Source organism: Pseudoalteromonas sp. P1-30, assembly GCF_001400005.1.
Classification (GTDB): Bacteria; Pseudomonadota; Gammaproteobacteria; order Enterobacterales; family Alteromonadaceae; genus Pseudoalteromonas; species Pseudoalteromonas atlantica.
In genome coordinates, this window is record NZ_LKBC01000019.1 from 1 (window position 1) to 57,563 (window position 57,563).

48 protein-coding genes, 1 tRNA gene and 1 other RNA gene are annotated in these 57,563 nt (G+C 40.8%); 20 read left to right on the forward strand and 30 right to left on the reverse strand.

Features of this window, described 5'->3' with window-relative positions; genetic code table 11:
* The first annotated feature begins 264 nt into the window (after window positions 1-264).
* The gene (locus tag AN395_RS18010; protein ID WP_054983834.1) at window positions 265-1,464 is read left to right on the forward strand and encodes an alpha/beta hydrolase-fold protein; all 1,200 of its coding nucleotides are present in this window, start codon (window positions 265-267) and stop codon (window positions 1,462-1,464) included.
* 286 nt (window positions 1,465-1,750) lie between these two features.
* Here AN395_RS18010 and AN395_RS18015 read toward each other — a convergent pair whose 3' ends face one another.
* From AN395_RS18015 to AN395_RS18030, 4 genes are read right to left on the reverse strand one after another with little or no spacing between them, the layout of a single operon-like run.
* Window positions 1,751-2,917 carry an FAD-dependent monooxygenase gene (locus AN395_RS18015; RefSeq protein WP_054983835.1) on the reverse strand — a complete coding sequence of 389 codons (1,167 nt, stop codon included), beginning with the start codon at window positions 2,915-2,917 and terminating at the stop codon, window positions 1,751-1,753.
* Entirely contained in the window at window positions 2,914-4,101 is a 1,188-nt protein-coding gene (ubiH, locus tag AN395_RS18020) for a 2-octaprenyl-6-methoxyphenyl hydroxylase (RefSeq protein ID WP_054983836.1), read from the reverse strand. Before ubiH ends, AN395_RS18015 begins: the two co-directional genes overlap by 4 nt.
* 15 nt (window positions 4,102-4,116) lie before the next feature.
* Entirely contained in the window at window positions 4,117-5,439 is a 1,323-nt protein-coding gene (gene pepP / locus AN395_RS18025; protein WP_054983837.1) for a Xaa-Pro aminopeptidase, read from the reverse strand.
* A gap of 25 nt (window positions 5,440-5,464) precedes the next feature.
* Window positions 5,465-6,019, reverse strand: a complete 555-nt coding sequence (locus tag AN395_RS18030) for a UPF0149 family protein (protein WP_004589599.1) — start codon at window positions 6,017-6,019, stop codon at window positions 5,465-5,467.
* A gap of 193 nt (window positions 6,020-6,212) precedes the next feature.
* Between AN395_RS18030 and ssrS the strand changes: the two genes are divergently transcribed.
* Window positions 6,213-6,396, forward strand: a non-coding RNA gene (ssrS, locus tag AN395_RS19440) — 6S RNA.
* A gap of 141 nt (window positions 6,397-6,537) precedes the next feature.
* On the opposite strand, the gene AN395_RS18035 is transcribed toward ssrS, so the two are convergent.
* The 5 genes from AN395_RS18035 to AN395_RS18055 form a co-directional block, all read right to left on the reverse strand.
* Window positions 6,538-9,621, reverse strand: a complete 3,084-nt coding sequence (locus AN395_RS18035) for an efflux RND transporter permease subunit (RefSeq protein WP_054983838.1) — start codon at window positions 9,619-9,621, stop codon at window positions 6,538-6,540.
* The gene (locus AN395_RS18040; RefSeq protein WP_054983839.1) at window positions 9,618-10,934 is read right to left on the reverse strand and encodes an efflux RND transporter periplasmic adaptor subunit; all 1,317 of its coding nucleotides are present in this window, start codon (window positions 10,932-10,934) and stop codon (window positions 9,618-9,620) included. The genes AN395_RS18035 and AN395_RS18040 overlap by 4 nt, the downstream gene beginning before the upstream one ends.
* Entirely contained in the window at window positions 10,924-12,339 is a 1,416-nt protein-coding gene (locus AN395_RS18045; RefSeq protein ID WP_054983840.1) for a TolC family protein, read from the reverse strand. The genes AN395_RS18040 and AN395_RS18045 overlap by 11 nt, the downstream gene beginning before the upstream one ends.
* Window positions 12,340-12,561: 222 nt before the next feature.
* Window positions 12,562-13,194 carry a putative quinol monooxygenase gene (locus AN395_RS18050; protein WP_054983861.1) on the reverse strand — a complete coding sequence of 211 codons (633 nt, stop codon included), beginning with the start codon at window positions 13,192-13,194 and terminating at the stop codon, window positions 12,562-12,564.
* Window positions 13,195-13,603: 409 nt separating this feature from the next.
* Window positions 13,604-13,676, reverse strand: a tRNA-OTHER gene (locus AN395_RS18055).
* Between the two features lie 338 nt (window positions 13,677-14,014).
* On the opposite strand from AN395_RS18055, the gene AN395_RS18060 reads away from it, so the two are divergent.
* Complete coding sequence (locus AN395_RS18060) at window positions 14,015-16,789, forward strand: hybrid sensor histidine kinase/response regulator (RefSeq protein WP_054983841.1); 2,775 nt, start codon at window positions 14,015-14,017, stop codon at window positions 16,787-16,789.
* Window positions 16,790-16,840: 51 nt separating this feature from the next.
* Here AN395_RS18060 and AN395_RS18065 read toward each other — a convergent pair whose 3' ends face one another.
* Together AN395_RS18065 and mutY are read right to left on the reverse strand one after the other, a co-directional pair.
* Window positions 16,841-17,113 carry an oxidative damage protection protein gene (locus AN395_RS18065; RefSeq protein WP_004587535.1) on the reverse strand — a complete coding sequence of 91 codons (273 nt, stop codon included), beginning with the start codon at window positions 17,111-17,113 and terminating at the stop codon, window positions 16,841-16,843.
* Between the two features lie 33 nt (window positions 17,114-17,146).
* Window positions 17,147-18,208, reverse strand: coding sequence for an A/G-specific adenine glycosylase (mutY, locus tag AN395_RS18070; RefSeq protein WP_054983842.1), 1,062 nt, complete (start codon window positions 18,206-18,208; stop codon window positions 17,147-17,149).
* A 161-nt stretch (window positions 18,209-18,369) separates the two neighbouring features.
* Between mutY and trmB the strand changes: the two genes are divergently transcribed.
* From trmB to arcA, 4 genes are all read left to right on the forward strand, one after another.
* The gene (gene trmB, locus AN395_RS18075) at window positions 18,370-19,095 is read left to right on the forward strand and encodes a tRNA (guanosine(46)-N7)-methyltransferase TrmB (protein ID WP_024031613.1); all 726 of its coding nucleotides are present in this window, start codon (window positions 18,370-18,372) and stop codon (window positions 19,093-19,095) included.
* Between the two features lie 44 nt (window positions 19,096-19,139).
* Window positions 19,140-20,165 (forward strand): methyltransferase, encoded by a 1,026-nt coding sequence (locus AN395_RS18080; RefSeq protein ID WP_054983843.1) that lies wholly within the window; start codon window positions 19,140-19,142, stop codon window positions 20,163-20,165.
* 154 nt (window positions 20,166-20,319) lie between these two features.
* Entirely contained in the window at window positions 20,320-21,924 is a 1,605-nt protein-coding gene (locus AN395_RS18085) for a HAMP domain-containing sensor histidine kinase (RefSeq protein WP_054983844.1), read from the forward strand.
* Between the two features lie 490 nt (window positions 21,925-22,414).
* Window positions 22,415-23,131 (forward strand): two-component system response regulator ArcA, encoded by a 717-nt coding sequence (gene arcA, locus AN395_RS18090; RefSeq protein WP_004587530.1) that lies wholly within the window; start codon window positions 22,415-22,417, stop codon window positions 23,129-23,131.
* 14 nt (window positions 23,132-23,145) lie between these two features.
* Here arcA and arcB read toward each other — a convergent pair whose 3' ends face one another.
* Window positions 23,146-25,464, reverse strand: a complete 2,319-nt coding sequence (gene arcB, locus AN395_RS18095) for an aerobic respiration two-component sensor histidine kinase ArcB (protein ID WP_054983845.1) — start codon at window positions 25,462-25,464, stop codon at window positions 23,146-23,148.
* 226 nt (window positions 25,465-25,690) lie between these two features.
* On the opposite strand from arcB, the gene folE2 reads away from it, so the two are divergent.
* The 4 genes from folE2 to AN395_RS18115 all read left to right on the forward strand — a co-directional run bounded on the left by folE2 (window position 25,691) and on the right by AN395_RS18115 (window position 29,094).
* Window positions 25,691-26,611 carry a GTP cyclohydrolase FolE2 gene (gene folE2, locus AN395_RS18100; protein WP_054983846.1) on the forward strand — a complete coding sequence of 307 codons (921 nt, stop codon included), beginning with the start codon at window positions 25,691-25,693 and terminating at the stop codon, window positions 26,609-26,611.
* 114 nt (window positions 26,612-26,725) lie between these two features.
* Window positions 26,726-27,322 (forward strand): DUF2726 domain-containing protein, encoded by a 597-nt coding sequence (locus tag AN395_RS18105; RefSeq protein ID WP_024031608.1) that lies wholly within the window; start codon window positions 26,726-26,728, stop codon window positions 27,320-27,322.
* 119 nt (window positions 27,323-27,441) lie between these two features.
* On the forward strand, window positions 27,442-28,149 hold the full coding sequence (gene mtnN, locus AN395_RS18110) for a 5'-methylthioadenosine/S-adenosylhomocysteine nucleosidase (protein ID WP_004587526.1): 708 nt from the start codon (window positions 27,442-27,444) through the stop codon (window positions 28,147-28,149).
* Window positions 28,150-29,094: a regulatory signaling modulator protein AmpE gene (locus tag AN395_RS18115; protein ID WP_054983847.1), complete on the forward strand. Its 945-nt coding sequence runs from the start codon at window positions 28,150-28,152 to the stop codon at window positions 29,092-29,094. It begins immediately after the preceding gene.
* 69 nt (window positions 29,095-29,163) lie between these two features.
* On the opposite strand, the gene tyrS is transcribed toward AN395_RS18115, so the two are convergent.
* A complete protein-coding gene (gene tyrS, locus AN395_RS18120) occupies window positions 29,164-30,363 on the reverse strand; it encodes a tyrosine--tRNA ligase (RefSeq protein ID WP_024031606.1) in 1,200 nt (399 codons plus the stop codon).
* Between the two features lie 379 nt (window positions 30,364-30,742).
* Here tyrS and AN395_RS18125 point away from each other — a divergent pair, with 379 nt between their 5' ends.
* The gene (locus tag AN395_RS18125) at window positions 30,743-32,056 is read left to right on the forward strand and encodes a peptidoglycan DD-metalloendopeptidase family protein (protein WP_054983848.1); all 1,314 of its coding nucleotides are present in this window, start codon (window positions 30,743-30,745) and stop codon (window positions 32,054-32,056) included.
* A 75-nt stretch (window positions 32,057-32,131) separates the two neighbouring features.
* Here AN395_RS18125 and AN395_RS19550 read toward each other — a convergent pair whose 3' ends face one another.
* From AN395_RS19550 to AN395_RS18145, 5 genes are all read right to left on the reverse strand, one after another.
* A complete protein-coding gene (locus AN395_RS19550) occupies window positions 32,132-32,308 on the reverse strand; it encodes a hypothetical protein (protein ID WP_024031605.1) in 177 nt (58 codons plus the stop codon).
* A 13-nt stretch (window positions 32,309-32,321) separates the two neighbouring features.
* Entirely contained in the window at window positions 32,322-33,293 is a 972-nt protein-coding gene (locus tag AN395_RS18130; RefSeq protein WP_004587521.1) for an aldo/keto reductase family oxidoreductase, read from the reverse strand.
* A 138-nt stretch (window positions 33,294-33,431) separates the two neighbouring features.
* Entirely contained in the window at window positions 33,432-34,562 is a 1,131-nt protein-coding gene (locus AN395_RS18135) for a sodium ion-translocating decarboxylase subunit beta (protein WP_004587520.1), read from the reverse strand.
* Between the two features lie 11 nt (window positions 34,563-34,573).
* Window positions 34,574-36,352 (reverse strand): sodium-extruding oxaloacetate decarboxylase subunit alpha, encoded by a 1,779-nt coding sequence (gene oadA / locus AN395_RS18140; RefSeq protein WP_054983849.1) that lies wholly within the window; start codon window positions 36,350-36,352, stop codon window positions 34,574-34,576.
* Window positions 36,353-36,361: 9 nt separating this feature from the next.
* A complete protein-coding gene (locus AN395_RS18145; RefSeq protein WP_024031602.1) occupies window positions 36,362-36,607 on the reverse strand; it encodes an OadG family protein in 246 nt (81 codons plus the stop codon).
* Between the two features lie 528 nt (window positions 36,608-37,135).
* Here AN395_RS18145 and AN395_RS19445 point away from each other — a divergent pair.
* The 3 genes from AN395_RS19445 (at window position 37,136) to AN395_RS18160 (ending at window position 38,177) form a co-directional block, all read left to right on the forward strand.
* Window positions 37,136-37,309 (forward strand): DUF1328 domain-containing protein, encoded by a 174-nt coding sequence (locus AN395_RS19445; protein WP_002961939.1) that lies wholly within the window; start codon window positions 37,136-37,138, stop codon window positions 37,307-37,309.
* A gap of 52 nt (window positions 37,310-37,361) precedes the next feature.
* The gene (locus tag AN395_RS18155; RefSeq protein WP_004587517.1) at window positions 37,362-37,553 is read left to right on the forward strand and encodes a hypothetical protein; all 192 of its coding nucleotides are present in this window, start codon (window positions 37,362-37,364) and stop codon (window positions 37,551-37,553) included.
* Between the two features lie 156 nt (window positions 37,554-37,709).
* A complete protein-coding gene (locus AN395_RS18160) occupies window positions 37,710-38,177 on the forward strand; it encodes a YcxB family protein (RefSeq protein ID WP_004587516.1) in 468 nt (155 codons plus the stop codon).
* A gap of 50 nt (window positions 38,178-38,227) precedes the next feature.
* On the opposite strand, the gene csrA is transcribed toward AN395_RS18160, so the two are convergent.
* From csrA to ribA, 6 genes are all read right to left on the reverse strand, one after another.
* Window positions 38,228-38,419, reverse strand: a complete 192-nt coding sequence (csrA, locus tag AN395_RS18165) for a carbon storage regulator CsrA (protein WP_004587515.1) — start codon at window positions 38,417-38,419, stop codon at window positions 38,228-38,230.
* Window positions 38,420-38,508: 89 nt separating this feature from the next.
* Complete coding sequence (locus AN395_RS18170; protein ID WP_054983851.1) at window positions 38,509-39,726, reverse strand: aspartate kinase; 1,218 nt, start codon at window positions 39,724-39,726, stop codon at window positions 38,509-38,511.
* A gap of 6 nt (window positions 39,727-39,732) precedes the next feature.
* The gene (alaS, locus tag AN395_RS18175; RefSeq protein WP_054983852.1) at window positions 39,733-42,333 is read right to left on the reverse strand and encodes an alanine--tRNA ligase; all 2,601 of its coding nucleotides are present in this window, start codon (window positions 42,331-42,333) and stop codon (window positions 39,733-39,735) included.
* Between the two features lie 19 nt (window positions 42,334-42,352).
* The gene (locus tag AN395_RS18180) at window positions 42,353-42,805 is read right to left on the reverse strand and encodes a regulatory protein RecX (protein WP_004587512.1); all 453 of its coding nucleotides are present in this window, start codon (window positions 42,803-42,805) and stop codon (window positions 42,353-42,355) included.
* On the reverse strand, window positions 42,805-43,593 hold the full coding sequence (locus AN395_RS18185) for a BPSS1780 family membrane protein (protein ID WP_004587511.1): 789 nt from the start codon (window positions 43,591-43,593) through the stop codon (window positions 42,805-42,807). Before AN395_RS18185 ends, AN395_RS18180 begins: the two co-directional genes overlap by 1 nt.
* An 80-nt stretch (window positions 43,594-43,673) precedes the next feature.
* On the reverse strand, window positions 43,674-44,297 hold the full coding sequence (gene ribA / locus AN395_RS18190) for a GTP cyclohydrolase II (RefSeq protein WP_024031598.1): 624 nt from the start codon (window positions 44,295-44,297) through the stop codon (window positions 43,674-43,676).
* A 455-nt stretch (window positions 44,298-44,752) separates the two neighbouring features.
* On the opposite strand from ribA, the gene AN395_RS18195 reads away from it, so the two are divergent.
* Window positions 44,753-45,865 carry an energy transducer TonB gene (locus AN395_RS18195; RefSeq protein WP_054983853.1) on the forward strand — a complete coding sequence of 371 codons (1,113 nt, stop codon included), beginning with the start codon at window positions 44,753-44,755 and terminating at the stop codon, window positions 45,863-45,865.
* 42 nt (window positions 45,866-45,907) lie between these two features.
* On the opposite strand, the gene AN395_RS18200 is transcribed toward AN395_RS18195, so the two are convergent.
* Window positions 45,908-46,357 (reverse strand): low molecular weight protein-tyrosine-phosphatase, encoded by a 450-nt coding sequence (locus tag AN395_RS18200; RefSeq protein ID WP_054983854.1) that lies wholly within the window; start codon window positions 46,355-46,357, stop codon window positions 45,908-45,910.
* A 34-nt stretch (window positions 46,358-46,391) separates the two neighbouring features.
* Window positions 46,392-46,898 carry a DUF3087 domain-containing protein gene (locus AN395_RS18205; protein ID WP_054983855.1) on the reverse strand — a complete coding sequence of 169 codons (507 nt, stop codon included), beginning with the start codon at window positions 46,896-46,898 and terminating at the stop codon, window positions 46,392-46,394.
* Window positions 46,899-47,044: 146 nt separating this feature from the next.
* Here AN395_RS18205 and AN395_RS18210 point away from each other — a divergent pair, with 146 nt between their 5' ends.
* From AN395_RS18210 to AN395_RS18225, 4 genes are all read left to right on the forward strand, one after another.
* Window positions 47,045-47,680 carry an energy transducer TonB gene (locus AN395_RS18210; protein WP_024031594.1) on the forward strand — a complete coding sequence of 212 codons (636 nt, stop codon included), beginning with the start codon at window positions 47,045-47,047 and terminating at the stop codon, window positions 47,678-47,680.
* Between the two features lie 14 nt (window positions 47,681-47,694).
* Window positions 47,695-48,267 carry a sigma-70 family RNA polymerase sigma factor gene (locus AN395_RS18215; protein WP_024031593.1) on the forward strand — a complete coding sequence of 191 codons (573 nt, stop codon included), beginning with the start codon at window positions 47,695-47,697 and terminating at the stop codon, window positions 48,265-48,267.
* Window positions 48,254-48,865 carry a hypothetical protein gene (locus AN395_RS18220; protein WP_054983856.1) on the forward strand — a complete coding sequence of 204 codons (612 nt, stop codon included), beginning with the start codon at window positions 48,254-48,256 and terminating at the stop codon, window positions 48,863-48,865. Before AN395_RS18215 ends, AN395_RS18220 begins: the two co-directional genes overlap by 14 nt.
* A gap of 124 nt (window positions 48,866-48,989) precedes the next feature.
* A complete protein-coding gene (locus AN395_RS18225) occupies window positions 48,990-50,519 on the forward strand; it encodes a hypothetical protein (protein ID WP_054983857.1) in 1,530 nt (509 codons plus the stop codon).
* Between the two features lie 335 nt (window positions 50,520-50,854).
* Here AN395_RS18225 and AN395_RS18230 read toward each other — a convergent pair whose 3' ends face one another.
* The 4 genes from AN395_RS18230 to AN395_RS18245 all read right to left on the reverse strand — a co-directional run bounded on the left by AN395_RS18230 (window position 50,855) and on the right by AN395_RS18245 (window position 57,185).
* The gene (locus tag AN395_RS18230; RefSeq protein ID WP_054983858.1) at window positions 50,855-52,597 is read right to left on the reverse strand and encodes a potassium/proton antiporter; all 1,743 of its coding nucleotides are present in this window, start codon (window positions 52,595-52,597) and stop codon (window positions 50,855-50,857) included.
* A gap of 174 nt (window positions 52,598-52,771) precedes the next feature.
* The gene (locus AN395_RS18235; RefSeq protein ID WP_029773935.1) at window positions 52,772-54,148 is read right to left on the reverse strand and encodes a Na+/H+ antiporter NhaC family protein; all 1,377 of its coding nucleotides are present in this window, start codon (window positions 54,146-54,148) and stop codon (window positions 52,772-52,774) included.
* A gap of 187 nt (window positions 54,149-54,335) precedes the next feature.
* The gene (pbp4b, locus tag AN395_RS18240) at window positions 54,336-56,000 is read right to left on the reverse strand and encodes a penicillin binding protein PBP4B (RefSeq protein WP_054983859.1); all 1,665 of its coding nucleotides are present in this window, start codon (window positions 55,998-56,000) and stop codon (window positions 54,336-54,338) included.
* A gap of 9 nt (window positions 56,001-56,009) precedes the next feature.
* Window positions 56,010-57,185, reverse strand: a complete 1,176-nt coding sequence (locus AN395_RS18245) for an exo-beta-N-acetylmuramidase NamZ domain-containing protein (protein ID WP_054983860.1) — start codon at window positions 57,183-57,185, stop codon at window positions 56,010-56,012.
* Window positions 57,186-57,563 lie beyond the last annotated feature (378 nt).

Consider the following 57,563-nt stretch of genomic DNA (forward strand, 5'->3'; position numbering starts at 1 on the left):
ATGAGAACTGACTCCTAAATAGGTGTCTACTTTTATGGAGTCAGATCAATCAGCTATCAGGGTCATATTAATATGCATTCGCTTTACATCAACAAGCAGAATTACGATAAGTGCGTTGGGTTTGTGTGTAAACGCAAAGTTTGCTTGCGTAAAAAGCGCAGCTTTTAATTACTTCCCCCCTCCATTTGCGCCTAAAATATAAACATTTACTCAAACCTAAAGCCATGCAATTATTAAGCAACACATTATTTAATAAGGATATTTATGAAGCTCTTACTATCATTTGTATTTGCACTTACTTTTAGTACCTCTTTTTTAAGCTACGCAGACACTGCTACAACCGACATAACCGTTGGTAAAAAAGTCATTTTACAATCAAAAATACTTAACGAAGACAGGCCTATCAGAATTTTCATACCTGACACTGTAAAAGACGATCAGCCGCTTTATGTTATTTATTTACTTGATGGTGTAGAGCACTTTCATACAGCCTCTGGTGTAGTTAAATCCTTAGTTGATTACGAGCAAATACCTAATGCCATGCTTGTTGGTATTGATACAACAAACCGCGTGCGTGATTACTTACCTAAAGTAGAAGGTGAGCCTAAAACTGAGTTTCAAACCTTTGTAAAAAATAAATGGCCCGATGCTGGACAAACCGACAATTTTTTAAAATTTGTGTCTGACGAGCTCATGCCCTATATAAACAGCAATTACTCAACTAACGGCTACAACACCTTAATTGGTCACTCTAACGCTGGTACGTTAGCGCTTTACACTTTAGTTAACCAGCCTGAATTGTTTAACAACTACATAGCTATAAGCCCAAATAGTTGGTGGAGTGATGAAGAGTTAAAAAATAATATTATTAAATACACTAAAAACCCTAAAGGCACTCAAGAGTTATTTATTAGTGTAGCGAGTGAAGGCGCTCGTTTTTATACAGGCGCATTAAATACGTTAGTAAATTTAGAACAACAAATGCCCACACAGCTAAAATGGGAATATAAGCATTACCCTACTTTTACTCATATGGGCACTATACTGCCAGCCCTTAGCGATAGCCTAATTCACTTATTTAGTGACCTAATATTTAACGTGACTGACGAGCACGGAAAGTTTGCCGATGTATCACTTATCACAGGTTACTACCAAGCACTGAGCGATAAGTACGGATTTGAGCTTAAAATTCCACAAGATGTGTACGTAGAGTTTGCCCACAGGCAGCAAAAGTTTGATAACACTAAAAAAGCGATAACTACACTTAAACACTTTACTCGTGATTACCCTAATGCTGCTTACTCCCACATGCGGTTATCGCAAGGGTACACGGCTGACAAACAATTTAAGAAGGCTGTTACCAGTATGAAACACGCACTAAAACTTGCTAAACAAAATTCGCGCGATCCACTGTTAATTGATGCACTACAAGATATGGTGAAGGAAGCCCAAGCCAATTTGTAACTGATTTAACGCAAAGCGCTTTTTAACTAACGATAATTACGAGCTACGCTCGTCGCGTCAGCAAGCTAAACGCCTACAGGTAAAATTAAGCTCAGTGTTAAACTTTGCATGTAGACGCTGAGCTTGCTCGCGTGAAAAGCGCAGCTTTTAATCTGTTTAAAGCCACTTAAAAACAAAAAACCGATGTTTAAACTAAACATCGGTTTTTCTTTACTGATAGCTGATAGCTAAAAACTAACCACTTTACTTTATACGTTGGGTTTCGCTTCGCTCTTCCCAACCTACGTTATTTGCCTATCGCTTCTTTGGCGAATAGGTGTTTTATTGGGCCTAGGTTATCAACGAGTGACAGCCCGACTCCACGTATCAGCTTTTTAACCGGGTTGGCACCTTCAAATAACTCTTTAAGCCCTTGCATCATGGCTATGTGCTTTTGCGCGTCGAGCTTGCGGGTGCGCTCGTAATCGCGAAGCGTGCGGGTACTCGCAAACTCTTTACTATCACTTGTCAGTAGCTCAATTAAATATGCGGCGTCTTTTAGGCCTAGGTTCATACCAAGCCCTGCAAGTGGGTGAATGGTGTGCGCTGCATCACCCATTAATACCACTTTGCCACTTACCCATTGCTGGGCGTAGCGCATTTTAAGTGGAAATGCTGCGCGTTTACTTTGCACTTCACACAGCCCGCATTGGCCATCTATGGCTGCCATTACAGCTTTATTAAAAGTAGTGTCGTCCATTGCTAGCAATTCATCGCAATGATTAGGGCTGGTAGACCACACAATAGAATGGGTGTTGTCATCGCTAAGGGGTAAAAATGCCAGTGGCCCAGTTGGTAAAAACACTTGGCGTGCGGTGTTTGCGTGTGGCTCTTTGGTTTTAACCGTAGCAACCAATGCATGATGGTCGTAATCTTTAAAGCTTAGCGCCATATTAAATTGTTTACGAATAGCCGAATTTGCGCCATCGGCCGCCACCAGCAGCTTAGCAATAATAGGCTCACCGCTTTTAAGGGTTATAAATACGTCGGACTCACTTTGGTGTATTTGTTGATACTCAGTATCAAACATCAGTGTGGCAGTGGGGTGTTGCTCTAGCTCTTTTATAAGTGCAAAACGAATAATATCGTTTTCAACTATATGGCCTAAGTGTTCAAGCTCAAGTTGCTCGTTATTAAAGGTTATTTTACCAAAGCTGTCGGCGTCGCGTACGTCCATATGCGTATAGGCACACGCTCGCTCTGCCATTATGTGTGGCCATACGTTTAATTGCTCAAACAGGTTTTGGCTTGCAATACTCAGCGCACTTACCCGCAAGGCGTATTCATCACTTGGCGGTAATTGCTTTGGCGCGGCGTCTAGCACCACAACACTTACATTGGCTTTAGCGAGTCCTAACGCGAGGGTTAAGCCTACGCAGCCACCACCCACTATACAAACCTGTGCTTGCTTCATAAACGTGTACCTTGTTTAACTTGCCCCATTAGCTGCTTGGCCAACGGTGCTTTTAATGCGGGAAATAAATCCATTGAGAAAAGCCCAATGCTGCGCCCAAGCGCTAATACCCGTGACGAGTTTGAAAAAAGCCTAACCAGTGCATCGGTTAAACTCATTACGGTATTTATATCGCTGCTACGCTTTTGTGAATACTCACGGGTAAACGCATAACTGCCTAACTCGTTTTTACTTGTTGCAATTAAATTACTAAGTACTTGTACATCACGCAGGCCTAAATTAAAGCCCTGCCCTGCAATGGGATGAATAGCATGAGCAGCGTTACCAATGACTACCGTACGATGCGCTGTTAATGATTCAGCTTGGCCATATACTAGCGGGTAGCTTGTGCGTGTGCCCACTTTTGTAAATTGCCCTGCCCGATAACCAAATGCACTTTGCAGCGCGTTTAAAAAATCATTTTCGTTTAAGGCTGTATGCTGCTCAACGTGCTGTTGCTTCATGCACCACACTAACGAATAACGGCTATTGCTCATTGGTAAAAGTGCCATCGGGCCGTGCTCGGTAAAGCGCTCATACGCATGGTTGTTATGCCCGCCTGCTACTTCAACATTGGCTATAATAGCGCCTTGTTCATAGGGCTGAGTATTAAAGCCTAAACCAAGTAAGTTACGGGTTGGAGATTGCGCACCATCGGCAATAACCAGTAGCTTAGTATTAAGTTGCTCGCCGCTTTGTAAAGTAACCTCATTACTGTTTAGGCTTTGCTTGATAGCGCTTACGCTATCGGGGCAATAAAGTGCAATACTCGCTTGCGTTAAACGCTGATACAGTGCGCGGCCAAACGGGTTTACCTCAACCACGTAGCCTAATGACGGTTTAGCAAACTCGTCGCAACTAATATGCGCTTTACCAAAGTGACCACGATCCGACACGCTTACTTTTTTTATTGCTGCTGTATATGGCGCACTTGGCTCAAATAAATTTAACTGCTGTAAATACTCAACCGACTGCTGTGCAAGGGCAATACTTCTGTCGTCAAAACTTGGGTGGTAATCACCCGTTACTTGGTTTGCCTCTACTACCGCAATAGCGAGTGAAGGGTTTGTTTTAGCAATGCTTAGCGCACAACTTGCCCCTGCAAGCCCGCCCCCAATAACAACGACATCAAACTGCTTAGCCACTTTATTTCTCCAAGCTTATGCGCTTTTTGCACTTTGCATAAGTGCTTCTATATCGTTTATGGTTTTAGGCACACTCAGGGTGAGGTTTTCATGCCCTGACTCAGTAATAAGTAAATTATCTTCGATACGAATACCAATGCCTTTATATTGCTGCGGTGCGTTTGAATCTTCACTAATGTAAAGCCCAGGCTCTATGGTTAAAACCATGCCTGGCTCAAATGCGCGCTCAACGTTGTTTTGTTTGTAATCGCCTACATCGTGAACATCAAGGCCTAACCAGTGGCCAAGGCCGTGCATGTAATATTCTTTACAGGCACCTTTTGCCATTAACTCATCAAAGTCGCCGGTTAAAATACCTAAATCAAGTAAACCTTGAGTCATTACTTCCATTGCACGTTTATTGGCATGCGACATAAAGCCGCCGGGTTTAACTTCTTCAAAGGCCACTTCTTGCGCTTTAAGTACAATGTTATAAAGCGCAGCTTGAGGTTCGCTAAACTTGCCATTAACCGCAAAGGTACGCGTAATATCGGCAGCGTAACCTTGTAACTCACACCCTGAGTCAATTAATACTAGATCGCCATCTTTTAGCACATCGCTATTTTGCGTGTAGTGCAAAATATTAGCGTTATCGCCACTACCAACAATGGTGCCGTACGCAGGATGCGGCGCTCCGTTCATTGCATAATGATGATGCAGCTCTGCCTCTAGCTGAAACTCTGTAGCACCAGGGTGTGAATAACGCATTGCACGCATATGCCCACGGGCACTTATTTCGCAGCCTTCACGCATAATGTTTACTTCGCTTGGCGATTTAAACAAGCGCATTTCGTGAATAAGAGCACGCACATCTTTTATCGTACTCGGTGCCTGATAGCCTTTTTTAGGCGCGCTGCGAAGTGTGTTTAACAAGGTAAATACTTTGGTATCAAAACTTGGGTAAGCGCCTTGTGCATAAAATAAAATCTGCTGACCGTTAACCAAATCTAATAATTGTTCAGTTAGCTCACTTAATGCGTAAGTTTCGTCGAATAAGTACTCATTTTTAGCTTTTTCGAAGCCAATTCTGCGGCCGTGCCAAATTTCGGCCAGTTTATCTTTATCAAGACAAAATAACGTACTTGGCGTATCGCTGTTATTACACAGCACTAAAACGGCATCGGGTTCGTTAAAGCCGGTTAAGTAAAAAAAGTCGCTGTCTTGTCTAAATGCATATTCAGTATCGCGGCTACGCGTTACTTCACTGGCCGCAGGAATAATGGCCACACTATTTGCATCCATTTTCGCAAGTAAACGCTCACGGCGTGCTTTAAATTCTGACTTTTGTATTTCAACCATGCTTTAACAACCCGCTTTATTTAGATTAATGTAGTGTTTTTTTAGGTGCTTTTTCTTTGCCAAGCTCGGCAAAACAAAGCAATGCCGATACACGTACATATTCAATCACTTCATGCAGGGCTTGGCTGTCTTCTTCGGTTTCGTCAAACATGGTATCTAGGCGTGTAATTTCGCTAAAATCACTAATAACTTCTTTTACATCTGCCGATAACTTACCGTAATCTTTTTGTTTTAAACCAAATCCAAGCATAAACCCTGCAACCCATGATACGAGACCATTGGCTTGATCGATGAGTGTTTCATCATCGCTTGGTAAAAATAAATCGAACGCAAAAGCTTCATCGTTAAAACTTGCTACCACTTGCTTATAAATGGTGCCAAAAAACTGCTTTAGGTCGTTGCTAAACGCTTGGCCATCATTAAATACATCACTTAATAGGCCTAAGTATTCTTTGTCATCAATACTTAAACCACACGCTAGTAATCCACTAATTACGCCGTGCGCTTCTGCCGGTGAGACAAAAATTTCGTTTTTTTCTAAAAGCAGCTGGGCTTTTTGGTAATCTGGTAAGTCGCTCATGTTTATATCTTCGCTTTGCTAGTTAAGGCAATGCTACCACTCGATAAAAAGCAACTCCAATTAATTGTATGATCCTGCTCAAAAAGTAGCATGATAAGTAAATAGCGAGTTACCAGCGGGCAAAAACTGCTCGAACGGTTCAATTTTTTACGTTTGGGGTTTAAGGAATGGATTATGTCTTATATACTGAACTTGTTCCCTGGGGTGCCGGAGTTTGGTTAAGTCCCTGAGCCGATAAATTTTATACCAGGATTTCTGTTCGTCTACTATTGTGCAAGCTCGGCATGTACCGAGAAGCCTACGGTAGACCGCAGCTTTCCGCCCTGAAACCTTCTGGTTTCAGGACTGACGCCGGACACCGCACGCTTGGGGAACACTTTTCTTATTTTTCTGTTTTTGCATTTTTTGCTACTCCCCTGTTTTTAAATACCCTTTATTACCTTTATAAATTTTTAGCAAAAAAAAGCTGCAATTGATATTAATCAACCACAGCTTAGTCCTAGAACACATTTCGTTATTTATCTAAACCAGCTTTGAAAACGCTCCATCAGCATATAGTTTACTGGCACTAATATAAGCGTAATAAACGTAGCAAACACAATACCAAAGCCAAGGCTTACTGCCATTGGAATTAAAAACTGTGCTTGTGTCGCCTTTTCAAATAGTAGCGGCATTAAACCAATAAAGGTGGTTAAACTTGTGAGCATTACTGGGCGAAAACGTGCAGCCCCTGCAAGTTTAACCGCATCAATAATCTTGCCGCCTTCACTGCGTTTTTTATTAATAAAGTCGACCAACACAAGTGAATCGTTAACCACCACACCAATAAGTGCCAACATACCAAGTAAGCTCATAATGGTTAACTCCATCCCCATAACCCAGTGCCCTATTACAGCGCCTATCATGCCAAACGGAATAACGCTCATTACAATAATTGGCTGCATGTACGATTTAAGCGGTATCGCTAATAGTGAGTAAATAATAAAAAATACAAATAACAATGCCCAAGCGAGCGAGCCAAACGACTCTCTTTGCTCTTTAGCTTCACCTTCTAGCTTGTAATCAACACCTGGGTATTGCTGCATTAATTCATCTAAATACTCAGTTAGGTCGGCTTGCAGCGCGGTCATGTTGGTATTGCTTTTTTCTATGTCGGCAGTTACGTTAAGTGTGCGGTAGCGGTCTATTCGATTAATCGTAGATGGGCTTTGCCCTGCTATTAATGTGGCTACATGAGAAAGTGGCACCGAGCCGCCCGTAGGCGTAGTAATAAGTATATTTTGTAAGTCGGCTACAGAGCGGCGCTCTTCAATAGGTAGGCGTACCATAACGCGCACATCGTCACGCCCGCGTTGAATACGCTGCACCTGCGAGCCAAAAAACGAGTTACGTACTTGGTTTGCTACATCAACTCGGTTTAAGCCTAAAGCAAAGCCTTGCTCAGTAAGCTCTATTTGCAACTCTTCTTTACCATCAGACATGCTATCGGCAATATCAAATACGGTTGGGTAAGTACTTAAGCGCGCTTTAACGCTTTCGGCAATTTTTTGTAACGTATCGAGCGATGTACCACTTAGCTGCACATCTATAGGGTCTGAGCTGCGTCCTATTTCGGCCCTAAAGGTTACGCTTTCGGCGCCAGGAATAATCCCTATTAAATCGCGCCACTCACTTACCAGCTCACGTGAGCCAATGTCTGAGTCGCGGCTCTCTGCAGGGGTTATTTCAAAGCGCACACTGCCTGAGTTAGACACGCCACCACGCCCACCGGTTGAGGCTAAAATATTTAATATAACGCTTTCGCCGGTATCTTCATCGCGGTATTTGTCTTGCAATAACTGCGCTTTTTGCGACATATCCATTACATACTTATTGGTAACTTCAAACGGCGTGCCTGTTGGCAAGGTTAATGTTACTCGTACGGTTTCGCTTGGGATACGCGGAAAAAATACAAACTTAGTCCAACCACTAGTTATTAAAGTTAAAATTATAAAAAACACGCCAACAAACAAACTCACCGTCGCTAATTTATAGCGCAATGCTTTAGCTAAAATAGGCTGATAGTATTTTAAAATAGCGCTTTCAAATCCGTCTGCAAAACGCTGCTGAAGTACTTCAAGCTTTGATGATTTTGTTTTTTGATTACGTAGTTTTATGTACTTTAAATGAGCTGGCAGCACAAACTTAGACTCAATTAACGAGAACAGTAATACCGGAATAACCACCACCGGAATTTGTGCAAATAAGGCACCCCGTGCGCCTTCAATAAACGCTAAAGGTAAAAAGGCCGCTACGGTTGTTAGTACCCCAAAGGTAACTGGTGTTGCAACTTCTTGCGTGCCTAAAATGGCAGCTTGTTCGCCCGACTCTGCGGTTTTTAAATGAGTATAAACGTTCTCCCCCGTTACTATGGCGTCATCCACCACAATACCCAGTACTAAAATAAAGCCAAATAAGCTCATAATATTAAGGGTTACACCAAAAATAGGCATCGCAATAAATGCGCCCATAAACGAAACCGGAATACCAATAAACACCCAAAATGCGATGGCTGGGCGTAAAAATAGGGTTAGCAAAGCCAGTACTAAAATGCCCCCTTGTAGGGCACTGCTGGTTAGCGTAGCAATACGGCTTTTTACAACTTGAGAGTCGTCATCCCAGTAACTTAATTCAAAACCTTGTGGTAAGGAGCTTTGCTTGGACTCTATGTAGTTTTTTACATCATCTGCGACATCTATCGCACTTTGCGGCCCTATGCGGTATACATCTATAAAGGCGGCTTGTTTACCATTAAAGCGTGTACGTACTGGGGTCTCTTCAAAGTCATCATTAATGCTTGCTATATCACCTAAGCGTATTACTGTACCGTCGCTTTGATTTTTAACTACAATGTTAGCAAATTCATCTTTTCGGTAAGCTTGCCCTTTTGAGCTTATAAGTACATCGCCCCCTTCTGTTTTTAAATTACCAGCCGAAATATCAGAGCTCGACTTAGCCACAGCGGTAGATATTTGCGCAAGGGTTAAGTTGTATTGGCGAAGTGTATCTTGACTTACTTCTATGGCGAGCTCGTAATCGCGTACACCACTTAGCTCAACCTGCGTAACATTAGGAAGGCGTAAAATATCGTCGCGTACTTGCTCGGCGTATTCTAAGGTTTCTTTTTCACCGTAATCGCTCGCTACAGTAACAGCTATTACTTCGCGTTTTCGTTCGGCAAGCGCCACAATAGGCTTTTCAGCATCGGCCGGAAAAGTGTTTATAGCATCTACACGGCTTTTTATATCGGCTAATAACTCGCGCGGGTCGTAGCCACTTTCTACTTCTATGGTCACCGACGCAGAGCCCTCTGATGAGCGGCTAGAAATTTGCTCTATACCTTCTAAATCTTGAACGGCTTCTTCTATTCGAATGGTAACCCCTTGCTCTACATCCTCAGGGGTTGAGCCGCGCAAAGTAACGCTTACACTTATGCGATCTGTTTCAAACGATGGAAACACCTCAAGCGGTATTTGACTCGATAAACTAAATAAACCCGATAGCAGTAACGTAATAAGCAATAAATTGGCTGCTACATGGTTTTTTGTAAACCAAGCAATCATGGCTTATCTCCTTGTGCAGCGCGGCGTTTTTGTATTAGCCCTTCAACACTAATTCCCATTTCTTGCGCTTTTTTTTCTAGCTGCTCACGCGATGGACGCTTACCTTTGCCTGCGCCATTTGGGCCTTTTGCTCGCATATTTTGCGTATCGGTTTCGCCTAAAATGCTTACTGCTGTGCCTGAACTTACTTGCCCAAGCGGTGTAATTACTAACTTATCGCCTGCATTGAGGCCTGTTTTTACCATAGCTTGTGTAGCATTTTGCCATGCAAGCGTAATATTTTTACGCTTTAGCAGCCCCTCTTCAACCACATACACGTAGCTGCCTTGATAAATAGTACTATTAGGGATTATTAACGCATCAGGCACTGTTTTACCGCTAATTTGCGCAGTAATGTATTGCCCAATTTTAATTGGGTATTGGTTATTAGCCGTGGCTTTGTAAGGGTCATTTATCTGCGCAACAATATACAATTGCTGTGCACCTTCATCGATAGCGCCTTCAGTACGTATTATTTGCCCTTGCCATGTTTGCTCGCCCACTAAGTCAGATTTAAACTTAACGAGTGAGCCGGCTTGGTTTTTACTGCCATCTCTGTATTGCTCTGGCAAACTAATATACGAAAGGTCTTTATTTTTAATTGGTAAGCGCACTTCAACGCTGTCTATGGCATAAATAGTTGCAAGTTCTGTGTTTTCGCTTACCACTTGGCCAAGGTCTACATTACGACTAAGCACACGCCCAGCGTAAGGCGCAGTAATTTGGGTGCGCTCTAAATCAAGCTGTGCTTTTTCAAGTGCGGCTTGTGCTGAAAGTACTTGTGCTTGTGCAGCCGCTAGTTGGGGCTCGCGAAGTACTAAGCTGCTCGCTTGCGATGAGCCGCCTAAACGCTTCCAATCAGTAATTGCTTGTTGGCCGCGGGCTTTTTCTTCTAACAAACTTTGCTCTGCAGTAAGTAATGCTGCTTGCGCTGATTTAACCTCAGCCTGATGATCTCTATCGTCAAGCTGTAGCAGTACATCGCCTTTTTCAAAAAAACCGCCCTCTCTAAAATCATCACTTACTTTATTAATTTGCCCAGATGCTTGAGCAACTAACAAACTTTGAGTACGCGGCTTTACCGTGCCGTAGCTATCAATAAAAATTAAGTAATCTTGTGGCTCAATCTTTTTTACCGATACGCTCACCGTGGCTTTAGGAGGTGAGCCAAAACGTTTTGCTTCAGGTGGATTACCCTTAATAAACATAACAATTAAAATGGTGGCCACCACCACTACGGCTGGGATTAAAAGTTTTGCTGATTTAGTTTTCATCGTTATTGCTCTTAGGTTCGCTTGTTGGGGCGTTAAAATCGCCGCCAAGGGCAACGTATAGGTTTATTCGGTTAGCAATTAGCTGGTTTTTTGTTTCAATGAGTGAGCTTTGCGCATCAAAAGAGCGCGACTGGGCATCAAGCACAGTAGTGTAAGTTACTAAGCCGCTTTGGTACTGCTCAAACGACAGTTGCTCTGCTGCAAGGGCGTTTTCTTGCGCCTCTAGCGTGCTTTTATAACTGGCTTGCAAGGATTGCTGCTGAGTAATTGCGTTTTCAACATCGCTGAATGCATCGTACAAGGTATCTAAATATGCTTGTTCTTGTTTTTGTGCATTTAAGCGTGCTACTTCTTCATTTGCTTTTAGCTGGCCACCATTAAATATTGGCGCAGAAATACTGCCTAATAAAGACCACGCTAAGCTTGATGGCGAGAATAAATCGCTCACTCTATCGGTGCTATCACTCACGCTTGCTGATAAGTTTAAACTAGGGAAACGCTGTTTATGTGCATAGGCAAGGCCTGCATCGCTTGCTAATAACTGGTACCAGCTTGAGCGCAATTGAGGCTTGCGTGTAATTAGTTCAGAGGGGATACCGGTATTAATTGGCGAAAGAAAAACTGGCAGTTCAACCTCTGCTGATATATCGCCTTTGGGGTAGCCGCCTAATAAGCGCTCTAAAGAACGCGACGCGCTTACAAGCGTGGCTTGTTGATTAGCAATACGCGTACGCTCGTTATTAAGCTCATTACGGGCTAAATATACATCGAGTGCTTCATTAATACCTTGGCGGTAGCCCGATTCAATAATATCTAAGTTTTGCTGTGCGTTTTCTTCTCGACGTTTATATAAATCGAGTAACTGCTGGGCGGTTACTAAATCAAACCAGCCGGTGACAACATCAGCCACCAATTGCTGCTTAGCTTGCTCAAAACTAGCTTGTTGCGCTAAGTAGTTTAGGTTTGCTTGGCGTTTAGCATCAGATAACTTACCCCACACATCTACTTCATAGCTTAGCTCTAGCGTGACAGAGCTGGCATTATCATAACTTACAGGTCTATTGTCTTTACTGCGCCTAGTTTGCGCAGATAAATCAAGATCGGGCCAAAGCGCAGAGCCTGAAATTATTAATTGCTGCTTTTGTATTTGTACATCGTAGGCACTTTGCAGCAAAGCCTGATTATTATTAAGTGCTTTATTAACAAGGTTTTCAATATAAGGGTTTTCTAAGGTTTGCAGCCATTGCTGATCTACTGCAAGTGCATTTTGTGCTAAACCATGTTGCCATGTCGCTGCAATGTCGCTGGGTGCTTGCTCGCGCTGCTGAGGGTTTAGCGTACCCGCACAACCGCTCAACAATACCAAGCTAAGAGCCAATAAAGTTGGCTTAGTTTGCCAAATCATAGTTAACCTAAATTACTGCCATTTATGAATGTAATTCAAGCACTTTGGCAAATTTTGCTCAACTTACTTTACATAACATTACATACGTTGCGATGAATTAACATAATAGTCAGTTATTATAAAAACCGGCAGGGAATTTGGAGGGTATTTATACAAAAAAGCAAATAGCGTGTAATACACTATTTGCTAAACGGGGTAAGTAACGCTGTTAAACACAAGCCTTTAAATTTCTTTAACGAAGCTCATATATTGCTGCATATCGCCAACAACTGCTTGCGCTAATAATTCGCTTGTTTTTACTGCGTACGGCTGTTTAAAGTGAATATCCCACAACGCAGATTCACTGCGCCAATGTTCATAAACAACTAATGTATCGTCGTTATTTTCAATACTATATAAATCAAACACTAAGTTACCAGGCTCCTGGCTGCGCGTTTGCGTTACATGAGTTGCGAAACGCTCAATGACTTTATTTTTAAAACTTGGCTTAATCTTAAAAATAAAAAACACAATACATATATCATCTTCAGGGTTAACAACTTTTGTATTACGCTCATGCAGCGGAGCTGGCACTGTATTTTCTAATAACATGACCTGTGGCGCCGATTGGCTGATTTCAGGCAACGTATTTAATAACGTTTGTGTGTAATCTTGTGCGCCATGGTAATCAACTGCATTTTGATCTTCAAAACGCTCATAAGCAAAAAAGACGCCTGGCTCGTTTTTATCCTGATATAAACGCATCTCTATAAGACCTGTTTCGGCTTTAGCGCCTTGCTTGTCTTCTTCTAGTAGCGCTTTAAATTGTGCGACGTGCTCGTCTTTAATATCAAACTTAACAATTTGCGTGATCATAATTAGCTCCAGCTTTAAATTACTGATACCAATACGCTTAATCAAGTGATCTATTTTGAGGCTCGAAAATCATGTTGATAGCTAGGCAAAAAATTCGCTATTTAGTTGTTATAAATAAGAATTTTTAACGCCGGTAGCGACACGTTTAGCCCCGAAAAATGATTAAGTATTATTACGGATTGGCATTATTAGGGCTAAAGGTACCCTGCACTTTATTACTTAAATCAATCATATTGAGTGAGTAAATGGAGTGAGTAATAACAGCACCTAACCTTTTGATGAGGTAATTATGCGCATGCAAACAAGGGAGAAAAAGAGAGGATATACCCAATTAATATGGACTATTTTGTCCATAATAAATTTTAAGCAAAAAAAAGCCCTGCATGTGTATGCAGGGCTTTAATATAAATGGTGCCTCGACCCGGAATCGAACCAGGGACACGAGGATTTTCACTCTGCTCTACCAACTGAGCTATCGAGGCACTTTAACAGTGCTAATTAAAAATCATAAATGATTTTTAATGCAATTCCCGCTCAGCGCTATCGACTGAGCCATCTGGGCGTGCGGCGTATTAAACGAGTTTTGCCCTTACAAGTCAACTTTTTTTTTACTCTTTATAACTGTTTGAACGGTTTTCACACAACAAAGCGTGTTTTTATATACTAATGTTTATTTATCCAACAAAAACTCACAAAAAACCTTAATTTAATCAATTAAACCAGACTAAAAACGTAGTGAATTATTTTACGTAAATGATACGATTACTGTGAAAATACGATAAGGGCTTATCGTACAAACAAATACCAATGGGAACAATCAATGCAGAGTAAATTCTCTTCGCCGGTGAAAGGCTTACTGCCGCTTTTTTTAATAATTAATATTGCAGTAACAGCGCTTGCTATTGTTGCCTTTGCGTTTTACTCGCAAAACACACAACCTGCACCAGCAGCCAAACAAAAAGTAAGTATTACGCAGCTAGCACAGCAACTTGATTTACCAATGGTAGATGCACTTACTATGTATGGGCAAGGCAAGGTTCGCCAGCTACTTGAGCTTACTTCAGTATTAGATGATGAGTTTGAATATACGCTCTATCGCTTTAATGCCACATCAGAAACCCAACTTGTATATAGCAGCACTAAACCCGCTATCGAGTCTAAAAAAGTAAATGAGCATTTAACTGAGCAAGGTGTATTGCACCATATATTGCTTTTGAACGACCAGCCTATTGGTGAGCTAATAATAAAACAGCAGTTACCAGCACCGCCTTTAACGCAGCAAGACTCGCAAGTAATAGCCTATATTATTGCAATTGTAAGCGTGTTTGCCTTATTTGCATTAGCCCTACTATTTAATACCTACATAAATACTCGCTTGCGTAAAAGTAGCCATTTATTAAATGAAGAACTTCAAGCGATTACCGAAAATGGCAATTACGACAGTAAAGTAAGTGAAAAACTAGACTTAGGCTTATCTGGCGTAGCTAAAAACATTAACTTGCTGCTAGATAAAGTTAACTCAGTAATGTCTGAAAAAGAGGCTGCGCAAAAAGAGCTTCAAAAATTACAAACTGGCCTTGAGAGCGAAGTACAACAAAGAACAATTGCATTAGAGCAAGCGACATTAAAAGCACAACGCGCTAGCGAAACTAAAACGACCTTTTTAGCCACTATGAGCCATGAAATTCGCACCCCTATGAACGGCGTTATTGGCACTATAGATTTATTAAGACAAACAGAGCTTGATGGCGCGCAGCATCGTTTAAGTACTATTATCCGTGAGTCAGCGTTTTCACTATTAAGTATTTTGGATGATATTTTAGACTTCTCTAAAATTGAAGCGGGTAAGCTAAATATTGACCCTACGCCTTTTTCAGTTACTGATACGATTGAAGAAGTGGCTCGCGTGCTTTCATCTGTTGCTAAAAAGCGCAAATTAGATTTAGAGCTTTCTATTGCGCCAGATATTCCAACTAATTTAACTGGCGATACAATACGGGTTCGCCAAGTACTGTATAACCTTTGTAGTAATGCAATTAAGTTCACCAGTACTGATGACAAACGCCAAGGGCACGTAAAAATATCGGTAGAAGTGGCCCATAATACGGCGGATCATTTTACGCTGCGTTTTTGCGTAACCGATAACGGCAAGGGCATGACCCAAGCGCAACTGCGAGAAATATTTAACCCGTTTGTGCAAGCCGAAAACTCAATTACCCGTGAATACGGCGGCACTGGTTTAGGGCTTTCTATTTGTAAAAGTTTAACCGAGCTTATGCTCGGTACTATTAATGTAACTAGCCATGCAGGCATTGGTAGCGAATTTACCGTTGAGCTTCCATTTGGTACCTCGGGAAAAATTAAGTACGCACATAAAAATGCGCTCAATGGCAAACATGTAGTGGTAGTGAGCAATCATTTAGAGCGCGAAAAAGCAATGTACCGCTATTTATCGTTTATGGGCGCTAAAATTACCTACGTGCACAACCAGCAAGAAATAGAAGCTCAACAAGAGCAGCACGACATTATCTGGGTTGTCGATGGCATAGATGATATGGAAAAAGTGAACTCTTTACTGCGTCGTCTTATTTACTCACTTGAAGATAATAATCAACAAGTGGTGGTATTAAGTAAGCTTGATGAAGCCGCTATAAACCATAAAAATGTATTTTATATTAATGCCTCACCGCTGTGTAAATCTAACTTTATGATGTCGATATTGGTAGCAGCAGGCTTGCATCAACCTAAACAAATTAAAAAAACAAAAACACTCAACAATTATTTAAATGTTGAACAAGCACGCGATGCAAATAAACTCATTTTATTAGTAGAAGATAACCTACTAAACCAGCAAGTTTTAACCGACCAACTGCATATACTAGGCTATGGCGTTGAAGTAGCAAATAACGGTGAAGAAGGTTTAGATATGTGGCGTCAAAACAATTACTCGCTCATATTAACCGACTTACATATGCCAAAAATGTCAGGTTACGATATGGTTGAAAAAATTCGTGATGAAGCCGAGCTGTTAGACTCTATAGACGCTCAGCCTTATATTATTGCGGTTACTGCCAATGCGCTCAAAGGTGAAAAAGAGCGTTGCTTGGCGGTAGGTATTAATGACTTTATTACTAAGCCTATAGAGCTTAATGCCTTAGAAGATACCTTAAAGCATTGGTATGATAAGCATAATAAAGACCAAACTGTTGTCATTCATCAAAAGCCTGCCATGCCTATTAATATGGACGCAGTATCTACTTATGTAAACGGCGACGAAGCCAAACAATTACGCTTTTTCAAAATGTTTTTAGAGCAAAGCCAAAGCCTAATTAAAAGCATTAATTCCGGCGTTATGGTTAATGACAGAGACGAGATAAGCAGTGCTTGTCATCAGCTCAAGGCTATCTCTAAAACTATTGGTGCAGAGGCCGTTGCGCAATGTGCAGAAGAGTTTGAAGAGAAGTGTCGAAATACTGAGCTTGATACTGATGAGCTAATAGCGCAAAGAGATACCCTTGAAATTGAATACTCTAAAGCTGCGCAGTTTTTAAAAGAACAAGTGCGCTCAGCGAATACTGATGAAGAAACGCTATAAAATATAGCTATAAAAAAAGGGCTATATAGCCCTTTTTTTTATGCCTAAAAATTACTTTTCAGGAGGTCGATAACCTTCAATTTCTACGTCTTTGTCTTCAAACAAAAAGCCAACCATTTGCTCTTCTAAAAACGTACGGTGCTCTGGGTCCATCATATTTAAATGCTTTTCGTTAATTAGCATAGTTTGCTTATGCTGCCACTGGCCCCATGCTTCTTTAGAAATATTATTAAAAATTTTCTCGCCTAGTTCACCAGGGTATAACTGAAATCCAAGCCCTTCGGCTTCTTTTTGTAACTTTTGACAAAATACTGTACGTGCCATAATTGACTCTCTTAAGCGCTAAATGCTAATAGTTTAACCTATTGGGCTCATTTGTTTAACCAACTTTTTAGTCGGTGCGGCTAAACCCACCTCTATAGATTGATCGAGTGGGTACCACACAAGTTGTTTATCGTTTACTACATCCGGTACGTTATTAATATTAAGCACATGTGGATTTATTGTCAGCTCAAAATGCGAAAACACATGAGTAAAAGGCGTTAGCTCTTCCAGCTCAGTTTTTAAGCCTTGCTGATTTAAAAATAACACCATTTCGCTGTATTCGTTGAACTCAAAAAAGCCAAACAGACCGCCCCAAATACCGCTGCTTGGGCGCTTTTCCATTAAAACTTTCTCGTTATGTTGAATTATTAACTGATGACAACTCTTTTTAGGAACCGCTTTTTTAGGTTTAGAATGAGGAAACTCTTTAACCTTACCGGCATTAAACGCACCGCAATCGCTATTAAGTGGGCACGCTTGGCAGTCAAAGCGACTGCGAGAGCAAAGGCTGGCGCCCAAGTCCATCATGGCTTGGTTAAACTCAGTCACATTGTTTTTAGGGGTTAACTGGGTAGACAAATGCCAAAGTTGGTTTTCTACTTTTTTTACCCCATACCATCCTTCAACCATAAAATAACGGGCAAGCACTCGCTTAACATTACCATCTAAAATAGGGTGGTGCTGGCCAAGCGACAGCGATAATACCGCACCTGCGGTAGAGCGCCCTATTCCGGGTAAATCCATGACTTCTTCAAGTGTAGTTGGAAATTTACCTTGGTATTTATCTCGCACTATTTTGGCCGTTTTATGTAAGTTACGTGCCCGTGCGTAGTAACCTAAGCCAGTCCAATGATGCAGCACTAAATCTTCATCTGCATTTGCTAAAGCTATGATATCAGGGAAGCTTGCCATAAACTTTTCAAAGTATGGAATAACCGTAACAACTTGCGTTTGCTGTAACATTACTTCTGACACCCACACTTTATAAGGTGTTTTACCTAGTTGCCAAGGCAATGTTTTACGCCCATGAAGGTGATACCACTGAACCACTTGGTTAGCAAATTTGTCTGACTGCTGTTTATTTAAATCCAACATATACTACTTTTACTCATGCTCAATAGCGGCTCAGTCTATTGCAGTTAATAAAAAGATCAAGCTATGAAGGCGCTATAACACGCTAATACTTGTGATTAGCTGCGTGGTCAGGGATAATACGCAACCATTTTTAAACACATTGTTTTTGTCAGGCCAATAATATGAGTGAATCAAGTAACAACAACCTTGAGCAAGCTAAGCAAGAAGGTAAATATATCCGCACAATTCGCAGTTTTGTAAAACGCGAAGGCCGCTTAACTAAAGGCCAAGCTGCCGCAATTGAAAAATGCTGGCCAACTATGGGGCTTGAGCATAAAAACGGCCTACTCGACTTAGCCCAAGTATTTGGCAATAACAATGATGTAGTATTAGAAATTGGTTTTGGTATGGGCAAGTCATTAGTTGAAATGGCGAAAAATGCACCGCACCTAAACTTTATTGGTATTGAAGTACATCGCCCAGGCGTTGGCGCATGTTTAATGGATGCAGATGAGGCCGGTGTTACTAATTTACGTGTATTTGAACACGATGCGGTAGAAGTACTCGCTGACTGCCTTGCAGATGAAAGCTTAACAACGCTGCAGTTATTCTTCCCTGATCCATGGCATAAAAAGCGTCATCATAAACGCCGTATAGTGCAAACAGAATTTGCTGAAAAACTGCGTACAAAATTAAAAATTGGCGGTGTTTTTCATATGGCTACTGACTGGGAAAACTACGCCGAGCACATGCTAGAAGTTATGCAAGCAGCGCCAGGCTATAAAAATCAGTCATCTACCAACGACTACGTGCCTCGCCCTGATTCGCGCCCGCTAACTAAGTTTGAACAGCGCGGCCACCGTTTAGGTCACGGCGTATGGGACTTAATGTTTGAGCGCACAAAATAATTACACTAATTTACTAATCAATAATTTGTAAGGCAAAGCCATTTATGAGCGTATTAACCAACCCAAGTTTACTGTTACTTCGTAATAGCGAAGAACTAGTGGGAAAATCTATCTTGGTGGTCAACTTTGTTCAAGATGGCTTTTTAGCAGAGCTAAAGCAGTTAAATCCTCAAAGTGCCATCACCGCATTTAGTTATAACCATGCTAATGGGGAATTTGCTAAAAAAATAAATGGCATAAACGTGTGTGTTAACCATGAAATGGCCGCCAACGATTACGATTTAGTCATTCTTTACTACCCAAAATCAAAGCCTGAAGTATTAATGGCACTTGATAATATTCGCGCCGTTATTAACGAAAAAGCACAGCTACTTGTGGTAGGCGAAAATAAAAGTGGCGTTAAATCGATAGAAAAGCAGCTCGCGGGCAAAGCGCAGTACAGTAATAAAATTGACTCTGCTAAGCATTGTATTTTGTTTTCATTTGAGCAACTAGAGAACAACCCAACCTTTGAGATTAGCCGCTACCATAAAACGTTTAGAGTAAATGTAGCAGGAGTAGAGTTTGATGCTATCAGTGTTCCGGGTGTATTTAACCACGGCGCTTTAGATGCTGGCACAAAAATGCTACTAGAAAATGCCCCGACCACTAAACAAGGTAATGTACTGGATTTTGGCTGTGGTGCGGGCTTAATAGCCACTTTTTTAGGTATTAAAAACCCAGCACTGACTTTTACTTGCAGCGATGTGAGCGCACTTGCAACTTATGCTACTGAGCAAACATTAAAGCTTAATAATATTAAAGGCGGTACCATTTTAAGTGATGGCTTAAAAAGTATTAGCGGCAAGTTTGATTTAATAGTTAGTAACCCGCCTTTTCATACTGGCATAGCGACCGACTACACAATTGCTGAAGCATTTTTATCAAATGCTAAGCAGCACTTAACCAAGGTAGGAAAGCTAAGCATAGTGGCTAATAGCTTTTTAAAATACCCGCCAATTTTAGAGGCGCAGTTTGGTAGCTTCCACACTGTGTACAAAAATAACAAATTTGCCGTTTACAGTAGCTAACTAATTATACTTAGTTAGGCTAAGTGTAATTAATACTTAGCCTAACTTTCGAATAAATATCAGAATTAATTTCACTATTTCCCTTCACTTTCTATGGTTTTTGCTAAACTAAAGTTCTAAATATAAATATTCATGCTTAGGCGATGCAGCAATAATGCCAAAAAAAGTACATCAAAAAAGTATTCGAAAAGCGCTGATCAACACCATCATGCTTATCACTGCTATTTGTTTAACTTTATCGGTTTCAATTTCCACTTATATGAGTGTAAAAGAACAAAAGGAACTGATCATAAACAAGCTCGTGATCCTTTCCGATATTGTTGCTTTTGATGCCGCAGATTCATTGGTAAAAGACGACAGAAAAACAGAAGAAAAACGCCTAAAGTCGTTTGATAAAATTCCCCTTGTTAAAAACATTCATATTTACGCAATAGAGAAAACATCGAGTAAACCTGTATTTTTTATTAGCTTTAATGCTAAAAAAACCCCACCTGTTCCGCTGCGCGTAGACAGCATTAAAGAGCTTAACGAGCCAAGAGTGACCAACAACTACATTGAGCTAATAACACCTGTGCTTAATAACGAGCAGGTGGTGGGTTACGTTTACATGCGTGGTAGTTTAGAAAGCCTAGATGAATTTATAAAACAAAAAATTATTATAGATATTTTCCTTACTCTGTTTATTTTGTTTTTTGTGTACTTTATAGCGATAAAAACACAAAAAAGTATCGCTAACCCTATTGAACACTTAAGTGTATTGCTACAAGACGTATCAAAAAATCATAATTATGACGTACGCGCACCCAGCACCAGCGTAAAAGAGGTTACAGCCTTATCAAACAGCTTAAATATCATGCTTACTCGCACCCGTAAGCAAATAGAACGTCATGAAAAAGACAAACTAGAGATCAAACAGCTCAACCAGAGCTTAGAAGAAAAGGTAAGCCAAAGAACAATAGCCCTGCGTGAAGCAAACCAAGAGCTGCTTTCTACCCTTGAGCGAATGCACCAATACCAAGAACAAATAGTAGAAAACGAAAAAATGGCATCTTTAGGGCAAATGGTAGCCGGCGTAGCCCATGAGGTTAACACCCCAATTGGCCTAGGTATTACTGGCTCAACCTTGCTGCGCGATAAACTTGCCGATATTCAGCTTAGTTTTGATAATAAGTCTCTAACTTCTAACCAATTAAAACGCTTTATTGACGAAGGTATCGAAAACCTTGATTTAATTTATAGAAACCTAAACCGTGCGGCCGACCTTATCTCTAACTTTAAAAAGGTAGCTGTAATTCAAGATGATGGGATTAAAACCCATGTAAACATCCATAGGTTAATATCTGATGTGTTAATGTCGATTCAATCAGAGTTAATAAAGTCAAAGCCTAACGTTGTGATCAATTGTCCGAGTGATTTAACCATTGAGAGTAAATCTGAGCCACTACAACAAATATTCCAACAGCTTATTTTAAACTCTGCCATTCATGGTTTTAGCAATAGCGAAAATAACGAAATTAAGTTTGATATAGAAATAACAGGCCCACAAATAAAAATAATCTACACAGATAACGGCCAAGGCGTTGATAAAAATGTCAAAAACAGGATATTTGACCCATTTGTAACCTCTAAGCGAGGCCAAGGGGCAAGTGGTTTAGGCATGCACTTAGTGTACAACTTGGTAACCCAAGCACTAGGTGGGCATATACTGTATGACCTAGATGCGAAACCCGGCGTACGCTTTGTTATTACAATTCCATAAAAAGTGTTTAAAAAAAGAGTATTTATTTACGCTTTTTACTTGAATTACCATTTAATGACCTTATAGAGAGAGCATGTGATATTTCATGTTTAATTATTTAACTTGATCTAATAATTAAGCGATACAATTTCTGAACTTTATTGCTTTTGCAGTATCACATACATTGATGAAAGGTTATAAAATGATATAATTCCGTTTTGAATTTGCGCGATTATTTTTAGTACCTTTAAGCGATTGGTGGATGTATCAATTATTAAAGGAAATGGCTTCGTTTTCATAATTCAAAAAGCTGCATCCGTTATATATCATTAAACAGTAGTTTTTGCACAATGCCTTTTGGTTAGTTTGGAACACCCCTACTGTTTTATTTTTATCCAACTTGTTTTTTCTTGTTAACATTTGGGTATAATCCTATAATCTCTAGTAATCGAATTATTTAGTTAAGATTCGATTTTTTGTAAATAAAATATTCCAAAAAGGTTAATTAATAATGCAAACGCCAGTCATTCTAATCGTAGAGGATGAAGACGTAACTCGACTAAACCTCGTGAGTTTATTTGAAGCTGAAGGTTACAAAGTTATTGAAGCCATTGATGGCGATGATATGCATGACAAGCTTACAAATAATGATGACGTCAATCTTGTAGTTATGGACATCAACCTACCGGGTAAAAACGGGCTAATTTTAGCACGTGAATTACGCCAAAAACGTAAAGTCGGTTTAATCTTTTTAACCGGCCGTGATAACGATGTAGACCGTATTTTAGGTTTAGAAATTGGTGCTGATGATTACATCACTAAACCTTTTAACCCTCGTGAATTGACTATACGCGCTCGCAACTTAATTACCCGTACAGCGCTAGGCGGCGAAGAGTCAGTGCTAGAAACCAACGGTGTAATTACATTTAACGGTTGGGAACTTGACGAAAACAGCCGTTGTTTAACGTCACCCAATGGTGATGCTAAGCGTTTACCTAAAGGTGAATACAGAGCGCTGCGTTTAATGCTTGATTCTCCAGGGCGTATTTTTAGCCGTGAGCAACTTATTAAGCATATGACTGGCCGTGAGCTTCGCGCTAATGACCGTACAGTAGATGTAACGATTCGTCGTATTCGTAAGCACTTCGAAAGTGATAATTCTACTTCTGAGCTAATCAGCACCATCCATGGTGAAGGTTACCGCTTTATTGGTAAAATCGACGCTTAATTAGAGTAAACCGCTTACTCTAATAATTGTAAAAACGAATGAAGGGCAATTTGTCCTTCATTTATTTTATCTGCCAATGTATCTAACCATTCTTTTAGTACTTCATCTGATTCATCAAGCGCACCGTGTTCCATCTTTTTAGCATGTAACTGTACGTCGTTTAATCCTACAGAGCCCGCAGCACCTTTAAGCTTATGCGCCACCGATTTGTACTCTTCCCTGTCGTTTTCATTTAACGCGCTTTGCAGCTCTTGCTGATATTGCGGGTTTAGTTTTTCAAACAAACCACTGCTGCGCTTAAATACTTCAAGCCCCATAGAATTTACAAAGTCTTCAATGGTTTCAACATCAAGCACACCTGCATTAATGCCCTCAAGCGCTTCTTTACTTACCGTTAGCAGCGGCTTGTCAGATTCACTTTGTTGAATATCAAACAAATCAGCCAGCATTTTATCAAGCTTTATTGTATTAATGGGTTTAGCAAGCGCCCCTTGCACCGAAATGCCTTCTAAGTCTTCTTCGGCGCTACGTACATTCGCTGTAAGCGCAACGATAGGTAATTTATCAAAATGGCTATCGGCACGTATTTGTCTTGCCACCTCATCACCATTTATATCGGGCAGTTGCATATCAAGTAGTACTAAATCTAGCTCGTCTTCGGTTTCTACAAACGAGAGTGCATCTTCACCTGTTTCGGCCCAAATCACTTCATGGCCGCGCTGCTCTAACAGGTTAGTCGCAATTTCGGCATTTAATGGCACATCCTCTACAAGTAAAATATATAAACCTCTACCGGCATAGCTTTGTTCGGTAGGCGCTACACATAAGCTAAGCGGTATGTGTACTGTAAAGCAGCTGCCTTCACCTTCTGTACTGGTTACCGAAATGGTGCCTTTCATTGCACTGACCAACGCTTTGGTTACGGCTAAACCAATGCCTGAGCCAATCGCGTTTTTACCGCTTAAATCTGGGGCTTTGTAGTACATATCAAATATGCGCGAGAGTTGATCCTCTGGGATCCCCTGCCCTGTGTCTGATATTTTAAGTTCAAGCCACGGTCCATCGTTACGCTCTTCTCGGCTACATGTGAGTTTTACCTCGCCATGCTGGGTAAACTTAACGGCATTATTAATTAAGTTCCATACCACTTGGCGTAAACGCGTTGGGTCTAGGAGTGCATAAACATCTAATGTGCCATTTCGCTCAATTGAAAATTCAAGCTCTTTTTGTTCAGCAATTAAACCTGCAAAGTTCACTACATCGTTAATAAAGTCTGAAACGTTAATAGAGTCGGTTGCTATATCTAACTGCTCTCGGTCTATTTTATCTAAATCTATAATATCGTTAAAAATATTACCTAAGGTTTCAGCGCTCGAAAACACCGTATTACACCAACTGCGTTGCTGTTTATTAAGCTCTGTATCAAGTAGCATGCGGGTTAAGCCTACAATGCCATTTAATGGCGTGCGTAGCTCATGGCTAAGCGTTGCTATAAACTTACCTTTATCCTTATAGGCTGTTTCAAGCGCTTGTGCTGCTTCTTTACGGCTGGTTATATCACGGCCAAATGCAAGCAAACCTATGTAGTCACCTTGATCGTTTATAAACGGTAATTTACGCAGCTCAAACCAACGGTTTTCACCATTAACCATATATTCAACATCAATTGTCAGCGCTTGATGCGTTTGCTCTACTTGCTTATCGGTTCTGAGTACTTCTGCTAAAAAGTAGCTTGGGAAAATTTGCTCCACTGTTTTACCAATTAATTCAGCACTGGTTTTGCCCATAACCTCTTCAAACATTTTATTACAGCCGGCAAACACGCCGTTGTTATCTCGGTAATAAAATAAATCGGGGGAAGAGTCGACAATAGAGCGAAGGAGCATGCCTTGCTGAGCAAGTTCTTGTTGTGTTTTTTTACGCTCTGCTATTTCGCGGCGAAGCTCTTCAATGGCGCGATGCTTGGCATGAAAGGCCATTTTTCGCTCATCTATTTCAATGTTGAGGCGGTTGATATTATCTTTTAATGTTTGATTTAACAGCTTTTCTTGTTTTGTGGCGCTGTCTAAATAAGCGTATGAGGCATCTAATTGTCTAATCGAGTTGAGTAAAATACTGATCATAAAGGGAGATACAACCGCAGTAAAAAATACCACAGCTAAAATATCAACTAAATTAACCTCACCCAGTGCCACATAATAAAACATACTCGACAATATAAGCGACACGCCTAATAAAAGCGCGTAGCACATTGCCGCGGTTTTTAACTCGCCAAAGCGAGTTATTAAACTAGAAAGTACTCGAGCCCAAGGGCTCAAAGAAGAATCGGTCATAGGTCAGTGTATCTCGTTACTAGGCATAAATAAAAAGTGCCTATTAATAGTCAAACGCATTTTGCAGCAGATTTTAGCATTTTTCTATTAGCTATATTCATGTTGTGCGACAAAAACAGAAAATTTTCATGTTTACTTTTGCCTACTTGTTAAACTCATCATTTCAGCAATAAATTATTTAGTGTAAAATGCTGCGCTTTATTATGACCAATAACGAGTAGCGCACATGCAAACCAACATGCCCGATATAGCTGATACGGCTCCCGCCTTACAAACAGGTAAGTTAGACTGGGTTGGTATGGGCGAAATAGAACTGCCATTTATTTTTGAATCGAAAGATTTAGCACCCGTTACCGTTAACGCAAAAGCGCGTGCCTTTGTTAATTTGCATAAAGAAGGCGCTAAAGGCATTCATATGTCGCGTTTATTTTTAGCGCTTGATTTACTCTCAACAGAGCAACAAGTTAACCCACAAACTTTAGCTCAAGCACTCGATACCTTTATCACCAGCCACGAAGGATTAAGTGACAAAGCCCAAATAGAGTTTAAATTTGAGTTACCGCTGCGGCGTAAATCGTTATTAAGCGGTAAAGCAGGTTGGAAAAGCTACCCAATTACCCTAACCAGCACTATTGAAAATAGCGTAATTAGCTACGAGCTAAGCATTGATGTTACTTATTCATCAACCTGTCCATGCTCTGCAGCACTTGCTCGTCAACTTATTCAAAATGCTTTTAGCGAAAAGTTTAACCAAGAAACACTTAATCAAAAAGACGTTTTAGCATGGCTAGGTACAACGCAGGGTATTGTGGCAACGCCTCACTCACAGCGTTCAATTGCAAACGTTAAAGTAAAGCTAGACAACACAATTAGTGAATTTGACGTTGTAAATTTAATTGATACATTAGAAGCTGAGCTAAAAACCCCCGTACAAGCGGCAGTAAAACGTGAAGATGAGCAAGAATTTGCCCGCCTTAACGGTCAAAATTTAATGTTTTGTGAAGACGCTGCACGTAAAATTAAAGCGGTTCTTGAAAACGATAACTTTAGTGATTACTGGCTGCAAATTAATCATTACGAATCACTCCATGCGCATGATGCAGTCGCTATTGCCGTTAAAGGAATTGAGGGCGGTTACAAAGCCTAGCAGCCCTGCTGCATTAATAATAAATACATACGGTAATTAGCCATAACAACCAATTTTTAGGCACGTAAATTGCTTTACTTGAGCAGTGTCAATTTGTTGTTATGGAGTTACCGTATGGAATTCGCTTTATTATCAATTTTAGTATTAGTGGTTGGGGCCTCTGTGGTTGCGTCAAAATTTAGTGATGATGGCGGCAATCCCTATCCTTTTACCCGCAAACAAACCGTGTTTACACAGGTTGAGGGTGCATTTTTAAATCTTTTAGAGCGTGCGGTAGGCGATCAATACAAAATTGTGAGCCGCGTCAAACTCATCGATGTAATCGACTGCAAGCAAGGCCTCTCAGCTAAATCAAAACGTGCAGCTTTAGCTAAAGCTAAAAATAAGCAACTCGATTTTGTGCTGGTAGATAAAGAAAAAATGACGATAGTGGCTGCGGTTGATTTGGTTAACAACGCCAATAAAGATGGCCACAAAGCGCAGCGCGACTGGTTTGTAAACGGCGCTTTAGAATCCGCTGGCATTCCACATATTCGTATGAAAGTAAAATCAGGCTACCGCCCTTCTGAGGTGCGCGATGCAATTATGTTTAAATTAGGCAAACCTGCAGCGGTGCAATCGGCTCGTCCAACACGTAATCGTGTAAGTAAACCTGCGGTATTGTCACCTTCTCAGGCTAAAGCCCAAACCACTGCGTTAGCCGAAATTTAAAATAGAATTAAATACTCTCCTAAAAGTATTTAAAGCGAGCCGTAAAACAGCTCGCTTTTTTGTTTTTTATTGCTAACTTCACGTATAATCTACGTATTCAAACTCAGGAATCAAACACTATGAATGTTGGTATTATTGGCGCAATGGAGCCAGAAGTTAAAATTTTACGTGAAGCAATGCAAAATCCACAAGTGCTAACTAAAGCAGGGTTTACCTTTTACACAGGCGAATTAGCGGGTAATACAGTAACACTTGTGCAATCGGGTATTGGTAAAGTGGCATCAACGATTGCAACCACGTTATTAATTGATAACTTCAATCCTGACTGTGTTATTAACACAGGTTCTGCCGGTGGCTTTGATCCCTCTTTAAGTGTTGGCGATGTTGTTATCTCTTCAGAAGTACGCCATCACGATGTAGATGTAACCGCTTTTGGCTACGAAATCGGCCAAGTTCCACAAATGCCAGCAGGCTTTGCCGCACACCCAAAACTAGTTGAAGCTGCCGAGCAAACCATTGCGCAAATTAGCGAAGTAAAAACCTTAGTAGGCTTAATTTGTACGGGTGATTCATTTATGTGTGATCCAGTGCGAATTGATAAAGCACGCAGCGACTTTCCTACAATGCTTGCAGTAGAAATGGAAGGCGCATCTATTGCACAAACGTGTTTTGCGCTTAATACGCCATTTGTGGTTATTCGCTCTATGTCTGACATTGCCGGTAAAGAGTCGCCGCAATCGTTTGAAGAATACTTAGAGACTGCATCAATCAACTCATCAAAAATGGTTGTTGCACTATTGGAAAAACTAACAAAAGTTACGCTGTAAATGCTAAGCAATATTGTTCAAAACCATTTGGACTTTATTGCCTTTTTTGTGGCGCTCATTGCTGAGCGCTTTTTCCCGTTAAAAAGCTGGTATCACCCTAATACAGTATTAACCGCTATATTTAGTGCTATAGGAAAACGAGTTTATAAACCAAGTGAGCCTAAAAGTTACCTTTATTTAGCCTCCACTCTTGCCTGTGCGCTAGTTTTAAGCGTTATTCTTATTATTATTGTGTTACTGCTTGAATTTGCCTTTTATCCTGAGCTGCTCGCGGGCCTCATTTTATATTTGTGCCTAGAAAGCAAAGCGATTGAAAAAAAAGCCCTGCGTGTTGCAAAGTTAGTAAAACAAAACCAAAAATCTACCGCGCGTGAACTCGTAAAGCCACTGCTTGCCCGAGAGGTCAATAAGCTCTCAGCGCCAGGTATTATTAAAGCCTTAATTGAAAGCTTAATTTTACGAACTGCCCGTAATTACTTTACCGTTATATTTATATTTTTATTACTTGGGCCGATTGCCGCTTTAGCGTATCGGCTACTGACTTTAATGCAGCATGCTTGGCGCACCGATATTTCACCTAATAGCCACTTTTTAAAACCGCTTAAACTACTTTTGTTTATAATCGAATTTATCCCCGTACGCTTACTTGCATTAACCATTGCCGCAAGCAAAGCCAGTAAACAAAGTATGCATTATATAAAGCACTATGGCAGACACTTTTATCAAACAAATACGGGGTGGATTTTAAGTGTGTGCTCCGCCTCTATTGGCGTACAGCTAGGCGGCCCTGCGGTTTATTTTGGTAAGCGTTTTAATAAAATGCGAATTGGAACCGAGCGACTCCCAAAAGCCGAAGACGTCCCTGTGATCATAAATAGATTAAATCAAGCGCGTGCATTTTGGCTGTTAGTCATTATCAGTATTGAGATATTAAAGCTGATTTAGTGGTTTTTAGCAGCCAAAATACGCGCACAAAAAAACCAGCCTAAGCTGGTTTTTTAGTTTTAACTGCGCTTAGGCAACAGTAATGTTGGCAAACTTACGTTTACCTACTTGGTAAATAGCGGTCGTGCCTTTTGCTACTTCAAGTTTTGTATCAGTGATTTTATCTTCACCGTTAAGTTTTACTGCACCTTGCTTAATCATGCGCATTGCTTCAGAAGTACTGGCTACTAAATTAGCTTCTTTAAGTAAGTTAGCAATTAAAATACCTTCTTCTGCAATGGTAATTGTCAGCTCAGGGATTTCATCAGGTAGCGCTTTTTTCTGAAAACGTTTGATAAAGTCATCGTGTGCGGCTTGCGCAGCTTCTTCACTGTGAAAACGTGCAATTAACTCTTTCGCCAGCTCAATCTTAATATCACGCGGGTTAGTGCCCTGCTCTACGCGTTGTTTTTGCGCTGCAATTTCTTCGATTGATAAGCTGCTTAGTAAGTCGTAATAGCGCCACATAAGTACGTCGCTAATCGACATTACTTTACCAAACATATCGTTTGGCGCATCAGTAATACCAATGTAATTACCAAGCGACTTAGACATTTTTTGAACGCCGTCAGTGCCTTCAAGCAATGGCATCATTAATACTGTTTGAGGCTTTTGACCTTCTACTTTTTGAAGCTCGCGGCCCATTAAAAGGTTAAAGCGCTGATCAGTACCACCAAGCTCTACGTCTGACTCAAGTGCAACCGAATCCCAACCTTGTACGAGTGGGTATAAAAATTCGTGAATTGCAATGGGTTGGCCGCTACCGTAACGCTTTTTAAAGTCGTCACGCTCTAGCATACGCGCTACAGTTTGATTAGCTGCAAGTTTGATCATACCTGCTGCGCCCAGGTTTTCCATCCACGAAGAATTAAACGCAACGGTGGTTTTAGCTGGGTCTAAAATCTTAAAAACTTGCTCTTTATAAGTCTCAGCATTGGCAAGTACATCTTCACGGGTCAGTGGTTTACGTGTTACATTTTTGCCTGTTGGATCGCCAATCATGCCGGTAAAGTCACCAATTAAGAAAATAACCTCATGACCTAAATCTTGAAAGGTTTTCATTTTATTAATTAGTACAGTGTGACCTAAATGTAAGTCTGGCGCGGTAGGATCGAAACCGGCTTTAATTTTTAACTTTTTGCCCGACTTTAGTTTTTCAACTAATTCGTCTTCAATTAATATCTCTTCTGCACCGCGTTTTATCTCTGCTAGAGCGGTTTGTAAATCCACTGTGTATTACTCCAAAATTCTGCCAACGAAGGGGCAACTAGATGACTTGCTACATAAGGGTTTAAAACAGATTTAAACCAAAAGCACTTATGTTGCTAACATAACAAATTTCTACCTAATTAAAACAATTTTTTATGCGAATAATGCAACTAAACTCAATAAGCTTAGTCTCACTGTGTTAGGCAATTAGAAATGGTGTTTAAACGCCGATTTTAGCGCACTTTAGAATCAGTTTAAATCGATAAACTTAAACAACTATAAATTGTCATTTTACTAACATTTGCGGGGCTTTTAGCTTTATTTACTAGTATTCGTACCTTATTACGTATATCCTGCATTAATATATATTTTATTTTCACGACAGCAGAAAAGGCACGTTATGGTTCACGTGGTTAACACGCTTCCCAAAAAACACAAATTGCTTATTCTAGGTTTGGTTTCTGCTATTGTTGGCTTAGCCTTTCTTCCTTCAGAAAAAGCGACTGCATCCAAAGACAATAGTGCAAATGCACTAGAAATTGGTAAGCGTTACGAGTTACAAGTTAAAGTTGAAGACAACGAAAAATTAACTGAATTAAATTCGCTAGAAGCAGCAGAAAAGCTGCCAGAATACGACTTAGTCGATCATCAAGTTAAAAACGGCGATAATTTAGCAATTATCTTCAAGCGTGCTGGCTTTTCAGCGCAAACGCTTCACAAGCTAATTAACACCAATGCTGAAACACGCAAACTAACTAAAATTCACCCAGGTGAAATACTTAGTTTTGCAACAGCAGAAAACGGTGATTTAGCTCAACTTCGTTATGTTATTTCAAAAACAGATACTTTGTTTGTTACCTTAAATGACGAAGGTAATTACGACACATCAATAGATAGCAAAGAAATAGAAACACTGAGCAAAACAGCCGGTGGCGAAATTTCTAGCAGCTTTTGGACCTCAGCAATTGCTGCAGGCTTAAGCGAGCGCCAAATAATGAACTTTGCTGATATATTTGGTTGGGATGTGGATTTTGCCAACGATATTCGTAAGGGCGATCAGTTTGGGCTAATTTACGAGTCGCATTATGTTGATGGCGAGTTTATTGGCACTGGTAAAATTATTGCGGCAGAATTTATAAACCAAGGCCAGCGTTATGCGGCTATTCGCCATACCGACGGCAGCTTTTATACGCCTGAAGGGCGCAGCATGAAAAAAGCATTTTTACGTGCGCCAGTAAACTTTAAGTATATTAGCTCGAGCTTTAACCCACGTCGCTTACACCCAGTAACAGGGCAAGTAAGAGCGCACCGTGGTATTGATTACGCAGCACGTACAGGCACTCCGGTTGTAGCCTCGGGTAACGGTAAAGTAATTAAAGCAGGTTACAGTAAGTACAATGGTAACTACGTATTTATAAGCCATGGCACACAGTACGTAACTAAGTACTTACACCTTAACAAAAAGCTTGTTAAAACAGGCCAAAAGGTTAAACAAGGTGACAAAATTGGTACCGTGGGCTCTACTGGCCGTGTAACAGGCGCGCACCTACACTACGAATTTTTAGTAAATGGTGTACACCGTAATCCTAAAACCGTTAAGTTACCTAAGTCTGAGCCATTACCACGCTCTGAACTTGCTAAGTTTAAACCTATTGCCGAAAACTTTATTGCACAGCTTGAACGCAATCGCGAACTACAGCTAGCACTTAAGTAACGTATAAGTTATAGATACTAAAAAAGCCTTTGCAGGGTTAACCTGCAAAGGCTTTTTTGTGTTTTTATTAGTTTATTAGTTTATTAATACATAAATTAGCTGTACGACTAAAGAAACCATAACCAGCGGCCAAATATATTTGCTGTATTTGGTTGCGCCATCCAATCCCATTTTTCCTTGGTACTTTTCAAGCAAAGGTATCAGCACCGCTAGAGCGACAAACAAGCAAATTAAAATAACAAATATATTCATTCCTAAACCTTAATTATGGTAATTCATGGCCTTTGGCGCTTACATACAATGCATACCAATGTTCGCGACTTAACGTAACATTTAGCGCACCGCATGACGCTGCAATACGCTCAACGTTCGTTGTGCCAATAATTGGCTGTATTAATGCAGGGTGGCGTAATAACCAAGCTAAAACAATTGCCTCAGGCGTTGTATCGTAAAGTGCAGCAAGCTTATTTACGAGTATGCTGGTATTTATATCGGCTTGCGATGCATTTGTTAAATCGCCCCCTGTGTATAGCCCTTGGCATAAACTTCCCCAGCTTTGTATTTGAATATCAAAGTGGCGGCAATACTCTACACTGCCCGGTGTAAAGTTAAGATCTTTTCCATCTGCATTACCTGCATAAACGCCTTCATCAACAAATTGGTGTTTTTGTAAACTTGCTTCAATTTGGTTAGCAACAATTGGCATATCTAGGGCGTGTTGTAAAAAGTTCATTTGGTGCTGCTGCATGTTTGATACGGCAAAATTACGTACTTTGCCGCTTTCTTGAAGACAGCTAAATACTTGTGCAATTTCTTCTACTTCCATTAACGGATCAGGGCGATGAAGCATAAGCACATCAAGATAATCGGTGTTTAAACGTTTAAGTGAACCTTCAACTGACTCTTCAATCCACTTGGCCGAAAAATCGTAACGCTTAGGGCCTTTATCATCTTCAAAACGTATACCGCATTTAGATTGAATATACATGTGCTCGCGCAGCTCTGGTCGCTCAGCTAGTGCTTGGCCAAATACCTGCTCGGCTTTGCCAAAGGTATAAATATCGGCGTGATCAAAAAAGTTAATGCCGCCAGCTATGGCTGCATCAATACACTCGTGAGTTTGCTTTAAGTGAGCCTTAGTAATGGCGTCTTTATTCCAACCGCCGCCTAGGCCCATACAGCCAAAAACGAGTCTACTAACATGAGGTAAATATTTTGCCAAAGGGGTGTGAAGCATGATGACTATCCTTATTAGTGTGCATAGCCCTCACTGTAAACAAAAACACGTCTGCAAACAAACTTTAATACGTACAGTTTTATAGGCATAAAAAAAGCGCAATAAACTGCGCTAATCGGTTGGATTAAATCCTAAATACTAGCCAACAAGCGCCAGTAATATACCTGCGGCTACGGCACTTCCTAGCACCCCAGCTACGTTTGGCCCCATAGCATGCATAAGTAAAAAGTTATGTGGGTTATTCTCAAGCCCAACTTTATTAACTACACGCGCCGCCATCGGTACTGCCGATACACCCGCAGCACCAATTAAAGGGTTAATAGGTGTTTTAGAAAGCTTGTTAAGGCCTTTTGCCATAAACACACCCGATGCTGTACCAATAGCAAATGCCAGCGCACCGAGCACCAAAATACCAATGGTTTCTACAGTTAAAAACTGATCAGCCGCTAGTTTAGAGCCCACTGCCAAACCTAAAAATATCGTGGTTATATTAATAATTTCGTTTTGGGCACTGTTACTAAGCCTATCTACAACACCAGACTCACGCATTAAATTACCTAAACAGAACATACCTACTAAGGGAATAGCCGCTGGTAAAAACATAGCGGTTAAGCTCAGTACCATTAAAGGAAATACTATTTTTTCTTTTTTAGATACTTTGCGCAGCTCTGGCATTTTAATAGCACGCTCATCAGGTGTAGTTAATGCGCGCATAATAGGCGGCTGAATAATTGGCACTAACGCCATGTAAGAATAAGCAGCAACCGCAATGGCACCTAGTAAATCAGGGGCAAGCTTAGATGCTAAAAATATGGCTGTAGGGCCATCGGCACCACCAATAATGGCAATGGCTGAGGCATCTTGTAAGCTAAATTCAAAGCCAGGTACATAGTTTAATAAAATTGCCCCAAACAAGGTGGCAAAAATACCAAACTGCGCGGCTGCACCCAGTAATAACATACGCGGGTTGGCAATAAGCGCACTAAAATCGGTTAGCGCCCCTACTCCCATAAAAATTAATAAAGGGAAGATCCCCGTATCAATACCTACGTAGTACACGTAATAAAGCAAACCACCTGGGTCAGAAAGCCCAGCAACCGGAATATTAGTCAGTATTGCGCCAAAGCCAATCGGCAGCAGTAATAGGGGTTCAAAGTTTTTAGCAATGGCTAAAAACAACAACAAACACCCTACCGCAATCATTATTAAGCCAGGAAACGTAAAGTTAGCAATGCCGGTAGCATGCCAAAGGTTTAAAAGACCTTCCATAAAAGCTACTCCTACGCCATCGCTATAATTGCATCGCCCGTTGTCACAGCATCACCTTCAGACACTAAGACCTCAGCCACAGTACCTGAGTGCATTGCACGAACCTCGGTTTCCATTTTCATCGCTTCCATAATAACAACCACATCGCCTTCGTTTACGGCTTGGCCTGCTTTTACTTTTACTTTAAAAATATTACCCGCCAGTGGCGCATTCAGTGTTTCACCTGATGCAACCGATGCTGATTGTGGTAAGTGCTCTGAATCTTTTAGCGTTACCTCTTTAAGCTCGCCACCTTGTGCAACCACTACATCGTAAACTTTACCGTCAACTTTAACGCTGTATTGCTCAGCGCTAACACCTTTGTTACTTGCAGGTTTTGCTGCAGGTTTAGCGTTTGCATCATCAGCACTTGGCGCTGCTTCAAAGGCATCTGGGTTGTTGCGGTTTTTAATAAATTTAAGGCCAACCTGTGGGAATAATGCATAGGTAAGCACATCATCTATTTGCTCATCAGCAAGTGTTAAACCTTGTTCTTGCGCTTCTTTTTGCAGCTCTGCTTCAAGCGATGCAAGCTCTGGGGCTATATTATCTGCAGGGCGACACGTAATAACCTCGCTGCCATCAAGCACTCGCTCTTGCAGCTCTTTGTTCATAGGTGCAGGTGTTAAACCATACTCGCCTTTTAAAACACCGGCGGTTTCTTTGGTAATTGTTTTATAACGCTCACCCGTAAGCACATTTAGTACTGCTTGTGTGCCTACAATTTGCGATGTTGGAGTAACTAGCGGGATAAAACCTAAATCTTCACGCACGCGTGGGATCTCAAGTAATACTTCATTTAGCTTATCTGCTGCGCCTTGCTCTTTAAGTTGGTTTTCCATGTTGGTTAACATGCCACCAGGTACTTGTGCGAGTAAAATACGGCCATCAACCCCTTTAAGGCTCCCCTCAAAGGCAGCGTACTTTTTACGTACATCTCTAAAGTAAGCCGCTATTTCTTCTAGCTGGTTTAAATCTAATTCGGTATCGCGGGGCGTACCTTCAACAATCGCTACAATGGTTTCTGTAGCTGAATGACCATAAGTCATACTCATTGAAGAAATTGCGGTATCAAGCATATCAATACCTGCATCAATGGCTTTTTGATACGTAGCTGTACTTAAACCTGTGGTTGCATGGCACTGCATAGCAATAGGGATAGAAACGGTTTCTTTTAGCCCTTTAATAAGTTGCTCTGCATCGTATGGTTTTAATAAGCCTGCCATATCTTTAATACAAATAGAGTGACAACCTAAATCCTCTAGCTGTTTTGCAAGGGTTAACCACATATCTAGGGTATGCACTGGGCTTACAGTATAAGAGATAGTACCTTGCGCGTGCGCTCCTACTTTTACAGCCGCTTTAATTGCCGTTTCTAAGTTACGTACATCGTTCATGGCGTCAAAAATACGAAATACATCTACACCATTTTTGTGGGCACGCTCTACAAACTTTTCTACCACGTCATCGGCATAGTGGCGGTAACCCAATAAATTTTGCCCGCGCAATAACATTTGCTGTTTAGTATTCGGCATAGCTTTTTTAAGGGCACGAATACGCTCCCACGGATCTTCACCTAAATAACGAATACACGAGTCAAACGTAGCGCCGCCCCACGACTCAATAGACCAATAACCGGCATCATCAAGTTTGTTAGCAATAGGGAGCATGTCATCTAAGCGCATACGGGTTGCAAGTAAAGACTGATGAGCATCGCGTAAAACAAGTTCTGTTAATTTTAATTTAGCCATGTGTGCCTCTTATTTATTATTTGATTTGTACTGAGCAATGGCAGCACTAATAGCAGCGATGTGCTCGTTTGGCACACCTTGAGATTTTAAAGATGGTGATTTAACCGGTATTGCAACTTCAGCCTCGTCAAAACGAGCAACCAAGTTAGACATGAGTGACACAGCACCAATCAATATTGAAAGAAATACAAACACGCCCACCATGCCCGTAAGCATCAAGCTACCTGCGGTTGTGAGTACAGCTCCTATATCCATTTTTCTCCCCCTGCACTATATAGCGATATAAAAAACCGCTTTATTTAAATAATTATTCACCGAATGATAACAAAACTTTTAACTTTGTCCACCACCTGTCAATTGGTAAAACCAATTAAAATTAAACTAACATACAGCCACAATAGTTAACATAGCTAATACTGGGTTAAATTGGCTTAGATATAGATGATAAAAATAACCGTTATAGGCAAAGGTTATATGGTTAAACCCAAAATAACTTAAAAACCATAAAAAATAGTAAGTTAAACGGCAGGTAAAAAATCAGTTTGGGCTAAAATGTAAATTGGTCTTACCAAGACTAGTAAAGCAGCGCGAAAAAAATATTTATTTTTTTACTCTCTTTACAATAGTGTGAATAAGTTACATCGTTAAACGTAAAACTTACCAATCCTAAATTTATAATCTTCGCCCCAAAAACCATAACATATTGAAAAATAATAAAATTAAACTCTGGCACGCAACTGGCATTATTACTTTCGAACGAATTTGATAACCAAGGAGAAAACAATGTTACGCTGGACAATTACATTTTTAGTTATTGCTTTAATCGCTGCAGTGTTAGGTTTTGGTGGTATCGCAGGTGCCGCAGCTGGTATAGCAAAAATTATATTCTTTATCTTTTTAGTACTTTTAGTGATTTCTTTAGTTTCAGGTGCGCTGCGCGGTAAATCGCCCAGGTAGCTACTAACATACTTAAAACACTAAACAATCAACATATACAAGGAATTACATTATGAACTCAACAACTTTAAAAGCAGCACTAATCGCCGTATTTGCAGGTTTCTTTATGATGGGTTGTGAAGACAACCACGCAGAAGAAGCAGGTGAGCGTATTGATGAAGCAGTAACTGACGTGCAAAACTCTGTTGAAGATGCATGTGAAAATGTAAAAGAAGGCGTTAACGCAGAAGAAACTAACTGTTAATCTGTTTGGTAACGTAAAAAACGGCTTTTAATAAGCCGTTTTTTTGTGCGCTAATAAAAAGGGGCTTCTAACTCTTATAATGCATAGCCTACATTAACGGGTGTGATTTTTACGCTAGCTTGTTAAAATAGCGAAAACTATTACTTATTAGCAATTATGGCACTGACCACCACTTACACACTCGATAAACCCTACTACTACGAATGCTTTGACGAGTCCCACTCTTATAGTAAAGCAGCCAAGCCAAAGTATTTTTTGCTGGCATTACTGGTGTGCTTAGGTTTAATTAGTATTTACGCTATGGACGATCATTACCTAGGTACATTTTTAATAATGCTAGGTGTATTAGAATGCGTTGCCTTTTATTACCGCAGGCCTTGGTGGGTTACGCGCCAAATGTTTAGTCGTGCTTCGGGCTCAACGGTTACTCTTTCGTTTACCGATGACGCTATTAGCACCGAAAACCACTATAAAAGCCATACATTTAAGTGGGCAGAAATAACCCATATTATTAAAACTAACCACGGCTACTTAGTGCACCATAATAAAGGTATGCAATATATTTCTAGCAGTGTATTAACCGATGAAATGCGCGATTTTATAAACAAAAAAGCCACTCAGTGAGTGGCTTTTGGTATAGCTAAGTGCATTACTCAGCTAAGTATAAGTGTTGATTAAGCATTGCCCGGATTAGGGTTAGACTTTTCAGCTTGTATACGCATGTAAATCTCTTCACGATGCACTGAAACGTCTTTAGGTGCGTTAACACCAATTCGAACTTGATTTCCTTTAACACCTAATACAGTAACAGTTACTTCGTCACCAATCATTAGGGTTTCACCTACTCTACGAGTTAGTATTAGCATTCTCTTGCTCCCATGTTCCAATAAATTATAAGATTCCGCTTGACCATTTTAATGAAAAATTGATTGAAAAGTAAGTAAAAACTCCCAAACTATCCATTTTCTGTTAAAAATTCTGAGTGTAACGCTCTTACTGCTAGTTCTAAATACTTCTCGTCAATTAAAACCGATACCTTGATTTCAGACGTCGATACTAAAACTATGTGTATGCCTTCTTGCGCCAATGCATCAAAAAATTGATGCGCTACACCACTGTGAGACTTCATTCCTATGCCAACAGCCGACACTTTTGCAACTGTTGTATCACTAGAAATGCTATCAGCCTGCAGATTTACCTGTTGTTGAGTTAGTAAATCGTGTGCTTGCAAATAGTCATTTGAATGCACAGTAAAAGCATAGTCTATTTTTTCAAAGTTATGATTAACTTGACTAATCATATCTATTTCGATGCCATTTTCTGCAAAAAGTTTCAAAATTTTTGTAAGAGAATGAACACAGTATGGTACGCCATGTACCTTTATCAAGCATTCGTCACGATTAAACGCAATCCCCGACACAACCTTAGTTGGCATATCGCTCTCCTCAAAACTTATTAGCGTTCCTTCATCGGGCTCAAAACTCGAAAGCACCCTTAGCGGCATTTTATGATTACCAGCCGACTCAACAGCACGAATATGCAATACTTTTGCGCCTAAACTTGCCAGCTCTAGCATTTCGGCAAACGTTACATGGCGCATTCGCTGTGCGTTTGGTTCTACACGAGGATCAGTAGTGTATACGCCATCAACGTCGGTATAGATCTGACATTCATCGGCTTTTATTGCCGCGGCTATCTCTACCGCAGAGGTATCGGTGCCGCCGCGCCCAAGGGTTGTAATATTACCCTCTACATCGCGCCCCTGAAAACCGGCAATAATCGCGATCCGATTATGCTCAAGCTCATGCTTTAAACGCGTCGCAGCAACCTCTTCAATACGGGCTTTACCAAACATGTTATCGGTTTGAATATTAACCTGATCGGCTAGTAGGCTTACAGCCGAATGGCCACGTTTTATAATAGCCATAGCAAGGAGCGAAACAGAAACCTGTTCTCCAGTGCTAATAAGTACGTCTAATTCTCGGCTACTCGGGCGAGTATCTATTTGCTTGGCGAGGTTAATTAAGCGGTTGGTTTCTCCCGACATGGCCGAAAGAACCACAACCACTTGATGACCTTGCTGCTTAGTTTTAACAACAAGGTCGGCGACCGCTTCTATTCGCTCAATAGAGCCAACCGAAGTGCCGCCAAACTTTTGGACAATAAGTGCCACGTAAGCTTAAACTTTCTCACTTACCCAGGCTGTCACGCTTTCAAGCGCGGCGTTTAGGTTTTCAGGCTGTGAACCACCCGCTTGTGCCATATCAGGACGACCGCCCCCTTTACCGCCTACTTGGCCTGCCATGTGGTTTACAAGCTCACCGGCTTTAACTTTACCGGTTAAATCTTTCGTTACACCGGCAATTAGGCTTACTTTTTCGCCGCTGGCAACACCCAGTGCAATAACACCTGAGCCAATCTTGTTTTTAAGGTCGTCAACCATGCCACGAAGCGCTTTAGATTCAGTACCTTCAACGTTTGCCACTAGTAGCTTAACGCCATTAATTTCAACAATCGAATCAAGTAAAGATGCACCCGCTGCACTGGCTAGCTTGTCGTTAAGCTGTGATATTTGCTTTTCAAGGCCTTTAGACTTTTCAAGAAGCGCAGTTACTTTTTCAAGTACCGATGCGCTATCACCTTTTACAAGCGCTGCTACATCGTTTAGCTGTTTTTCTTGCTCGCTTACATACGCCACTGCATCTGCGCCTGTTACTGCTTCAATACGGCGTACGCCTGCAGCAATACCGCTTTCAGATACAATTTTAAATAAACCAATATCACCCGCGCGCTCTACGTGCGTACCGCCACACAGTTCAATTGAGTAATCGCCAATGGTTACTACGCGTACTTCATCGTCGTACTTTTCGCCAAACAGCGCCATTGCCCCTTTTGCTTTAGCGTCATCAATTGCCATAAGCTCAGTGTTAAGGGCAAAGTTACGACGAATTTCATCGTTAACTACACGTTCAATTTCACGTAGCTCGTCTTTAGTAACAGCTTCAAAGTGCGAGAAGTCAAAACGTAAACGCTCAGGCTCAACCAGTGAGCCTTTTTGGCTTACGTGTTCACCTAATAGTTGGCGCAGTGCTTCGTGTAAAATATGCGTAGCTGTGTGATTTTTCTTAATGCGTTCACGGCGTGCATCATCAATAGTGGCATCTACTTTATCGTTAACCGCAATGCGCCCTTGTACGCTACCGTGGTGCGCAAACGCATTACCCAGCTTAGTAGTGTTAGTCACTGTAAACTCGCCACCTGCAACAGTAATGGTACCGGTATCGCCTGTTTGGCCACCAGATTCAGCATAAAATGGCGTATGGTTAAGTACAACAATGCCTTGTTGGCCGTCTTCTAAAATAGAAACCGACTCACCATTTGCAAACACTTCTACTACTGTAGCGCTGTGATGTGTGCTGTCGTAGCCTTTAAATTCAGTGTGTTTTTCTGACTTTAATTGCTCGTTGTAATCGGCACCAAATTTACCAGCTTGCTGCGCTGTTTTACGCTGTACAGCCATGCACTCTTCAAAGCCTGCATGGTCTATTGTCATTTGGCGCTCACGGGCTACATCGGCCGTTAAATCAGCGGGGAAACCATAAGTGTCGTATAATTTAAATACTAAGTCACCAGGAATAACATCGCCTTTAAGCTCGCTTAGGCTCTCTTCTAAAATAGCTAAGCCACGTTCAAGGGTTTTACCAAATTGTTCTTCTTCAATGCGCAGTACTTTTTCGATAATTTCTTGCTGCTTTGCAAGCTCTGGGTAGGCTTGGCCCATTTGTTCAATAAGCGCTGCAACCAGTTTATAGAAAAACGCACCTTGTGCACCAAGCTTGTTACCATGGCGTACTGCACGACGAATAATACGACGCAATACATAACCACGGCCTTCGTTTGATGGCATAACACCATCAGAAATTAAAAACGCACACGAACGAATATGATCCGCCACAACGCGTAGCGACTTATCGTTTAAATCTTGTGCGTTAGTTACACTTGCCGCAGCTGCAATTAAGCCTTGGAACAAGTCGATTTCGTAGTTTGAATGCACGCCTTGTAAAATAGCAGCAATACGCTCAAGGCCCATACCTGTATCAACAGATTGTTTAGGCAGCGGCTCCATAGTACCGTCGCTTTGACGGTTGTACTGCATAAATACAAGGTTCCAAATTTCGATAAAGCGGTCGCCATCTTCTTCAGGCGAGCCCGGAGGACCACCCCAAATGTGCTCACCGTGATCGTAAAATATTTCAGAACACGGGCCACACGGGCCAGTATCGCCCATTGACCAAAAGTTATCTGAGGTAGCAATACGAATAATACGATCTTCGCTTAGGCCAATATCATTGTGCCAAAAGCCAAATGCATCTTCATCGTCGTGATAAATAGTAACAAGTAGTTTTTCTTGTGGTAATTTAACAACCTCAGTTAAAAACTCCCACGCAAACTTAATAGCGTCTTGTTTAAAGTAATCGCCAAAACTAAAGTTACCTAGCATTTCAAAAAATGTATGATGACGCGCTGTGTAACCTACGTTTTCTAAATCGTTATGTTTACCACCAGCACGCACACAACGCTGTGCACTTGTAGCACGCGTGTAAGGGCGAGTTTCGGCGCCTAAAAACACATCCTTAAAAGGAACCATGCCGGCATTGTTAAATAACAACGTGGCATCGTTACCCGGAATAAGTGAAGCCGATTGGACAATTTGGTGCTGTTTGCTGGCAAAAAAGTCTAAAAACTGTTGCCTAAGTTGTGCCGTAGTCATGTGCTGCATGTGAAAATCTCACCTGTATTTACTGTGCTTGCATTGCAAAATCAATTTGTTCGTAGCTAAATCCTCGGTACATTAAGTAGCGCACGCGCTTAGCTTTATCTTTGTACTCGAGGTTGGCCGGTGTAGTTGAATACTTTTTGTTGTACGCTTCCTGCGCAAGCTCAAACCAGTCTATTTCAAGCTCTTCAACCACTCTTTCAAGTAGTGAACGGTCAATCCCTTTGCCTATGGCTTCGCTTTGAATGCGCTTTAAGCCATGGCCTTTAAAAATGTGTTTTCTGACAAACCCTTCGCAATAGCGTTGCTCATTAATAAAATTGTGCTCTTCGCACCAATTAAGCAGGGTTTCTATAAACTCGTCGCTGGCTTCTTTTTGCTGAAGCTTAAAGGTTAACTCGCGGCGCGAATACTCTTGGCGCCCAAGTAACCACAGTACATAGTTTTTAAGTTTTTGTTTTAACTTATCATCCATTAAGCGTCAAAGCGCCCGCTTTGTTCACTGCTAAGTGGTTTAACATTACTATCGTCACTTGGCGGTACAACTGGCATAAAAATAGCCTGATAAGATACAAAGAAACTAATGTAGCAAATTGGCATTAAAATCAACAGCGGTAAGAACGATAAGAACATAGAAAGCGCCATAAATAACACACAAATAATGCCAAAAACACTCAATGCGAACAGGTTATGATAAAAAACCAATAACGAATTTTTAAGCGCCGTTAAAATGCGTTTTTCTTTACTAAAATAAATAAGCGGTACCGCGTAAGCAAACGCCATTAAATACACCGCCATTGCCACTAAAAATAGCACCACACTGGCGCCCGAAATACTATTTAAGGTTTGCTCAAGCGCAATGTTAGGATCAAGCCCCTCTTGGCTCATAATAGCCACGGCATCGGCAAATAGGCCATTAGCCAATAAGGCCATTAAAATACCCGCTCCCATTTGGTAAAGCGCTAAACGTAGTAGCCCTAAACGGTTACCTTTTGCGCTAAAGGGTTTGAGTATGTCGGCGAGCATAATTTTACCGCCCTGCTGCTTGCTAAGCACCGCTTGGTAAAAACCGGCGGTTAAAAAAGGCGTAGCAAGTGCCGCAACAACTTGCAGCAAAGGTAAAAATAACGACAGTATGCCCACTATGCCTATTAATAAGTGCATAACTACAAAGGTAAATGGCTGGGTTTTAAAAATATGCCAACCGGCTTTAAACCACTTTAGCCCGGCATCGGCTTTAAAAATTCGTAATTCGTTAGACATACTGGCTCTTAAATTAAACAAAACACGCCAAGTATAACTTGGCGTGAGGGGGGATTAACAGACACTACATGATTAAATAGTTAAGGTTTTTTAATTTTTTTAATATCTAACATATGTGCGCCGTGTTTTATTTTGGTTTCTAGGTAAGCTTTGTTACCTGTAAGGCCTGCTTTAATATGCGCATGGGTACCAATAACGGTGTCTACTTCAATGCCGGCATCTTTTAATGCATTAAGCTTTTTAGGGTTATTGGTCATTAATTTAACGTGGCTTAAATTAAGTGCGTTGAGCATTAATACCGCGTCCGAAAAATCACGTAAGTCGTCGGCAAAGCCTAAGTGGTTATTAGCCTCGTAAGTGTTCATCCCTTGAGATTGCAGCACGTAAGCATCAATTTTATTATATAAACCAATACCTCGGCCCTCTTGGCGTAAATACAATAACACCCCGCCTTGCTCGTGCATCATTTCAATACACTCATTTAACTGCTCGCCACAATCGCAGCGCGATGAATGAAACACATCACCGGTTAAACACTCAGAGTGCATGCGAATAAGCGGCACATTTTGATTTACATCAGCATTGTTAAATACAAACGCAACGTGTTCTTGGCCGTCTTTTAAGCCACTAAAAGACACTATTTCTGCGGGAATATCACTATTTTTGCCAACATTAAGCTGGGCTCTTGCTCTTACTTGCGCCACGACAAATCCAAATAATTAAATAACTACGACACCATAAGGTGATAATATCACAAATGTTTAAAGTTAGATCGTAGTACACTAGGTTTATGGCAAATATATGGCGATTACACAGCCTATTTTCAATCTTAATATGCAATAAACTCCCACTACCTAGGGCTATTTCCCCAAAACAATGACAAACTTGTACGCATTTGCTATTTTAATTTTATTACTTTTACCACACTGCTTATACATTAAGTTAATACACCGCACCTATAAAAAGCTAAAACGGTGTTACCTAGTTATCTCAGCAGGCACTATTAGTACAGTTTAATGACGAAAGTTAGTTACAGCTTAGTGCACATGGGTATTAGGTAATTAGTTAGTTTTATAAGCAAACGCCCACACAAAGAGTAATGAAAACTATTATCACTTGTGGTATTTTGTTTCTAGATTGAACACTAATAGGGATTATTATGAAAGCACAACACCTCGCCTTAGTTATCGGATTAACCTTTACGGCTTTTGCAAGCCAGGCCAATGCAAGCCAAGTAAGCGATGATAAAGCCGCCTTTTCTGATGCATACCAAAGTTATTTAACGGCTGTTAAAAAAGACGAAAACATAGAGCAAGCAGCTAAACATGCCTATACTACAGGCCTTGCGCTTTATGGTGATAAAAGTGATAACACCGCAAGCCTTGCTATTAATTACGCCAAAGCAATTACAGCGCCGCGCTCTATCAACGACAAAAAAAATGTATCAGAGCAACGCTTCGAACTTTACTCGCAAGCCTATACAATACTGGCAAATAACCACGGTAAAAATGCAATAGAAACAATCGATGCCCTAATAGGCAAGGCTGAAAACACCCGCTCGGCCTATCAAGCCGATAACGATTACGACCGTATAATTGAAATAGCTAAAACACAAAACAACCCTAAATTTGTTGCCGACATGCAGTTTGAAGCAGCCTCGCTGCTTGCCAAAAAATTTGCTCATAAAAAGTACCATAAAGCTAAAACGCTGCTTAACCAAGCCGATGACTACTACCGTAATAACCTAGACGACAATACGGTAGAGCGCATTAAAGCCGACTTTTTAATGGCGTCGTTTGCTCAAGGTAAGAAAAAATACAATGAAGCCATTGAACGACTAAACCATGTTGTATCGGTATTTGATAACAACTTAAGCTTTGATCACAGCGCTGAGCTTACTGCGCACTCAAAGCTTGTTAACCTTTACGAAAAAACAGGCCAAAGCGAACAAGCCACTAAGCATTGTTTAGCAATTGCTAAAATGGTGCCGTGGAAAAAAACACAAGAGCAAACACCTATATACCGCAAAAACCCTGAGTACCCACAAAACAAAGCGCGCCAAATGCGAGACGGTATTGTCGTTGTTGAATTTGACGTAGATACCGCAGGCTTTGTTAAAAACCCAGAGGTAGTTAGCTCACAAGGGGGGAAAGAGTTTGAAAGGTCGGCACTTACAGCACTTAAAAAGTGGCGTTATGCACCAAAATTTGAAGACGGCCAACCCGTTGTTGCAAGCACGCAAGTACAGCTCGACTTTAAAATAGCCAGATAACACGCAAGGTATTATAGCGTCTTTTTATTCAGGTAGTTTTACTCAAAGCTTTGCGAGTATTTTATCGCTTGCGGCTTCAATTAAATCGAGCACATTTTCAAAGCCATCATCGCCGCCGTAGTATGGGTCGGGTATGGCGCTTTGGCTTTGCTCGCCGTATTCTAAGAACAATGCCAGCTTGTAATGTAAGTGGGTGGGGCATTGCGCTTTTAAGTCAGCTAAGTTTTGTGTGTCGGCCGCTAAAATTAAATCAAACTCAGTAAAATCGCTGCTGCGCACTGGGCGCGAAAATATACCTTTAAAGCTATAACCGCGTTTTTCGCCTGCAGCCATTGAGCGGCTATCTGGCGTTTTACCTTCGTGGTAGCCAATAGTCCCTGCCGAGTCGACTTTTACCTCAACGCCTAATTTTTTAGCATGCGCTTTTAACACCGCCTCTGCTGTGGGCGAGCGGCAAATATTACCTAAACACACTATCAGTACTTTTTTCATTAAGGCTCCTTTAGCTAATTTAATCACCTAGGCTTTAAAACTGTTTTAATATAGCCTCGTTATAGTCATCGGCATTTAAAGTCAGGTTATACTTGGCCGCCACACTATCAAGCTCGGCTTGTTTTATAGCTAACTCGTCCATAGTGATGGTGTTATCGTCAAGCTGCCATAAAAGCCGTGAGCCCGCATAACTATAATGAATCGCTAACAATGCATCGGCATTACCCTCACGCCCTGCCGCTTTTAGCTTTGGCATTTTGCGGGTTATTTTATTAAGCGCTTGTTTAAGCTCCCACACATAGACCACTTCGGTCATAAAACTATGGGTACGGTATTTATTTAACAGCCAGCCAATGGCCAAACTTGTTATAACAACACCGGTTAAATTCCAATGAAAGTGACTCCCGCTTTCATCAGGAAACAACGCAATTAACGTTTGCGATATAGCCAAGCTGCCAACAGCTAAACCCGCCGCACACCCTACAATTACCCTATTTAAATGTTTGCGGTAACGTGCTTTATCTATTTGTATGAGTTGCATAACAGCCTAAAAAATTAATAAGTAAAAATATAGCGAACGCTATTGTAACTAAACCCCGCAATTTTTATAAAATTATTTAACCCCTTTTTGATTTGCCCCCCGTTATAGCTTTTAAACAACCCAACTAAGTTTACTCGGAGCGGCTTATGCACACACTTGAAGTACCCAATAATTCAGCATTTATTAAAACATCAACCGCCGTTATTGGCGGCGCAGTAATGACCTTTGCCGCCTTTGCATTTATGCAATACTTAATTAGTGGCGAGCAGCGCGCACCTATAAAACTCGGCGACGATATTATTGTAGAGATTTTTCAGGCACCAGAGGATTCACAAGTAAGGCATATACAAAAAATACAGCCACCACCGCCTGTGCCAAAAACACCGCCTAAAGCACCACCAATAGATACCTCAAACGACCCTGTAATAGCGATTAACGAATTAACACCAATCACTATTGATGATTTTGGAGATGATATAAATAGCACGATTAACCGCCCTACAGGCGATGCAACACCCATAGTACGCATAAATCCCAAATACCCTACATCTGCCGCGCGCAATGGCATAGAAGGCTGGGTGCAACTGAGCTTTAGTATTTCGCCCACCGGCGAAGTAATAAACCCAGTGGTAATAAACGCCGAGCCCAAACGTACCTTTGACCGCGAAGCAATAAGAGCCATAAAACGCTGGAAATATCGCCCCAAAGTAATAGAAGGTGTGGCACAATTACAAACAGATCAAACCGTACAGCTCGATTTTAAATTAGATAACTCTATTTAACGGACTAAACGCCTATGCTACTCAGTATTAAGTCATGGTTATTTGAAACGCCAAGCAAGGATTGCATGGCAAGTTACGCAAAAAGTGGCGACAACCGCTACTTAGAGCAGCTTATTGCCCTCTACAGTAACGACTTATACCACTACCTAGTGACGCAATCTAATACGCATTTAGCATACGACGTAAGCCAACAAACCTGGCTAAAAGTAATCGAAAAACGCCACCTTTACCAAGCGCAAACCACGCCAAAAGCGTGGTTATTTAAACTCGCGCGCAACACATTAGTAGACGAATACCGCAAACAGCAGCGCTTTGTAGAGCTTGACGAAAACACCCACCTCCCCGCGCAGCAAAATGAGCAAGGTAATAACAATAGTATTAGCAATATAAATTACCAAGCGTTCGATAGCGCACTCAAGCAACTGAGCTTTGTACAGCGCGAAGCCATTACCTTACAACAAGAAGGCTTTAGCCTTGCCGACATAGAGCTTATAACGCAAAGCAACCATGAGAGCGTAAAAACAAGGCTGCGCTATGCCAAGCAAAACCTTAAACGTTTATTAGGAGCAAACAATGAACAAGCCTGATGAGCAGTTTGATCAAAAGCTCACTCAACACTACAAAGAGCGAAAAGCACGCACTACACTCAGCGCTTCCCAACAAAAAGCGTTACTTAATAATGCCAGCCATAAAAAGCCCTCAAGGCTTAGTTTTACGCTACAGTTAAGCAGCCTTGCCTGCGCACTGGGCGTATTCGCATTTATTGTGTTTGATAGTAACGAGGGCATTAACTACGCGCCTAAAACGGTGCTTAATACCATCGACATTCACGACTACTCAATTATTAAAACCCACGAAATAACCCCATCGGGCAGTTACACAAGCGCCATTACCGAGCAAAAACACGCACTCGACACTCAACATGCTAATAGCTTGCGCTTACACCAACAACGCCACATAGAATACGGCACACTCGTAAAGGTTGATAACGACTGGTACATAGCCAGCTGTAATGACGAGGTACTAGTGCAAATTAAGCAGTCACTGCTCAGTGATTTAAAGGGTAAACATGCGGTAGAAAGTGGTCTAAATACGGGTGATATGCTGGCTATGGCGCATAACGGTAAAGGGCAGATTGTAGCGCTTAAACATGCGGGAGTTGGGACTAGGCAGTGTGGGGCTTAGGTGGTGGTAATTAATTATTATAGATACAATATTTTATAAAATCCGTGCGTATTAGTAAATATCATAAATCGCATAATTAATTTAGAATAAGTTAAAGGTATTTGTAATTTATAAGGAAATAATAGTGTCAGATATTTGTATTCAAAATAATTGTAACATCCCAGCAATGTTCAATGGGGAATGTGCCCTTCATTGCAATAAAAGTGATTATCAAACAGATAAAATGAATGGAAAACTTAAAGAGTTTTATGATGATCTTGAATACCACATACGAAAAAACGTATTAAAAAATTCATCTGAAGAGCCGAAAAAAGAAATTGCTTCTGGTAAATATGCACAAGAGAACCTACCCACTAAAAAGCAAAAAATAATTCATCTTCGGCAGATAAAATTTCCAGAAAGGGATCCAAGAGACGAATTTGATTTCTTTAAGCTTCTAAAGCAATTTAAAGGGATCCACTTTGATGATTCCACTATATACTTTGGCAGTATAAATTTGCCTAATGTTCAGCTCTTTTTCCAAGATTGCATATTTCTGAATGATTGGTCTATACACTCTTTTCTAATGATAGAAGATGTTACTGAGCGAACAATTTTTCAAAATTGTGTCTTTCAAGGAGCTGTCACAAGTGCGTCTCCTGAAAGCGCAATTGATAAACTAGAAATAGAGAGTTATTTATTTAATGATTGCACTTTTAAGTGTCAGGTAATTTTTCATAGAGGAACCTACCTGAAAAGCATCTTTTTTAATTCCGAAGGATTTATCCAAAAAATATGTAACTTACACATAGAGAACTGTGAATTCAAAGAACGCTTATTACTTAACAAAAGTGAAATAGAAGTTTTAAAAATCCAAAATATGGAATTTGAAGGCAAAGTTGAACTTAAAGAGTGTGATACCAAATATACACTGATATCTAATGTTAACTTCAAGTCATTATTCGATGCTTACAAAACCAAATTTAACCAGTTCAAAATGAATCGAAGTATTTTTGATGATTTTTCAGGCTTTGAAAAATGTGAGTTTGGTTGTGTTGGTAGTACAAGCCTAGAAAAAATCGAATTTGAATATGTTACGTTTCTTAATTTTACAAACTTTAGAAAAGCTAAGTTTTATAGTGGGTTAGATTTTGAGCATACAAATTTGAAGGAATCACCTAACTTTTTAAATGCAGAAATAAATTACAAAAATACAAACAGAGAAACCTTCAGGATCATAAAACATTCATTCGACAAAATAGGGAATCAAATTGAAGCAAATAAATACTTCGCTTTAGAAATGAAAAAATACAAAGAAGAGCTAAAAGCTAAAAATGGCTTTTCAGCCGAGAAAGCGGTCTTATGGCTTAATGAAAGCATATCTAATTTTGGTTCTAGTATATTTACTCCCCTAAGTTTGATGCTGGTAACAGCAATTATTTATTATTTTTTAATTTTAGGTTATGAAAATAATTACGTGTATAAAATATATGAACCTTTAAATGAATACATAATTAGTATTTCAAAAAACTTAAATGCCTTAGCCAAAGGAATACCACCATATGGTAGGTTTTTAAAAGAAGGGATGGAGTTCGTAACTTTGATTTACCATATTTTCTTTTTAACTTTTACTTGGCACTTTATAGTGGCAGTAAAACGATGTACAAAAAGATAGGTATATAACCTAAGGAAAAGTTTCTGTGTACTCTTTTAAAAAAGTGAGCTACTTAGCTGACTTTTAAATATTTAAACAATCCAAATTGAATAAATAGTTATTCTCGTTACCAAACAGAACTGACTACAAGCGATAGTAGTCAGCCAAAAACCTTGAATAAGGTTCCATGCTATATTTAGGTTTTGGTCTTATACACAGCGCCAGCAAGCTGTACGCCTACAACATACACTACATATAATTAGCTTTGGGTTTGCTCATTGCATCGGTGATACGTTGGGTTTCGTGTCACTCAACCCAACCTACTTCGCTAATATCTTATAAATCAGCGTTAATGACTACTGCTTTAAAAGTCGCTGTTCTGGATTGTGTAAGTACTTTAAGCCGATTGTCACTATACGTGTATGTACCATTGTTATAACGCGTAGTTGAACATTACCAATAACCACAATTGAGCCTTTACTGATTTCTCCTGAAAGCTTTTGGTTGATCACCTCTTCCAAGCTTATGCCCTCTGGGGCGTCTATTTTCATGTGGTATGAGTAAAATATATCGCCTACTAGCGTAACCCCTTTCACTTTAAGTTCGTTGCGCGCTAAGTGGCTGTCTTGGTGGTTTGTTTTATCGGTTGCTGTAAAAACTAAATCAACAAAAGGTCTGTTAGCGGGTTTTAAAACAACAAATAAATGATCGTTTGGTTTTAATTTAGTAGAGCCGCGTGGCGGTATGATTGAAGGCCCTCGTGTGATCATGGCTACAACTACACTTTCTGGCAGTGCAGCATGAGACAAACTGCGCCCAGAAACGCGAGAAACCTCACTTAACGTATACTCTACAATTTCTATATCAATATCATTTAAGGCGGTAATTTCGAGCGTTGCAGCTGCTAAATCGGGTGGCGGCTCTATTAAACTTAACTTTTTAGCCATCCAAGGCATAGTTGAGCCTTGCAACGTGGCCGAGATTAACACCACGAAAAAAACCACATTAAAAATAAGCTCCGCCCCTGAAAGGCCAAACAACAGTGGGAATATAGCTAAAATAATCGGCACTGAGCCTCTTAGCCCCACCCAAGATACAAATAAAGTTTCGCGATTATTAAAGCCAAATAATTTTAAAATTGGCGCTACCGCTAGTGGGCGAGCAACAAGAATAAGTGCCAGTGCAATTAACAACCCTTCTAGCCATACATCAACCAACGACGAGGGGTTAATTAAAAGCCCTAACACAACAAACATGGTTATTTGCCCAAGCCACGCTAAACCATCGTGAAACAGAAAAATGCCGCGTTTATATACAAATTTACTGTTACCTAAAATAACGCCGGTTATAAATACAGCTAAAAAGCCACTGCCGCCAAGCGTTGCAGAAAGGCCAAAAGAAAGCAGCCCAAATGCGGTTACCATTACTAAATACAAACCTGATGCATTTAATTTTATTCGATTAATAAACCACACCGACACCTTACCAATTAAAAACCCACAAACGGCGCCTACGCCCATTTGCTGGGCAAATAACTGCAGTAAACCCAGCCCTATTGGCATGTCGTTAACTAGCATTTCGAGCAAACCCACCGTTAAAAAAATAGCCATTGGGTCGTTCGAGGCACTTTCTATTTCAAGGGTTGATTTAAGTTTTTTATTTAAGTGAATGCCTGCACTTCGTAAAAGTGCAAATACGGCAGCGGCATCTGTAGAGCCCACAATAGCGCCCAGTAAAACGCCTTGTAATACGGGTAGGTCTAAAATATAAGTGGCGACAAGGCCGGTAATTACAGCCGTTAAAAGCACCCCGACCGTAGCTAAAGCCGAAGCAGGTTTCCACACTTGTTTAATAGAGCTGGTTGGCGTTTGTAGCCCACCATCAAATAGAATAATAGCCAGTGCTAACGTGCCCAGAGCATGCGCAGCCTCTGCGTTATCAAATGATATACCTGCAATACCGTCTTCACCTGCAAGCATGCCCACCAGTAAAAATAGCACCAGCACGGGTAGGCCAACGCGCGCAGATAGCTTGCTCGAGATAACCCCTAGTAAAATTAAAATGGCACTAACAAGAATGATATTATCTATTACAAACATAGTGTGGGTTTACAGCCTTGTATAAGTTAAAAAGTAAGAATTTATAGCTATTAAAAAGCTTAAAGCTCATGCCATACAATAACCTAAAAAATATAAATACGGGTACTTAACTGCATATTTAAAACAAAAAAGCCTGCGATTAAGCAGGCCTTTTTGTATTTAAACGAGCAAATTTTACAACACAATTATGCTTGTTACTAAGTACGCTATAAACGTCAGTGCGCCACCAAATAACGCATACGGTAGCTGCGTTTTAACGTGGGTGAGTAAGTCACACCCCGAGGCGAGTGCCGATACAGCGCTGGTGTCGGATATAGGGGAGCAGTGATCGCCAAATATACCGCCGCCTAAAATAGCGCCTACCACCAGTGAAGGTGGCAAACCGAGCGCTTGAATAAGCGGCACACCAATAGGAATAAGTATGGCAAATGTGCCCCAAGATGTACCCGTAGTAAACGACATAACCGCACCGGTTAAAAACAGCACTGGTACAATTAAGTAAATAGGTAAGTAATCACCCACAAGTGATGCGACAAATACGCCCGTGCCTAGCTCTTTTAAGCTTGCGCCCAGTGTAAGTGAAAGCAATACAATGCTCACCAGCGGTAATAACTCGCCCATGCCTTTAAAGCCGGTATCGACTAATTGATGGTGAGTAAATTGGCGCGAGCTAATCATTAAAACATATGCAACCACAATGGCTAATACCGTTGCGTATAAAACCGATTTAGAGCCGCTGCCTTCTGCAAGTACGCCGTTGCCGGTGTAAAACATAAAGCCTACCATGCTCACAATTAAGGTAAGTAATGGCACGAGCATGTAACGCGCTTTAGAGCCTTTTACTTCTTCTTTTAGGTCGGTTTTTTGTAGCTCTAGTTTTTGCTCGGCTTCTTTCATTGGGCCGTGTACTTTATCAAACGCGATAGTGTAAAACACAATGACTAACGTGATAATGGCGTAAAAGTTGTACCCTACGCTGCCCCATAAAATAGATACCGCCGATTCGCTTAGTTCGTAATTGCCAAGTAAACCCAGTACAAATGCGCCCCAACCGTTAAGTAATATTAAAATACACACCGGTGCACTGGTACTATCAATAATATAAGCAAGGCGCGCTCGGCTCATTTTAAACTTGTCGAACAAGCCGCGCGATACAATACCTGAGGTTAATACGCTGAGGTTTGACTCTATAAATACCGCGATGCCGGTAAACATGGTTAAAAAGCCAACTTGGCGCTTACTTTTTGCAATGCCTTTATTCATAAGCATATTAACGGTGGCTGCTACGCCGCCAGATTCGCGTATGTAGGCAAGCAAGGCACCAATCATAATACTAAATATTAAAATGCGAGTGTTACCCGGCGAGCTGGCTACCGATATTATGCGCTCAATGGTATTTAAAAATGTAGCAAATAAGGTATTACCCTCGCCTTGTATAGCGAGTAAAAATTCTGACGAAGCCACGGCCACCAAAAGTGCCATTATTACTTCTTTTCGCCAAAATACGATAGCGATAGCAATGAGCGGCGGTAATATAGAATACCAAGACATAAATTAACCTTTATTAATAGCGAAGTGCGTTCGCTTTATTCACGTTGAAACGCTTATTTTACAGGCCGTTTTAAAAATGTGGCCTGAATTTGTAAACCGCTTAGCTTAATGGATTGGCTTAGTTAAGTCACCTGCAAATAAATCACTTAAGGCACTGCACTTAGGCCGTTTTAGCCTAAACGATAATTTATTGATTTAGTAGTGCTTCGTAAATAAGCGATACCACCGAGCCATATTGCGCGGTCTCGTATTGTTTGCCCAAAAACTGGTAATGTTTTTGGCTTCCTTTTATTTTTGTGTGCCGCGCATTGGTCAATAAAATAATGGCTAAGTCGTAGGTTGGATCAATAACCGTTACTGTGCCCGTCCAGCCGGTGTGACCATACGCTTGTGCACTTGCATAAGGGCCAAAATGCCAACGCCTAGCTTGGTTGTTACCTGCAAGCCTAAAGCCTAGGCCATAGGTTTCGTTGTTTAATTGTGGCGTTAAAAACTGCGCTAAGGTTGATGCGCTAAATAACTGGGTATTGCCAAAACCACCTTGATTTAATAGTACTTGGCAAAGCACAGCTAAATCGGGTGCATTACTAAATAAACCGGCATGCCCTGCTACGCCATTAAACGAATAAAATGCTCGCTCGTCGTGCACTTCGCCTTGTAAAACATTAGTACGAATATTATCAAAGGTAATACGGCCATCACGGGTATTGCCGCTAAGCTCGGTTGCTGCAAATTCAGCGCGTTTAAAGCCCTTTTTAAGTGGGTTAAATACCGTATTGGTCAGTTTAAGTGGGGCGTAAATGTGTTGCTCGAGGTAATCATCAAGTGGTTGCCCGGTTATACGCTCAACCAGTACGCCTAAAATCATGTAATCAATATCGGAGTAAACGGCTTGTGCGGGGTATTTATTGCTCAGCGGTACTTGCGTAAGTAACAGCTGCTTTGTGGTTTGGCTATTTTGCGAAAAATACGCATCGCCATTTTTAGTTTCTTTACGATGAAAATCAAACACCGGAGGGTAACCCGCTGTATGCGTGAGTAAATCTTTAACTGTGCGCAGCTCGCGGCCATCACCTTTGTATTCGGGTAAGTAACTTTGTACGGGCTTGTTTATATTTAAAAGCCCTTCGCTTACAAGTTTCATTAGGGCAAAGTTAGTGGCAAATATTTTGGTGTTAGAGGCTAAATCAAACAGAGTATGTGTTTGCATTGGCTCTGGGCGTAGTAGCAGCAAATCACTTTGCTGGTACTGTTTGGCATCGCCATAGGCGCTAAGCTTTATTAGTTCACCACTTTTAATAACAGCTAATACCGCCCCCGGAAAACCAGCTTGTATGTCTTTTTCAATAAGGGCATCGACCTGGCTAAAGTCTATATTACTTTGCGCAGCGGTATTTAAGGTTGGAAACTCAAAGCGCAAGGTAAGGCTTGCGCCTTTAGGTTTAATATTTTCAACCTTAAACGTATTTACCCCGTTGTGGGTGCGCCTTGCTAGCGAATACTCATATAAAGTATTGGCGGCTAATTGGTTGGTAATATTAAGCTTTTGGTTATTTATAAAAATATCGGCGCTTATCGCGTTATTATTTTGAATTAATAACTGCCCTCGCCCTTTATACGCTTTAAAAGTGCCACGGTTATTTACGTACTCACGGCTACTTGGGTTAGCCTCAGGAAAAGTGACAATAACTTGGGCGTTTGGAAGCGTTACTAATTTGCTTTGCTTAAGCTCACTGGCTGTAAACTCATTTGGCTTATTTGCCGAACTGCACGCTACAAGAGTAATACTAACAAGCGCCAGTAAAGCCGTTTTAAAACAGCTTCTTAATTTTTTGTTTATTACTAAAGCCATTTGCTCCCCTTACTTGTACAGCAAATAAGGCGCCCGTTGCTTTTTAAATGCTGCAAGCCCTTGCTGCCAACTTTGTTTTATTTGCCGCTCTGATTGCCCTGCTTCAATAGCTAAACGTAGTTTGTTAGTGCCAGCCAATTTATCCATAAAATCAGCGCGTTCAAAAAAGGTAATATTGTTTTTAGTTAATTTATTATAAGCCGTAATTAAATAACTTAAATCAAGCCCGCGCGTGTTTGCTGTGCGTAAATCGAGCCCTTTTACAGGGGTATTTTTAAATTTAGGGTTTGCTGCCGCCCCTTTAATAGAGCGCGGTGTAAAACTAAAATCCCCAAGCGCAACGGGCGAGTAGCCAATTACTTGAAACGCAAAGTTGGTGCCTCTGCCAATACTTACAGGGGTTGCCTCAAAAAAGCAAAGCGAAGGATACAGCGCAATTGATTGATCGTTAGGTAAATTAGGGCTGGGTTTTACAGGTAAACTGTAGTGAGTTAAGCGCGTGTAATGATCAACCGGGATCACCGTAAGCTTTAAATCAGCCGCTTTATTGATCCAGCTTTCGCCTTTGATCATTTTTGCAAGCTCGCCTACCGTCATGCCGTGCAGCACGGGGATTGGGTGCATGCCTACAAACGATTTAAATTGGCGCTCAAGTATTGGCCCATCAACGTAGGCAATATTGGGGTTTGGCCTATCAAGCACAATAAACTCAATACCTTGCTCGGCTGCGGCTTCCATCATGTAATGCATAGAGCTTATGTAGGTATAAAAGCGCACGCCCACATCTTGTATATCAAAAATAATAACATCTACTTCGCTCAAAGCCTCAGCGCTTGGTTTTTTGTTTTTGCCATAAATAGAAATAAGCGGGATACCGGTTTTACTATCAACCGCATTTTTAACATGAGCTCCTGCGTCGTGATCGCCTCTAAAACCATGCTCAGGTGCAAAAATTTTGGTTATGGTTATATTTTTAGTGAGTAAAGCATCCACTAAATGAGTATTTTCAACAAGCGATGTTTGATTTACCACAAGGCCAACACGTTTATTTTGTAGCTGTGGCAAATAATGTTTGTATTGAGCAGCGCCAACAATTGGCGTTGTTTGAGCTGTGTGAGCGTGCGCGCCCACATTAAAAATAGTGATAAATAGTAAAACAAAGGTGATGAATACAGCTTTAAACATACAGCAAGATCCTTTTAAACAAGGTGTTTAAAATACCACAGCTTAAGTTAAAGAGCAGTGAATGGTTTTGAGCTGTACATAAATAACTAGAAGCAGCGCTTCTTACATGAGCACGCTTACGTCTACGCTGAAATTTTTAGCTGGGGTGTTTGTTTGACTTAACTGATAGCTGATAGCTGAAAGCTTTCTCAAATTTCAGACACAAAAAAACCGACTTAATGTCGGCATATGTATGAAAGTGGTGGGCGCAGGACGTATCTTCTAAGAGTGAACCTCTGACCGCTTGGTTCGCAGTAAGCTACTTTATCTATATCTACGCTTTACTTTATTTCAGACACAAAAAAACCGACTTAATGTCGGCATATGTATGAAAGTGGT

Excerpts from the sequence above, each read along its gene's own strand:
- AN395_RS18065 (WP_004587535.1), bottom strand. The coding sequence starts at position 17,113 with ATGGCACGTACAGTATTTTGTCAAAAGTTACAAAAAGAAGCCGAAGGG.
- AN395_RS19550 (WP_024031605.1), bottom strand. The coding sequence starts at position 32,308 with ATGAATATATTTGTTATTTTAATTTGCTTGTTTGTCGCTCTAGCGGTG.
- arcB (WP_054983845.1), bottom strand. The coding sequence starts at position 25,464 with ATGACCGATTCTTCTTTGAGCCCTTGGGCTCGAGTACTTTCTAGTTTA.
- mutY (WP_054983842.1), bottom strand. The coding sequence starts at position 18,208 with ATGTTGGATTTAAATAAACAGCAGTCAGACAAATTTGCTAACCAAGTG.
- trmB (WP_024031613.1), top strand. The coding sequence starts at position 18,370 with ATGAGTGAATCAAGTAACAACAACCTTGAGCAAGCTAAGCAAGAAGGT.
- AN395_RS18210 (WP_024031594.1), top strand. The coding sequence starts at position 47,045 with ATGCACACACTTGAAGTACCCAATAATTCAGCATTTATTAAAACATCA.
- AN395_RS18115 (WP_054983847.1), top strand. The coding sequence starts at position 28,150 with ATGCTAAGCAATATTGTTCAAAACCATTTGGACTTTATTGCCTTTTTT.
- AN395_RS18080 (WP_054983843.1), top strand. The coding sequence starts at position 19,140 with ATGAGCGTATTAACCAACCCAAGTTTACTGTTACTTCGTAATAGCGAA.
- AN395_RS18010 (WP_054983834.1), top strand. The coding sequence starts at position 265 with ATGAAGCTCTTACTATCATTTGTATTTGCACTTACTTTTAGTACCTCT.
- pbp4b (WP_054983859.1), bottom strand. The coding sequence starts at position 56,000 with ATGGCTTTAGTAATAAACAAAAAATTAAGAAGCTGTTTTAAAACGGCT.
- AN395_RS18085 (WP_054983844.1), top strand. The coding sequence starts at position 20,320 with ATGCCAAAAAAAGTACATCAAAAAAGTATTCGAAAAGCGCTGATCAAC.
- AN395_RS18200 (WP_054983854.1), bottom strand. The coding sequence starts at position 46,357 with ATGAAAAAAGTACTGATAGTGTGTTTAGGTAATATTTGCCGCTCGCCC.
- AN395_RS18145 (WP_024031602.1), bottom strand. The coding sequence starts at position 36,607 with ATGGATATAGGAGCTGTACTCACAACCGCAGGTAGCTTGATGCTTACG.
- AN395_RS18105 (WP_024031608.1), top strand. The coding sequence starts at position 26,726 with ATGGAATTCGCTTTATTATCAATTTTAGTATTAGTGGTTGGGGCCTCT.
- csrA (WP_004587515.1), bottom strand. The coding sequence starts at position 38,419 with ATGCTAATACTAACTCGTAGAGTAGGTGAAACCCTAATGATTGGTGAC.
- AN395_RS18185 (WP_004587511.1), bottom strand. The coding sequence starts at position 43,593 with ATGTCTAACGAATTACGAATTTTTAAAGCCGATGCCGGGCTAAAGTGG.
- AN395_RS18205 (WP_054983855.1), bottom strand. The coding sequence starts at position 46,898 with ATGCAACTCATACAAATAGATAAAGCACGTTACCGCAAACATTTAAAT.
- AN395_RS18160 (WP_004587516.1), top strand. The coding sequence starts at position 37,710 with ATGGCACTGACCACCACTTACACACTCGATAAACCCTACTACTACGAA.
- AN395_RS18015 (WP_054983835.1), bottom strand. The coding sequence starts at position 2,917 with ATGAAGCAAGCACAGGTTTGTATAGTGGGTGGTGGCTGCGTAGGCTTA.
- AN395_RS18125 (WP_054983848.1), top strand. The coding sequence starts at position 30,743 with ATGGTTCACGTGGTTAACACGCTTCCCAAAAAACACAAATTGCTTATT.
- AN395_RS18235 (WP_029773935.1), bottom strand. The coding sequence starts at position 54,148 with ATGTCTTGGTATTCTATATTACCGCCGCTCATTGCTATCGCTATCGTA.
- AN395_RS18215 (WP_024031593.1), top strand. The coding sequence starts at position 47,695 with ATGCTACTCAGTATTAAGTCATGGTTATTTGAAACGCCAAGCAAGGAT.
- AN395_RS18195 (WP_054983853.1), top strand. The coding sequence starts at position 44,753 with ATGAAAGCACAACACCTCGCCTTAGTTATCGGATTAACCTTTACGGCT.
- AN395_RS18030 (WP_004589599.1), bottom strand. The coding sequence starts at position 6,019 with ATGAGCGACTTACCAGATTACCAAAAAGCCCAGCTGCTTTTAGAAAAA.
- AN395_RS18035 (WP_054983838.1), bottom strand. The coding sequence starts at position 9,621 with ATGATTGCTTGGTTTACAAAAAACCATGTAGCAGCCAATTTATTGCTT.
- AN395_RS18130 (WP_004587521.1), bottom strand. The coding sequence starts at position 33,293 with ATGCTTCACACCCCTTTGGCAAAATATTTACCTCATGTTAGTAGACTC.
- pepP (WP_054983837.1), bottom strand. The coding sequence starts at position 5,439 with ATGGTTGAAATACAAAAGTCAGAATTTAAAGCACGCCGTGAGCGTTTA.
- AN395_RS18050 (WP_054983861.1), bottom strand. The coding sequence starts at position 13,194 with ATGATCACGCAAATTGTTAAGTTTGATATTAAAGACGAGCACGTCGCA.
- AN395_RS18060 (WP_054983841.1), top strand. The coding sequence starts at position 14,015 with ATGCAGAGTAAATTCTCTTCGCCGGTGAAAGGCTTACTGCCGCTTTTT.
- AN395_RS18135 (WP_004587520.1), bottom strand. The coding sequence starts at position 34,562 with ATGGAAGGTCTTTTAAACCTTTGGCATGCTACCGGCATTGCTAACTTT.
- oadA (WP_054983849.1), bottom strand. The coding sequence starts at position 36,352 with ATGGCTAAATTAAAATTAACAGAACTTGTTTTACGCGATGCTCATCAG.
- AN395_RS19445 (WP_002961939.1), top strand. The coding sequence starts at position 37,136 with ATGTTACGCTGGACAATTACATTTTTAGTTATTGCTTTAATCGCTGCA.
- folE2 (WP_054983846.1), top strand. The coding sequence starts at position 25,691 with ATGCAAACCAACATGCCCGATATAGCTGATACGGCTCCCGCCTTACAA.
- AN395_RS18230 (WP_054983858.1), bottom strand. The coding sequence starts at position 52,597 with ATGTTTGTAATAGATAATATCATTCTTGTTAGTGCCATTTTAATTTTA.
- arcA (WP_004587530.1), top strand. The coding sequence starts at position 22,415 with ATGCAAACGCCAGTCATTCTAATCGTAGAGGATGAAGACGTAACTCGA.
- AN395_RS18045 (WP_054983840.1), bottom strand. The coding sequence starts at position 12,339 with ATGATTTGGCAAACTAAGCCAACTTTATTGGCTCTTAGCTTGGTATTG.
- AN395_RS18040 (WP_054983839.1), bottom strand. The coding sequence starts at position 10,934 with ATGAAAACTAAATCAGCAAAACTTTTAATCCCAGCCGTAGTGGTGGTG.
- alaS (WP_054983852.1), bottom strand. The coding sequence starts at position 42,333 with ATGCAGCACATGACTACGGCACAACTTAGGCAACAGTTTTTAGACTTT.
- AN395_RS18245 (WP_054983860.1), bottom strand. The coding sequence starts at position 57,185 with ATGTTTAAAGCTGTATTCATCACCTTTGTTTTACTATTTATCACTATT.
- mtnN (WP_004587526.1), top strand. The coding sequence starts at position 27,442 with ATGAATGTTGGTATTATTGGCGCAATGGAGCCAGAAGTTAAAATTTTA.
- AN395_RS18220 (WP_054983856.1), top strand. The coding sequence starts at position 48,254 with ATGAACAAGCCTGATGAGCAGTTTGATCAAAAGCTCACTCAACACTAC.
- AN395_RS18155 (WP_004587517.1), top strand. The coding sequence starts at position 37,362 with ATGAACTCAACAACTTTAAAAGCAGCACTAATCGCCGTATTTGCAGGT.
- AN395_RS18180 (WP_004587512.1), bottom strand. The coding sequence starts at position 42,805 with ATGGATGATAAGTTAAAACAAAAACTTAAAAACTATGTACTGTGGTTA.